Origin of the sequence: Shewanella psychromarinicola, from assembly GCF_003855155.1 — a bacterium.
Classification (GTDB): domain Bacteria; phylum Pseudomonadota; class Gammaproteobacteria; order Enterobacterales; family Shewanellaceae; genus Shewanella; species Shewanella psychromarinicola.
Window position 1 is genome coordinate 634,385 of record NZ_CP034073.1, and the last position, 57,671, is coordinate 692,055.

Here is a 57,671-nt window from a genome sequence, read left to right on the forward strand (position 1 = left end):
ACGCTCAATTAGCACAATCCCCATCGCCAGTATTGGTTGTCTTTGGTGACGATCCGGTTCCACCGGTATACAGTGAATTTATTCACGAGGTCGAACTTCCTCTGGCATTCGGTTTGTACCTTGCACCACTCAATAACATCGCCCACCGAGCTGAAAAGCAGGCTATAGCACCCGAATTACATCAAACAATGCCTCAACGGACGACTCTACGCCTGTCTGATCATCCACTCGGATTAGGCCCTCTTGACAACCAAAAACACCAAGACAACATCAGCTTGAGCGAGTTAATCCATCATATTGCCAGTGCAAAGAATATCCAGGGTAAACTGTGCCATTGGTATTGGTCACTTGAACATCATGACTAATCAACCACACAAACCACAACATGCTGATGCTATTGAGCAAAAAAAATCCGCCGCGCCGAAACTGCGCGGATGTCGTTATGTACCTCGCTGGATTGGCGGTGTGCTTTGTTATATTGCTTTTGGTTTAGGTGGACTGCTCTGCTCATTAACTATTTTACCCATATTACAACTTTGGCCCACTAAGCCAGAGCTGCGGGTTGCACGGGTACAAAGATTAGTCAGCGGGATGTTTAGAGCATTGGTCGCCATGCTCAGTTTTGCTGGGGTGATTACAGTTAACACTAAGAATATCGAAACACTACAGCAAGCAAAGGGGCAGATTGTCATCGCCAATCACCCAACATTAGTGGATGTGGTAGTATTAATTAGTCTTATGCCGAATGCGGGTTGTATTGTAAAACAAGGCTTATGGCGTAATCCATTTATTCGCGGCGTACTCGCCAGTGCCGGTTATATTCCAAATCGTGGCGCTGATTGGCTACTAGATGACTGCTTACAAGTGTTGCAAACCGATACCAATTTAATTATTTTCCCTGAAGGTACGCGAACATTAACCGGTAATATCGTTAATCCTTTTGCTCGCGGGGCCGCCAATATTGCGCTACGCACCCAAACAGATATTTTACCTGTGGTATTACGTACTGATGTTGCAGGGTTGACCAAGCAACAAGCTTGGTACCAAATTCCACGGCAAACCATCAATATGTCAGTAGAAATAGGCACAAGCATGTCATACCTGCTGTATGATGTTAAACAAGGTAATGAAGCCAAAATGGCTCGACAGCTGACGCGCGACTTGCAGCAGTTTTACCTTGATACACTTAAACAGCCTATCAAGTCACATTGATAGCCATACTTATAAGAAAAACAAAAAAATGAACTTACACAATCAAATAAAACAACTGATCATCGATTGCTTAGATCTAGAAGATGTCACTGTCGATGATATCGAAACCGATGCAGCCTTATTTGGTGACGGTCTAGGCTTAGACTCGATCGATGCACTCGAATTAGGCTTGGCCATTAAGAAAGAATTTGATATCAAAATTGAAGCAAATTCTGATGCGACTACTGCACACTTTTTCAGTGTTGCTAGCTTAGCTAGCTTTATTGAATCTCAACGTGTTTAGGAGCCTGCATGCAAAATCGTGAACAAATTCTCGAAATGCTTAGCGCCATTTTAGTTGAAGATTTTGAAATAGATGCGGCCGATATCACTCTAGAAGCTTCTTTGTATAAAGACCTTGATTTAGATAGTATTGATGCGGTTGATTTGGTGATTAAATTGCAACAGCGTACCGGTAGAAAAATTCAACCTGAGGCATTTAAAACCGTTCGCACAGTCGATGATGTCGTGAACGCCATTGAAGGATTAATTAAAAGCTAATGCGGTTAATCCTGCAGATTATTACTACTTTGGTCATTATTGCTTATCCTTTAGCAGTGTACTTTGGATTGCAGTATTTACCACCGGGCACCATTGCTTTGCTGCTTTGTTTGTTATTATTGATGCGGTTTATGGTCACTAAGCAACAAGTAAAATCCATGACACTGCCAATACTGATTGGCATCGGATTAACCGCAGCCAGTTTTATTGCTCAGCGTAACGACTGGTTACTATACTATCCGGTGGTGATAAACCTGAGTATGTTAGGATTATTTGGTTACTCACTGATTAATGGCCCAAGTATGATTGAGCGCTTAGCACGCTTAAAAGAGCCTGATTTACCAGACTCTGCTATTCCTTACTTACAAACCATTACCAAACTTTGGTGTGGGTTATTTATTGTTAATGGTGCAGTGGCGACCTATACCGCCATAGCAACAAGCATTGAAATATGGACACTTTACAACGGACTGATCGCCTATCTGTTTATGGGTATGCTACTCAGTGGTGAATGGATTTATCGTCGTTTTTGGTTGAAAAAACATGAATAAGCTTTTACTCAATTGGTTATCCACAGGGCCTGCCTCACAGCAGCTGATAAGCTTTGACCATCATGACATCATGACGGGATCATTGTTTTGTGCGCACGTTGCCCACCTCCATGCTCAACTGACCCAAAGTGCTGCTAAGCGTTGGTTGCTTGCAGCCAAGCACAGCGACTTATTTGCCGCAGGCTTATGCGCGGCCTTGTTAGCCGGTAAACAAGTAATATTACCCGCCAACACCCAAAGTGGTACCTTGAGTCAACTCAACCATGAATTTGATGCCATTATTGCCGACACGCCCTTATGTGAAGTGGGTGAGTATATTGCGCTCAAAAAAGAATTAAGTTTACCCGCAGCGAAATGGCCTAAATCAGAATCATTAGGTGAATTAATCTTATTCACCTCTGGTAGTAGCGGTCAGCCCAAAGCCGTCAAAAAAACGCTGCAGCAACTCGATGCCGAAGTCAGTATTCTTGAACAAACCTTTGCCGAACATTTACCTCATTGCTCGGTGGTATCGACGGTTTCGCATCAACACATCTACGGTTTATTATTTAAAGTTCTGTGGCCTTTGGCCGCGAGCCGAGCTTTCTTAAGTGAACAAATCGACTTTCCAGAAACCCTTAGCTACTACCTGGCCATCATGCCAAATTTGTGTTTGATCAGTAGCCCTGCTCAATTGACTCGCTTACCTGATGCGCTTGATAACCAAAAGCAACAACGTATTCCAAGCTTAATTTTCAGTTCTGGTGGACCATTAAATTTTGATGCTGCCCAAGCGGTTAAGCAATGTTTTTATCAATTGCCCATCGAAATATTTGGCAGTACTGAGACCGGCGGTATAGCCTATCGACGCCAGCAGCAACCACTGCAACCATGGCAAGCCTTTACCCAAGTCAACATTGATATAGATCCCCAAGACGGGGCTTTGATGTTGCAGTCAGTTTATTTAGACAATCAGGCCCAGTGGCTGAGGTGCGATGATAAAATTGAACTGTTAACTGATGGCCAGTTCCGTTTATTACATCGCCTTGATCGCATTGTGAAAATTGAAGAAAAACGTTTGTCATTAGCCCAAGTGGAGCATTTACTGCAAACCCATCCTTTTGTTCGCGAAGCGGCCGTCACGGTATTAGAACAACCGCGTACCATGTTAGGTGCGGCAATATGCTTAAGCGAATTAGGCCTAAAAACACTCGAAGCGGAAGGGAAATTAGCGCTCAATAATGCGTTGAAAAACCACTTACTAAGCCAGTTTGAGCGCATCACCTTACCAAGACGCTGGCGTTATCCTGCACACTTGCCACTCAACAGCCAAGGCAAGCGTACTCAAGCAGAAATTATAGCCTTATTTAGTCATGATTAAGTCAGAATTACCCCATATTGTTAGCCATAAAGGCGGTAACAATCTCTATCAATGGCGTTTATTTGTTAGCGCAGATTTAGCCTTTTTTAATGGTCATTTTCCTCAGCAAGCCGTATTGCCTGGGGTTACCCAATTGGATTGGGCGGTCAAACTTGGCTGTGAGGCATTTGGTTATTCAGCCACTATTGCCACATTAGAAGTGCTTAAGTTTCAACAACTCATATTACCCGACACCTATGTTGATTTGGTGATTGAACATCAAGTCCAAAAAGCAAAACTGATTTTCAGTTATCGCGATCAAGATAAACGTTTCTCTTCTGGGCGCATTGTGGTCAAACCCGCGTTGGTAACTGCTGCGCCGACTGCCATTGAGAGTAACCCATGAAATTGACCTTGGTTATCCCCAACTACAATCATCATATCGCCATTGAACAAACCCTAACCAAGTTGGCAAAATTCAACCTGACCTGTTATCTAGTTGATGATGGTAGCCAAGATGAAACCCGCTATGTATTGCAAGCTATGGCGGACAAATTTAGCTGGGTAACCCTCATCAGCCATCCTTTTAATCGCGGTAAAGGCGCGGCAGTGACCAGCGGTCTGCGCCAAGCTTACCGCGATGGTTTCACCCATGCATTACAGGTCGATGCCGATGGGCAGCATAATTTAGACGATATTCCGTTAATGATATCGACCTGCGAACAGCACCCACAGGCATTAATATCTGGCCAGCCGATTTATGATGAGTCCGTGCCTAAAGGCCGTTTATACGGGCGTTACCTCACCCATTTCTGGGTATGGATTGAAACCTTGAGTTTTGACATTCAAGATTCTATGTGTGGCTTTCGGGTCTATCCTTTAGCGGCTACTGAACAGTTATTAAGTCAGCAAGCTTTGGGTGAGCGGATGGATTTTGATATTGAAATTATGGTCAGGCTGCACTGGCAGGGCACGCCTGTCATTCATGTGCCAACTAAAGTGATCTATCCTGACGATGGCATCAGTCACTTCCAAGGCGTGCAAGATAATGTGCGCATTAGCTGGATGCACACCCGATTATTTTTTGGCATGCTCGCTCGGCTGCCGCGCATTATCAGCAAACAGCTTTTACAGCAAAAAGATCCGCAACCAGATCAAGCTCAGTCGCAAAAACATTGGTCGACAATGACAGAGCGTGGCAGTTTTTGGGGCATCAAACTGTTAGCTGAATGCTATCGTCTTGGCGGGCATTGGCTGTGCCGGGCAATGATGTATCCGGTAATTTGTTATTTTTTCATAACGGGATCGACGGCTCGACACGCATCATTGGATTTTTTACGCCGCGTTCAACAGCTACAACCTCATCACCCTAATCTCAGTAGCGAGGTTAATTGGCGCGATAGCCTTAAACATTTTTTTACCTTTGGCAATGCCGCCCTCGATAGAATTGATGCTTGGTGCGACCGAATTAATCTAGAGCAAGTCGACTTTAACGACCGAAAAATACTCGCAGACCAAGTGGCCACAGGCCGAGGTGCAGTATTGATTGTGTCGCATTTAGGCAATATGGAATTGTGTCGCGCTATCTCTGTCCACCAGCAAAAGGTGAAAGTGAATGTGATGGTGCTAACCCAACACGCTGAAAATTTTAACAAGGTACTGCAGCAGCTTAATCCACAAAGTAGTCTTAACTTAATCCATGTCAATGAGCTTGATCCCAGTACCGCCATGTTACTGCAGCAAAAAATTGATCAAGGTGAAATGGTGGTTATTGCCGCGGACCGCACCTCGTCTAGCAGCCAAGGTCGCGTCACCTATTTGCCCTTTTTAGGCCAAGATGCTGCGTTTCCACAAGGGCCATTTATTTTAGCAAGCTTACTCGACTGCCCGGTTTACAGCTTATTTTGTATTCGCCAGCATGGGCGTTATCAAGTACATGTAGAACATCTAAGCGACAGCTTAAAAGGTCCACGAGCAGGCAGAATTGAACGCTTAACCGACGCCATGAGCCAATATAGCCAACGCTTAGCGCACTTTGCCCTACAGGCTCCGATGCAATGGTTTAACTTTTTCGATTTTTGGCGTAGAGATGAATTGATTACTCGTCCTGCTTCACGCCCAGTTACAGCAACTAATTCAAGTACTGTACCTAATTCAAGTACTGCGCCTAGTTCAAGTACAGCACCTAGTTCAAGTACTGTACCCAATAACAGCACAACGTCACCCCGTCAGGATAACTAATTCAATGAGCCACACTTCTTCACCGTCATCAACCGCCAATAGCACAGTGCATTTAGGCCAAAGCTATCTTAGTCTTGAGCAAGTAGTGGCTATCGCCAAAGGCGCCGCGGTCAAACTGGCTGATACTGCAGACTATGTTGAATATATCCAAAAAGGCGCTCGCTTTATTGACAGTCTGCTGCATGAAGAAGGTGTGGTATATGGCGTCACCACAGGTTACGGCGACTCATGTACCGTGAATGTCAGCCTAGACTTAGTTCACGAATTACCACTGCACTTAACCCGGTTTCATGGTTGTGGTTTAGGCGATGTATTTAGTCCAATGCAAGCCCGCGCCATTATGGCTTGCCGCTTAAACTCCTTGGCTATGGGCAAGTCAGGTGTGAGTTATCTACTGCTGCAACGCATCGAATGGCTATTAAACAATGATATTACTCCGGTGATCCCTCAAGAAGGCTCGGTCGGCGCCAGCGGTGATTTAACCCCATTATCTTATCTTGCTGCTGTATTGGTTGGCGAACGAGAAGTGATGTTCCAAGGTAAACGTCAAGCGACCAAAGATGTTTATCTCAAATTCGGTACGGTGCCATTGACCTTGCGCCCTAAAGAAGGCCTAGCATTAATGAATGGCACTGCGGTGATGACTGCGCTAGCGTGTTTAGCCTTCGATAGATCCCAGTACTTAACCCGCTTATCAAGCCGAATTACGGCCATGGCGTCGTTAACGCTCAAGGGTAACGCAAACCATTTTGATGATATTTTATTTGCCGCCAAGCCCCACCCAGGACAAAACCAGATAGCCAGTTGGATCCGTGAAGACTTAAATCATCATGTGCACCCTCGTAACTCAGATCGTTTACAAGACCGCTATTCAATTCGCTGTGCGCCGCACATTATTGGCGTACTGCAAGATGCCCTGCCCTTTATGCGCCAATTTATTGAAACCGAACTCAATAGTGCCAACGACAATCCTATTGTCGATGCTGAAGGTGAACATATCCTCCATGGCGGTCACTTTTATGGTGGCCACATCGCGTTTGCCATGGATGCGATGAAAAATGCCGTGGCCAATATAGCCGACTTAATTGATCGCCAAATGGCCTTAGTCATGGACCCTAAATTTAATAATGGTTTACCGGCTAATTTGTCTGCTGCAGAAGGCGAACGCCGCGCCATTAACCATGGTTTTAAAGCGGTACAAATTGGCGTATCCGCTTGGACCGCTGAAGCGTTAAAAAACACTATGCCCGCCAGCGTGTTTTCACGTTCAACTGAATGCCATAATCAAGATAAAGTGAGTATGGGGACTATTGCCGCACGTGATTGCATGCGGATACTGCAACTCACAGAGCAAGTCGCCGCCGCAGCATTATTGGCCATGAGCCAGGGGATCCAATTGCGTATAATGCAGCAAGAACTCGATGCAAGTTCATTAACCCCCTCTTTGGCCACTACTTTAGCCCAAGTCAGCGAAGATTTTGAACTGCTTACCGAAGACCGCCCCCTAGAAGCGGTACTGCGTCAAACTGTCGAAAAAATTCAATTAGGTCAGTGGGAGGTATGCTAAATGAAAGGATTATTACTCACCGAAATGGAAATGGTGATCCCGTTTCACGATGTCGATTCGATGGGCATCACTTGGCATGGCAATTATTTGCGCTACTTTGAAGTAGTGCGCTGCCTATTGCTGGATAAACTCGGTTATAACTATCGCACTATGCAAGAGTCCGGTTATGCGTGGCCCATTGTCGATGTGCAAGTAAAGTATGTTAAAAGCAGCACCTTTGATCAAAAAATCAAAGTCATTGCGGCCATTGTTGAGTGGGAAAATCGCCTACGCATTAATTATCAAGTTTTCGATGCCCAAACCAATGTGCGGATCACTAAAGGCTATACCATTCAGGCAGCCGTTGAGATTGCCACCCAAGAATTATGCTTTGTCACCCCAGAAGTGTTCCTGCAAAAAATTCGCCCATTACTTGATACGAGCCAAGCTTAATGAATACTCGCAAAGGAATGTTTGCTCGGGTCAGTCGTCTCGTTATACTGCTCTGTTTGCATATTGGCATTGTCTCGGCCAATGAACGTCCACCAGCAAGCAACAATCAAACACTGACTCCAGAGCTGACACAAGCAAAGCCCCAACCTCTGACTCAAGCTCTGACCAAAGAGCAATTAGCTGATATTCAGACTTTGTACAGTCAACCAGCCAGCACAGAAGCCCTCAGGGCTTTAGCTCAGCAACTTAATTTACAACTTGATACTCGAGGGCAGTTTATTCAGCTGCGCCACTTACAGGTGCTAAAAAAGCCCTTGCTCAGCCAAGGACAATTTATTTTTAGTCCGGCGCAGGGATTAGTATGGCAACAACAGCGTCCGTTCAGCACCTTAATGGTGTTAAAAGATCAGCAGTTGATCCAGCAAAACAGCCAAGGCAAGGTGCAACAACTTAACGCTGCGGTCAGTGGCAACCCCATCGCGCAGCAATTACCGCGTTTATTACAAGCCATTATGGCGGGCGATATCGATGCTTTAAGTGCTGATTTCGCCTTGTTTATGCCAGCAGAGCCGCCAAAAAATGCGTCATGGCAACTCGGCTTGCAAGCCAAAGATCCTCAAGTGCAAGCGTCCATGGGCAACATCACCCTCAGTGGCGACACCCAGTTACGCTCATTAATCATGACAAGTAGCCAGACGGATATTAGCGACTATACCCAAATTCAATTTATCGATCCCCAGCAAGGGCCGCTCAGTGCAAGCGAACTGGCGCTTTTTAGCCTTGGCAATGAGTCCGTTCAATAATGATACCAAGATCCCTTGGCGCCGTATTATCGCCCATTGGGCGGTTTGCCTTATGGATAGTATTGCTGCTGGCAATGTTAGCCACAGGCCTTGTGCAATGGCAGCAAGGTGCGCATATTCAAACTGATATTTTGGCTATGCTGCCGCATTTACAACAAGATAAGCTCACCGAAACAGCATTAAACAAGGTAGAACAGCAACTCGCTAACCAAGTCTACATTGCCATTAATGCCAACAACGACAGCCAAGCTATCAGCGCAGCCAAGCAACTGATGATCTCCCTAGAACAACAGACTCAACAGCCCTTTACTGCCATTCGTAGCGGCGCGGATGATCATCTGCAAGACTTGGCTAAAGTGTATTTCGAACATCGTTTTGGCCTACTGACGCCTGAACAAGCACACGCCATTGAAACAGGCCATTGGCGCCAATTGCTTAACGCTGCCCAAAGCCAACTTTATAGCGCATTTGGTTTTGCTAACAGTCAACTGCTCAGCAATGATCCTTTATTGATGTTTCCGGCTAACTTGCTGGCGTTATCGCCCAACAGTGCGCTGCGCAGCCAACAAGGGGTTTTACTGACCGATACCGTAGACGGTGTCGCTGCGATTGTCATGGCCAAAGGCCGTGATAGTGCTTTTAGCCCGACCGCTCAGCAACAGCAAATGCAAGCATTAGAATCTGCGTTTAGCCAAATTAATCAGCACTATCCCGAGGTGAGCTTTCTCAAGGCTGGGGCACTTTTTCATGCCATTGCTGCCACAGAATCAGCCAAACAAGAAATCAGCCGCATTGGCTTAATTTCCATGTTGGGGATTATCTTATTAGTCTGGTTGGCCTTTCGATCTATGATGCCGTTATTTGCCGCGCTACTGACCTTAACCTCTGGGGTGGTGTTTGCGTTTGTCGCCACCTTAAGTTTTTTTGGTGAGCTGCATTTACTGACACTGGTATTTGGCACCAGCTTAATTGGTGTAGCCATTGATTACAGCTTCCACTTTTACTGCGAAAAACAAGCTCATCCCAATGACAACGCCAGTGACACATTAAAGCGTATTTTCCCTGCGCTCACCCTCGCCCTTGTTACCAGTGTCAGTGCCTTTGTCGCCATAGGGTTTACGCCATTCCCGGGGATGCAACAAGTGGCGGTATTTTGCGCCGCGGGGTTAATGGGTGCTTACCTAACCTTGTTACTGGTGTTTCCATTGCTGGGCAACTATGGGCTTAAACCCACCCGCGGATTAACCCTAGCCCAAGGTTATCTGACCGTATTGCAACGCACTTTTATACCGAGTCGATTGTGGCAAAAAGTCGCCATCGCGGCACTGCTGATTGGTTTAACGGCTATATTATTTTTGGGCTTATCACAAGCTGACACCGACGATGATATTCGCCAATTACAGCAAAGCCCTGCTGCCATCACCAGCGAAGAAAACCAGCTCAGACAGCTGCTCAGCGGTGGCACAGACAACCAATTTATTTTGGTCAGCGGCCACAACGAACAAGCATTATTGCAAACGTTAGAGCAACTGGTCCCCGTACTTGATAAGGCCGTTGCCGATGGCGAGTTAAGCCAGGCCATTAGCCTGAGTCGCTTTATGCCCAGCATTGCGCGTCAGCGCCACGATTATCAATTACAACAACAGCTCTATCAGCAACATTTAGATGAAATCATCACCGAGATGGGCCTAAATGACAGCATAAAGACCAGCTTGCTTGCACAACTCGACCAAGCTACAACACAATGGTTAACGCCAAAAAGGGTGTTAGCCCAAGCTAATGATGATTTACATGCCCTATGGCTTGGCGCAATATCGACCACAGACAACACCGAGCAATATGGTGCAATTGTGTTGCTAGGTGGCATACACTCGTTAGTGTCCCTCGAGCAACGACTCACTGACCAAAACTGGTCTTTAGGCCAAGTGCGTTTAATCGATAAAGTCGGGGGTATATCGGCTTTAATGGGCAAGTATCGCCAACTGACATTACAGCTATTAGTGTGGGTCTTTGTGTTAGCAAGCCTACTGTTTAGCATTAAATATGGCATTAAGCTGGCGTTAGCCATCGTGGCGGTACCGGCATTATCAGTACTGCTCACCCTCGCGTGTTTAGGGCTTGTCGGCTCGAGCATCAGTTTGTTTCACGCATTAGCACTTATTTTGGTGTTAGGGATCGGGATTGATTACAGCCTGTTTTTTGCCGAGGCGAAACACACCAGTCGCGGTGTGATGATGGCAATCTTTATGTCAGCCTGTTCAACGCTATTGGCTTTTGGTTTATTGGCGCTCAGTCAAACTAATGCGATTCACTTTTTTGGATTAACACTTCTTTTTGGGATCAGTTTTGCATTCTTACTGGCACCGTTTATTTCATTTATCACTAGGAAAACACTGTAAATGTTAAGCAGTCAAACACATACAGTCAGCAACATGGACGTCGACGTTGCCATCATTGGCGCAGGCCCTTCAGGCGCTATTGCTGCAAGCCTATTACGCCAGCAAGGTCATCAGGTTATTGTTATTGAAAAACAGCATTTTCCACGTTTTTCAATTGGCGAAAGCTTACTGCCTTGTTGCATGCAGTTTCTCGAACAAGCCGGCATGTTAGAAGCGGTTAATCAGGCTGGATTTCAGTTTAAAAATGGCGCCGCATTTCGCCACCAAGGTCGCTATACTACTTTTGATTTTAATGACAAATTTACCCCTGGCCCAAGCACTACCTTTCAGGTTCAGCGGGCTGATTTTGATAAACTATTGGCAGACACAGCAATCGGTCAAGGGGTCGATATTCGTTTTGGTCATCGAGTCGATAATATTGATCTTACTGAAAATCCTCGCTTAACGGTAACGAATGAACAAGGTCAGCAATATCAAGTTAACGCTAAATTTGTGCTTGATGCCAGTGGTTTTGGTCGAGTACTACCACGATTGTTGAACCTAGAACAGCCGTCAAACCTGCCGCCTCGAAGTGCTATTTTTACCCACATTGAAGACAACATCAGCGATCCCAGCTTTGATCGTAATAAGATCCTCATTAGCGTTCACCCAAAGCATAAGGATATTTGGTACTGGTTAATCCCTTTTAACCATAACCGTTGCTCCATTGGGGTGGTGGCGGAGCCTCATTTACTGCAACATTTATCCGGTACCCTAGAACAACAACTGTTAGCGATAGTGAATGAAGAACCAGAGCTACAACGCTTACTGGCTAACGCTAATATTGTTCAACCTTGCGCCACATTGAAAGGTTATTCGGCCAATGTCACCACCTTAGCAACCAACAAGTTTGCTTTGCTGGGCAACGCTGGAGAATTCCTTGACCCGGTATTTTCATCAGGGGTAACGATTGCAATGCAGTCAGCATCAATGGCAGTAGCCAGTGTAAATAAGCAACTTAACGGTCAAACCGTTGACTGGAATACCGAGTACACAGAGCCATTAATGCAAGGGGTAAACACCTTTAGAACCTATGTCCAAGCTTGGTATGATGGACGTTTTCAAGATGTCATTTTCTATCAACAAGCCAACAGCAAGATTAAACAAATGATTTGCTCAATTTTAGCGGGCTACGCTTGGGACATGAGTAATCCGTTTGTGAAAGAGTCTGAGCGACGCCTCAACACCATTGTTGAGTTATGTCAGGAGCCCAATATTGCTTAACCTATTCGAGCATTTTATTGATTTGTTATCACGCCGTATTGTGGCCCTGCTTCTACTAAGCTTATTAACCGCTTGCAGCCAGCAAATCGTGCGGCAAACTTGTGTCCCTCTCACGGGTGAAGCACAATATTCCTTAAGTCCAACCTCGACAGTATTAACTGATGCTCATCAAGAGATTAATTTAACTCAAATGGTTAACTTTACCCGTGGGCAAGATAGCCATGAGTTATTAACCCAGCTTGAACTCAACCCACAACGGATGACGTTAGTAGGATTAGCGCCTCTTGGGCAAGCACTATTCACACTAGTGTACGATGGGCAAACCCTGCAAAGTCAGCAAAGTCTGTTATTGGGTGAGCAGTTTAAAGCGGAATATTTAATGGCGATAATGCAGATAATTTACTGGCCAACGGAGCAAGTCAATCGCCACTTAAGTGGCGGTGAATTAATGATTAAACCCTGTAATATGGGGCTATGTAAGCAACTGCTGGATGCTAATGGCGAGTTAATGAGGTTAACGTATAGCAATATAGATCCATGGTTAGCGCAAGTGAACGTTGACATCGACGCCGCTGATATTCACATAAAAATCACTCCAATTGAATAGTCAGAGCTCTACCCTAGTCATAAACAGACAGTAATAAATAGGCCATAAAACCAAGTATGAATAGTCGCATAGCAATAACTCACATCGGATTGTGTACACCTTTAGGGAACTCGCCAGAAGAGGTGCTGCCACGCCTCATTAAGGGTGATATCAGTGCCATGCAATGGCGCGATAATCTATTGTTCAATGCCCCTACCATAGTGGGTTGCATCGATGAGACACGCTTAATCGATATTGCTGATCATTTAAGTCTGTTTACGTGTCGTAATAATCGCTTATTAAATACCGCGGCACAACAACTCGTCCCTGCGATAGCACAAGCCAAACAACGTTTTGGGGCAGATCGTATCGGGGTGGTGTTAGGCACAAGCACCTCGGGTATTTCCAAAGGCGAAGCCGCGTTAAAATACCAACTTGAACATGGGCATTTTCCCCCGAGCTACCATTACTCGCAACAGGAATTGGGCAGTACCAGTGATTATCTAAAGCAGTTATTTGCACTCTCTGGCCCTTGTTATACCGTCTCGACTGCGTGTTCATCGAGCGCCAAAGTGTTTGCCAGTGCACAGCGATTACTCAATGCAGATCTCTGCGATATGGTGATTGTTGGCGGCGTAGACAGTTTGTGTCAGTTAACCGTTAATGGCTTTGCCGCATTAGAATCCATATCCAAAGGCCATTGTAATCCGTTCAGTCGCCATCGAGATGGAATTAACATTGGTGAAGGCGCGGCGTTATTTACCTTAGAACGTGGTCAAAGTGAGGTGATGTTGGCCGGGGTTGGTGAGTCTGCCGATGCACATCATATTTCGGCACCACACCCAGAAGGAACAGGCGCGATTGCCGCCATGCAACAAGCCTTAACCGCGGCGAATATTTCGCCGCAGCAAATTGATTATGTCAATCTACATGGCACCGCTACCCCTAAAAATGATGCGATGGAATCACGAGCCATAACAGCAGTATTTAGCCAATCATTACCCCCATGCAGTTCAACCAAACCGCTTACCGGTCATACCTTAGGGGCTGCGGGTGCGATTGAGGCCGCTTTTTGCTATTTATTATTAAGTCCACTTAATCATAGCAAGCGCCTACCACCTCATATCTGGGATGGTCAGTTTGATGATAACGACCCGCACATAGCGCTGGTCAATGCCAACAGTAATACTGGGTTAAGTCAGCTCAATTTCATTATGAGTAATTCATTTGCCTTTGGTGGCAGTAATGCCAGCCTGATTTTTTGTCGAAAGGATGCCTAGTTTCATGCCAACACGCACAGCAAATGCCGCTATGTTAGCGCAAGACATCAGTACTTTTATTCCGCATCGCGCGCCGATGATCTTGATTGATAACCTGTTAGAGCACTATCCAGACAGCTTGATCACTGAAACCCATATTCGCCCAGACAGTGCCTATTTTGACCGCCAACTCAATGGTGTTCCTAATTACGTGGGCATCGAATATATGGCCCAAAGCATTGCAGCATTAGCCGGTGTAGAGGCACGACTCGATCACGAAGGTATCCGAGTCGGTTTTTTACTCGGCACTCGCAAGCTACAAATGCACATAGACACGTTTACCTTAGGTGAGTCTTATCGCACTCAAGTCACCAGGTTATATCAAGAAGAGTCGGGGTTAGCGGTATTTGATTGCCATATTTATCATCAAGATACCTTAGTGGCACAAGCCAATGTCAATGTATTTCAACCCCAAGATACCCAAACCTATATTAATAACAGCCAAGTTAATAACTAACCTTTTTATCCCCATTTGAGTTCCTCGAATCAATCACGGAGAGACATTTTGAATAATAGAGTATTAGTTACCGGTTCAAGCCGAGGAATAGGCAAAGCCATCGCAATTAAATTAGCCGAGAATGGTTTTGATATTGCGCTGCACTTTCACAGCAATCATGTTGCCGCCGCACAAGTACAAAAAAGCTTATTAGATCTGGGTATTCAGGTCAGTTTACTGCAATTTGATATTGCTGACCGTCAGGCAGTTAAGCTTGCTATCGAAACTGACATTGCCGAACACGGAGCCTATTATGGCGTTATTCTCAATGCAGGTATCAACCGCGACACCGCTTTTCCAGCCATGACTGAACACGAATGGGACAGTGTCATTCACACTAACCTTGATGGTTTTTATAATGTTATTCATCCTACGGTTATGCCTATGGTTCAAGCTCGTAAAGGCGGACGTATTATCACTCTCGCCTCAGTGTCAGGCATCGCAGGTAACCGTGGTCAAGTGAATTACAGCGCCTCAAAAGCGGGGATTATTGGTGCAACCAAAGCCCTATCACTTGAGTTGGCAAAACGAAAAATCACCGTTAATTGTATCGCCCCAGGGCTAATTGAAACCGACATGGTGACGGACATTTCAACCGATATGGTCAACCAAATGGTGCCGATGAAGCGCATGGGTAAACCCAGTGAAATAGCCGGCCTTGCTAACTTTTTATTGTCAGACGATGCCGCCTATATTACACGCCAAGTGATTTCAGTTAACGGAGGCATGATATGAAGCGTGTTGTCGTTACAGGCATGGGGGGAATTTGTGCATTGGGTCAGGACTGGGCGCAAATTAAAGCCAGCCTACTCGCTAAACATAACTGCGTCATTCAAATGGATGAATGGGATCGCTACCCAGGGTTAAATACTCGCCTTGCCGCGCCTGTGACCGAGTTTGTTCTCCCTAAACACTATTCACGTAAAAAAATTCGCTCAATGGGGCGAGTCTCCATGATGGCCACTCGCGCCAGTGAACTCGCGCTTGAAGATGCTGGTCTGTTAAATGATCCTATTGTTAACTCTGGCCAAGTAGGCGTGGCTTACGGCTCATCAACTGGCAGTACCGATCCGATAATGGGATTTGGCGATATGTTAAAAACCGGCGATATGTCAGGGTTAACCGCTACCAGCTATATCCGCATGATGGCCCACACTACGGCCGTAAATATTGGCGTGTTTTTTGGCTTACAAGGCCGAGTCCATACTACCAGCAGTGCATGTACTTCTGCGAGCCAAGGTATTGGCTACGCTTATGAAGCGATTAAATATGGTATGCAAACCATTATGTTAGCGGGTGGCGCTGAAGAACTTTGTCCTACCGAAGCTGTGGTATTTGATACTTTGTTTGCTACCAGCACCAAAAATGATACGCCAGCTCAAACACCACGCCCATTTGACAGTCAACGTGATGGTTTAGTGATAGGTGAAGGTGCTTGTACTCTTATATTAGAAGAGCTTGAGCACGCTCAAGCCCGTGGCGCCAAAATTTATGCTGAACTGGTTGGTTTTGGAACCAATTCAGATGGACAACACGTGACCCAACCCAATGCAAAAACCATGGAAGTGGCGATTCGTTTAGCCTTAAAAGATGCCGCGTTAACGCCACAAGACATTGGTTATATTAGTGCCCATGGCACCGCAACCGATCGCGGTGACATCGCTGAAACCGCCGCTACCCATGCTGTATTTGGCACGAATACGCCGATTTCATCACTAAAAAGTTACACCGGTCATACCTTAGGTGCCTGTGGTTCATTGGAAGCGTGGACCAGTATTGAAATGATGAACGAAGGCTGGTTTGCGCCAACACTCAACCTCACCAATATTGACCCACAATGCGCCCCGCTCGATTACATTAAAGACGATATCCGCCTTATCGATACAGACTATGTCATGAGCAATAATTTTGCCTTTGGGGGCATTAATACTTCATTGATTTTTAAACGCTGGCATTAATGGCAACGGGGAGTCAGTAATTTGCCAATAAGAGTAAAATCCGACATAAAAAAACGCTTAATGAAACGTTAAAGTCTCATTAAGCGTTAAGTTTTTAAGCAGAGAACTTTATTTAAGTAACGGTATATACCCAAGCCACTTCAACATGCTCGTTTCAGGGCTCCCGTAGGATAACTGAACAAGTCAGTGATTGAAGAGAATGGTTATTCCCTTTTTAATATCACTATTCCAAGGTTCTAGGACGCTGCGCGGCTAGATGCTATAAAATCTTAGCCGCGAAGCTGTCCCTAGCAGACCGAAGCTCGCTCTAGCAGCCGCAGGCGCCCTATTCTTAGACCCTTGAACTCTGTCACTTATGGACATGCACAATCCTGCATTTCGAGGTCGTTTGGGTATGAATTAATTAAAGTGAAAGTTCATCGATAGCAAGCTTAGCTTGGCTAATGCCGGCTTCTGCAGCATCAGGGCCCATATTTAAGGCTTCTGCATAAATCGTTTCCACATTGTTAATCCCAATAAAACCTAATAATGTCGTTAGGTAAGGCACCACATGGTCAGTTGCACCATCTTTGTGGACGCCACCGCGAGTGGTAACAATAATCGCCCGCTTACCTTCAATTAAGCCAACCGGTCCTGTTGCAGTATAACTAAACGTCACACCTACACGAGCGATGAAATCAATCCAATTTTTTAACGTCGTAGGAATGGTGAAATTGTACATGGGCGCTGCAATAATAATGCTGTCATGCTGTTTAATTTCAGCCACTAATTCGTTCGATAGCGCGAGTGCTGATAATTGACGCTCAGAAAGATCCTCACCACCGCGTAAACCTGTAGCAAGTTCACCATCTAACATTGGCACGGGTTGGCTGCCTAAATCACGCACGGTGATCTGCGCACCTTTACGGCTCCATTGCTGATGTAAATAGTCCACTAATGCTGAAGATTGTGAATAACTGCCTAGAATGCTTGATTTTAAAATTAATACTTTTGCCATTGTTAATTCTCACCCATCTGTTTGTTGGGTCACATGGCTATGCGCCTGACCAATGAAATGAGTATATTGATCTATAAAAAAGAAAAATAGCGCAATAATTTTGCAGTTACGTTCGATAAAATAGAAAGTAATACCCGTCCATTAATTATCTACTCTGAGCTAACAATCTTTGGCGGAAACGATACAAATTGTCCGGTAAACGTGGCGCACATAATCTCATCACAATACAGAGCCACTTCTAAGGTGATTTTCACTAGCTGACCACGGGTTAATGGAGTCAAATCGGTATAAGGCCAAATGACTTTGGCATAAGGCTGTTTAGTAACCGGTTTTAAATACCTTACTTTCGCATCAGCTAATACAATGTCGCCATGTGCTTGAGATAATTGCTGCTGTAACCACACCATTCCCCATCCGGTTAATGTCATTAAGGTATAGATGCTGCCCGCAAACATGGTGTGATGTAAATTAATGTTGGGAGCAATAGGCGCTGTGACCTGTAAGCTATCACCATTAAACAATACTGGTGTAATCTGCATAAACTTACTGGCAGGGATGGTATTGTGCCAAGTTTCACACAAAGTCTGTAATAATGCGCTGACCTCGGCATCTGATTGTGCTTCGGTCAATGACAAATCGAACATAGCAATATCCCTCTGATGACAACGAGTGGACCATACACAACAGATACACTTTATACTTGTAAATTAAAGGTCACAGGACCGTCATTGACCAACTCAACCTGCATCTCTGCACCAAATTGGCCGGTTTCAGTAATGGCCCCTTGTTGACGACAATAGTCCACAAACGCCTGATAGAGACGATCGGCTTGCTCAGGGGTTGCTGCGCTCGAAAAGCTGGGCCTTAAGCCTTTATCGGTATCGGCTACCAAGGTAAATTGTGACACCACCAGTAACTGTCCGGCGACTTGTGCCAGATTAAGATTCATTTTGCCATTTTCATCACTAAACACCCGATAACGAATGACTTTTGTGGCTAGCTTAACCATTTTCTCAATATTATCTTCACGCTCTACACCTAGTAATACTAACAAGCCTTGGTCAATTTTGCCGACTATCGTGCTATCTACCGAGACGGATGCGCGTTTAACACGTTGAATTAATGCAATCATAACGGCCCTAAAAATAGACTATTGGGTGACAATTATTGGATAAACTAATCACGATCACTCCTAATACTTATCAGATGACGATACCGATTTACTCACCACCCGCTGATCATCCACATTATTAATATGATCATCTTTAGGCTCAGTAAATATTTCGGCTTTTAGGTCGTCAGCGATAACAGCCAAACTGCCTAAATATTCTGGTAATGCCGCAGTAATTTCTGCCCCAAGTAATACAATAATCCACGATAAATACACCCATACAAACAAAATAGGGATCACTGCCAGCGCACCATATATGGCTTCATAACTCGGAAATTGAGTCACGTAAAACGCAAAGCCTTTTTTACCCGCTTCAAATAATACCGCCGCAACAATGGCCCCCAATAAGGCATGTAAAAAATGCACTTTCTTATTCGGCACGACCATATATAAAAGCAATATCGATGCAACAGAAAACAGCAATGGCAGACGCTCAATAATCCTCGGAACTAATCCAGACAACTCACTACCCGTCACCACCTCTAATGACACCACATATGAGGTTGCCAGCAAACTTGCACCAATAAGAACAGGGCCAAGCGTCAATACCATCCAGTACATCGAAAATGACACCACGTAAGAGCGCTGTTCAGTGATCCGCCAAATGTTATTCAGTGCTTTGTCGATAGCAGAAATCAGCATAATGGCAACGAACACTAACGCAACAATACCCACAAAGGTCCCTTTAGATGCATTGGCCACAAACTCATTAATATGCACTTGAACCGTATCACCCGCAGCAGGTATAAAATTATTATAAATAAATCCTTCAATATTACCGCGAATGCCTTTAAACACCGGAAACGCAGATAGCATAGACATAGTAACGGCCACCATAGGCACCAGTGACAACAAGGTCACATAAGCCAAATGACCTGCTCGTATATTGATTTGGTCTTCAGTAAGCCGTTGTTTGAGATGGCGTAGAAACTGCCAAACCCCGCTAAAAAAAGCCACAATCGGGCTGTAATCAAACTTTTTGGGCATAATAATCCTTCTTTCTTGCCACGTTAGGGGAGATAACGTTTGTATTCAGTCACTAACTTCGTACAATGTTATAACATATTAGTCATCGAACAATGGAGCAAATTGATGTCACAACAAGGTTCGGCGGGCAATGTGCTCGCTGCTGTCGCTAGTTTTTTTTTCCCGGGCTTAGGTCAGCTTTTACAAGGGCGTATTTTAGCGGCTTTGTTATTCTTCTGCATTACTGCCGTTTGCTATTTCTTTTTTGTGTTGGTCATCCCAGCCATTATCGGTGGTTTATTCCATTTATGGAGCATCATCGACGCAGCAAAATTTAAATCAGGCAGTTAACCTCAACGAGGTCACTTTTCGCCTCAGACAATAAAAGAGACACATTGATGAAAAAATGGATATCACTGGCGCTATTAAGTAGCAGTTTACTGTTGAGCGGCTGTCAAAGTGCCTATTACGGTGCAATGGAAAAAGTTGGCTATCACAAGCGCGACATCATGGTCGATAGAGTGCAAAGTGCTAAAGAGTCGCAACAAGAAGCTCAGGAGCAATTTAGTTCTGCTTTGGAAGAAATGCAGGCTCTATTGGCGTTTGATGGTGGTGATTTAGACGATGCCTATAACAAAGCAAAAGATGAGTATGAATCTGCGCAGTCAGCGGCAGATGAAGTCAGTCGCCGTATTGAAAAAGTTGAAGATGTCGCTGAAGCATTATTTGACGAATGGCAAACTGAAATCGAAGAGATAAGTAAAGCCAGTTTACGCCGTAACAGCACCAATACGCTCAACAAGACCAAGCGGTCATATTACTCGCTAGTCAAAAGTATGCGTCGGGCAGAAGCCAAAATGCCACCGATTTTAACCGCGATGAAAGACAATATGCTGTATTTAAAACATAACCTAAACGCACAAGCCATTGGCGCAATTAAAGGCGAATTTGCCAATTTACAGACGGATATTTCCAGCCTGATTAACGAAATGAACAAATCGATTGCCGAATCGAATCAGTTTATTGCCTCAATGGAACAAGGTTAAACCTTACCTACCTATATCAAGTAACGCCCTTAGCGGTAACCTATGCTGTTATAGTCTATGACGGCCTAGGAGCTGCTTTTGGGGATTTATAGTAATGTGCTTAGTCAATCGGCGACTGGTCCACAGGTAAAGCCGTACGGCTAAATATTTGCTTCAAAACCACTGTAGTTTCAATGCTGGCGACAAACTTGAGGTTACCGAGTGATTTCTTGATAAATTGTTCATAGGAAACTAGGTCTTTGGCGACTATTTTGAGCAAATAATCATAGGCTCCGGTTATCACAGCACATTCCATCACTTGAGGTAGTGGTGCCATGGTTGATTCAAATAATGCTGTCGACTGATCAGTATGTTCTGTTAAGCGTACCGAGGTATAAACCACAATATTCAACCCCACTTTAAGAGGATCAACCTGCGCACCATAACCCAAAATCACTTTATCTTGTTCAAGCTTTTTTACTCGTCGTAAACAAGGAGTATCTGACATATTAACCTTATCGGCTAATTCAGAAATAGCCATTCGGCCCTGACGTTGTAAGATTTCTAATAGCTTGAGGTCTTTCTTATCCATTGAACAAGTCGCTTTTTAGTGAGTGATTAGTGTTATAAATATCATATTTATGAGTGAAATCCTCTACAAATTTACCACACTATCAATTTATTCAATGAGATGGTCTGTCACACTTTTGCTCTATAGAGTCTAGAAACTGCACAACATCAACCACAATCACATTGATAGCGTCACAATAATAGAGATAAAAGTAACTATATGTCTGAGTTTAGCAGGCGCTAACACTGATCAATATACACTTCAACTAGCGGAGTTTGACCCACGGCCTGAGGCTGGGAATAACGAATTTCACATTTATTGGCGGCATATTCTGCGTTAGGCCGAATACGAAGACCTGAACGTCCAGAATCGGTATAGGTTGTTAAAATAAACTCACCACCATCACTGATGTCGGCAATATTGGTCATTCGAGCTATTCCAGCACCAGTATGGCGCGGATATCCATAAGCTAAGGTGATTGATTGGCCCAGTACAATCAGACTGTTACCAAGGCCATTACCCGTACCTGCTGCCGCCGTTTCATCACAATCAGTACTGATTGTGCAAGCTGAATAAACCAATGTTTTACTGCTGTTAATTGCACCAGCTACGCCTTGCATCGTGCTCGCATAAGCATTGCTTTTTAACCCTATAAATTGGGGCGCGACCATAACAGCAAGAATGCCTAAAATAATAATTACCACAACAAGTTCTATTAAGGTAAAACCTTGCTGTTTACGCCACGAAAAATGCCCATGGTTTACTACGCTTGTCACCCTCAACCCAAATTTCCTTAAGCCAAATAGGATACTGTCTCTATATCCCTTTTATAACGTTAGTTAACCTCAACTCGGATTAGTAGGCGAGCTGAGTCGATTAATTAGGTGAATAAAAGGAGCTTATTTTCTATCGGCAATACATTATGCACATCTGTCTATAAATGCAACCGCCGCCACAACAACTTAATAAACTTGTTATCTTTTTTAGCTCAGAAACAAAAAAACCCGATAATCAATTACCGGGTTTTTCTATTACTTGCTTACCTATGCAATTCGATTCAAGAATTACAAGCTGTAATACATTTCAAACTCAAGCGGATGAGTCGTACGCGCTACACGTTCAGATTCTGCTGTTTTAAGCTGAATATAAGACTGGATAAAGTCTTCGCTGAACACGCCACCTTTAGTCAAGAACTCATGGTCCGCTTGTAAATTTTCAAGTGCGTTTTCTAATGAAGTCGCAACCTGTGGGATCTCAGCCGCTTCTTCAGCAGGCAAGTCATACAGATCTTTGTCCATTGCTTCACCTGGGTGGATCTTGTTTTGAATACCGTCAAGACCGGCCATTAGCAATGCCGAAAACGCTAAGTATGGGTTGGCATGTGGATCAGGGAAACGCGCTTCGATACGACGACCTTTAGGGCTTGGTACCACTGGAATACGAATTGACGCGCTGCGGTTACGTGCAGAATATGCAAGCATCACAGGCGCTTCAAAATGCGGTACCAAACGCTTGTAAGAGTTTGTGCTTGGGTTAGTGAATGCATTCAATGCACGAGCATGCTTAATGATGCCGCCAATGTAGTAAAGCGCAAGGTCACTCAAACCAGCATACTTATCACCAGCGAATAAGTTTACCCCGTCTTTAGCTAAAGACTGATGCACGTGCATGCCACTGCCGTTGTCACCCACGATTGGTTTTGGCATAAATGTCGCTGTCTTGCCATAAGCATGAGCCATGTTATGAACAACATACTTAAGGATTTGAATTTCGTCAGCTTTCTTAGTCAATGTATTGAATCGTGTTGCGATTTCATTTTGACCAGCTGTGGCCACTTCGTGGTGATGCGCTTCAACCACTTGACCCATTTCTTCAAGTACTAAACACATTGCAGAGCGTAAGTCTTGTGACGAATCAACTGGCGCAACTGGGAAGTAACCCCCCTTCACCATTGGACGATGACCGGTGTTGCCTTCTTCATAGCTTTTAGCTGAGTTCCATGAAGCTTCTTTAGCGTCAATCTTCACGAAACAACCTGACATATCAGTACCAAAACGGACATCGTCAAATATGAAGAATTCAGGCTCTGGACCAATCAATACGGTATCAGCAATGCCAGTAGAAATAAGATACTGTTCGGCTTTTTGGGCAATAGAACGAGGATCGCGATCATAACCTGTCATGGTACCCGGTTCTAAAATATCACAACGAATAAGTGCGGTCGTTTCTTCCGTGAAAGGGTCTAACACAAAAGTCGTTGGATCTGGCATTAACACCATGTCAGATTCATTAATGCCTTTCCAACCTACAATTGAAGAACCGTCAAACATTTTGCCGTCTTCAAAGAAATCTTCATTTACTTGGTGAGATGGGATAGAAACGTGCTGCTCTTTACCTTTAGTGTCGGTAAAGCGTAAGTCTACAAACTTAACTTCTAACTCTTCTAGTTGTTTTAAAACTGATTCAACTGACATTCTCAAGCCTCCGGTAGGGTAAAGGGTTGTCCCTTAATATAATCTTGGTATTCGCCAGATAATGCATCTGCAAAACGAATATTTACATAATAACAGCAGTGAAGCGATATTCATGCCAGTTCGTTAACTAGTTGATTTTATGAAGATGAGAACGTTCCCTCATCTTCTAAATTATGATTTTGCACCAATGACGTGCATTACTATGTTTCATCATAGTGCAAAAGTCCATAATAGTGCGTCATGTTAATGCTGGTGTTTTAATCATGCCACATTTTGCATCACACCTCGATTATGTTTAATATATAAACGTTTTATACTGTTTTTTGAGGCTTAGTAAACGAAAGATTTACATGTGTTCAAAAATAATCCTATCTACAAAAGCTGCTGTGAAGTAGAATGGCACGCTTTTTTACAGTAGCTGTAATAATAAATAGCTTCTGTTAGCTCCCTTTTTTTTTTGATGGTTTAGAGGTTTATCCGTGCTAGAGAATTTACGTAACATCGCCATTATTGCCCACGTTGACCATGGCAAAACAACCCTGGTAGACAAAATGTTGGCGCAGTCAGGAACCCTTGCATCTCGTGGAGAAGCTACTGAGCGGGTTATGGATTCTAACGATCTTGAAAAAGAACGTGGGATCACCATTCTGGCAAAGAATACTGCCATCCAGTGGAACGACTACCGTATTAACATCGTAGATACTCCTGGCCACGCCGATTTCGGTGGCGAAGTAGAACGTGTTCTATCTATGGTCGATTCAGTATTATTGTTGGTTGACGCAGTTGATGGTCCAATGCCACAAACTCGCTTTGTAACCAAGAAAGCCTTCGCTCAAGGCCTTAAGCCAATTGTTGTTATCAACAAAATTGACCGTCCAAGTGCTCGTCCAGATTGGGTTATTGACCAAGTATTCGATTTATTCGTTAACTTAGGTGCCACTGACGAACAATTAGATTTCCCAATCGTTTATGCTTCTGCATTAAATGGTTTTGCAACGTTAGATCCAGATGTAGCTAGCGATGATATGACGCCGCTGTTTCAAACTATCGTTGAGAAAGTAGCTTTCCCTGACGCGGATGCGGAAGCGCCGTTCCAAATGCAAATTTCTCAAATCGATTATAACTCATACGTGGGTGTTATCGGTATTGGCCGTATTACCCGTGGTAACGTTAAGACTAACCAACAAGTGACTATTATTGGCGCTGACGGTAAGACTCGTAACGGTAAAATGGGCCAAGTATTAGGTTATATGGGTCTAGAACGTAATGAAGTTGCCATTGCCAATGCGGGTGACATCGTTGCGATTACCGGTTTAGGCGAGCTTAAGATCTCTGACACTATCTGTGCAGTGGGTGCCGTAGAGGCAATGCCGCCGTTAACTGTTGATGAACCTACACTAACAATGACGTTCCAAGTAAACACTTCTCCGTTCGCGGGTAAAGAAGGTAAGTATGTGACTTCACGTAACATTCTTGAGCGTTTACAGACTGAATTAGTTCACAACGTCGCACTTCGTGTTGAAGAAACTGACAGTCCAGATCGTTTCCGTGTATCAGGTCGTGGTGAATTACACTTATCGATTTTAATTGAAAACATGCGTCGTGAAGGCTACGAATTAGCTGTATCGCGTCCAGAAGTTATTCTGAAAACCGTCGATGGTGAGCTACATGAACCCTACGAAACAGTAACGGTTGACGTTGAAGAAGGTCATCAAGGTACCGTAATTGAAAAATTAGGTATTCGTAAAGCTGAAATGAAAGATATGCAGCTTGATGGTAAAGGTCGTGTTCGTATTGACTTTATTATCCCAAGCCGTGGTTTGATTGGTTTCCAAACTGAGTTCTTAACCTCAACATCGGGTACTGGTCTAATTTATCATTCATTTGATCACTACGGTCCACACAAAGGTGGCGATATTGGTCAACGTGCTAACGGCGTAATGATTTCAAACGGAACAGGTAAGTCACTAACGTTCGCACTCTTTACTTTACAAGACCGTGGTCGTTTGTTTATTGGCCACGCGGCTGAAGTGTATGAAGGTCAAGTAGTTGGTATCCATGCTCGCTCTAACGATTTGACAATAAACTGTCTCAAAGGTAAGCAGCTAACTAACATGCGCGCATCAGGTACTGATGAAGCGCAAGTATTGACGACTCCGATTACACTGACTCTTGAGCAAGCTCTTGAGTTCATCGATGATGATGAATTAGTTGAAGTGACTCCTAAGAATATTCGTGTTCGTAAGAGATACTTAACTGAAAACGAACGTAAGCGTCATAACCGCAGTTAATCAGTATTAAACTGTAGCAGATTACATTTGCTACTCTTGATACCTAAAAAGCCCAGATGCCTGCATCTGGGCTTTTTGTTGCCTAGTATATACAGGCTAAAAGCGAAAGAGCCTAGAACGCTGCGCTGCTAGTACGCTTCGCGGCTAGAGGCTATAAAGTCAACAGCCTAGCAGCTAAGCAACTCTAGCAGTGACGAAGTCACGCCCTAGCAGCGAAGCGACTCTAGCGATACAAGATGAAAATATTTAACTAGATATTTTACGTAAACGCAGATAGATTGAAATCAATATCATTTTTAGGGAGAACATATGAGTATGTTGCAACAGGTAAGCGTCGCTAAAAAAGCCAATGTACATTTTAACGGTAAAGTGATCAGTAGAAGCGTAGTGTTAGCAGATGGAAGTAAACAAACTCTGGGTGTTGTATTGCCTGGTGAATATGAGTTCTCCACTGCTCAAGGCGAAATAATGCAGGTCATTTCTGGCGAGTTTGACGTGTTATTACCGGGTCAAACTGAGTGGGTTATATACGCTACAGGCAGCCAGTTTGAACTTGCACCAAACGTGAGCTTCAGTCTCCGTACGGCACAAATTTCAGAATACTGCTGCCAATACATCTAGTGTTGTTGCACCTAAATAAACAATAGCGGCTTAATATTGCCCGCTTATATTCAGCTTAATCAAAACAGTTTAAGCTGATTTTTTCTTTAAAAACGTCTACTCTATTGAAACTATCGTTTTATGGAGTGCATCATGCGCCTTATCATACTTATTGGTTTACTATTATTGAGTGCCCAAAGCCTTGCGACGGTATACCGTTGGGTAGATGAAAATGGCAAAGTGCATTACTCAGATGAACCCAAAAATAATGCTGAAGCTATTGATCTAAATGAAAACACGCAAAATAATATAACGATTAATATACCTAAAAAACTCAATGTAACGCCTACAACAGAAACTCAAATTAACTACACTATCTCGATTACCTCCCCTCAACAAGAAGCCACTGTCCGTGATAATAACGGTAATTTTACCGTGTCTGCTAGCGTTGCGCCCGAGTTACCTCGAGGGGTGTTGCTGACATTATTAATCGATGGGGTCATCATTGCTCAACCACAAGTTTCGCCAGTGTTCCAATTAACGGGCATTAATCGAGGTGAACATTCTCTTGTTGTTAATGCTGTAACACAAAGCGGCAAAGTCCTTGCATCAAGCTCTCCTAGAAAGATATTCCTTCACCAAGCATCAGTATTTGGACCTGCAAAAAAGTCTAAATAGTTAAGATAAAAACCATTTCATTCATTAGCTTACAAGATTATTTCTGGCTTTTTATCTTAGAGAGTGCTTGTGTGTACCGGGTTGTGTAATGCACCAATGTGGTGCATCATGATGGTGCAACCTTATACTAGGACGGCTAATGGACACAAATAACCTTCTCAATCATTTAGTCACCGCGGTGCTTGTTATTAATAACGAGCTCAAGCCGTGCTATGCCAATGCCGCGGCCGCACAATTATTGGGAGTCGGTAATCATAAGCTACTCGAACAGACGCTTCCCGAGCTTTATCAACTCATGGGGGTTGATCCACAATTACTACGCGATGCCATTAATGCTGGCCAAGGACTCACGGTCAATACCGCCGCATTAATTACCCTAGATGGTCAGCACCACACTATTGATATCACCTTGATGCCTATTGAAAATGACAATAACCTCAGCATCTTAGAACTACGTCAAGTCGACCAACAACGGCGCATTCATCAGCAGCTTAATATGGACGCCCAACAGCAAGCTGCACAGTTTTTGGTACGTAACTTAGCCCATGAAATTAAAAACCCACTGGGCGGCCTTAGAGGCGCTGCGCAGTTGTTATCGCGAGAGCTCGACTCGCCCGAATTAAAAGAATTTACCAGTCTGATTATCGAACAAGCAGATAGATTGCGTAATTTAGTCGACCGTTTACTTGGCCCACAACGACCAACGCAACATGCTGAACACAATATCCATCAAGTGATTCAAAAAGTGCTTAAGTTAGTCGAAATGGCACTGCCAGACAATATCTGCTTAAAACGAGATTATGATCCATCGATTCCAGATATTCAGATGGACCCAGATCAAATGCAGCAAGCAGTATTGAATATTGTCCAAAATGCGATACAAGCGTTAGAACACTGTGGCGGTGATATTGTCATTCGGACTCGCACCCAACATCAGGTCACCATTGGGACACAGCGTTATAAAGTAGTACTTGCCTTATCCATTATTGATAACGGCCCCGGTATTCCTTGCGAGTTAATCGATACCCTTTTCTACCCTATGGTCACCGGTCGTGACGAGGGTTCAGGGTTAGGATTATCCATTGCACATAACATTGCCCGATTACACGGCGGTCGCATTGATTGTGTTTCGGCACCAGGCCATACCGAATTTATTATTAACCTGCCATTACAATAACTAGCATGCCCTTTGTAGGCAGAATGAGGTAGTAACATGAACATTAGTGAACAAGTTTGGATCCTCGATGATGATAGTTCGATCCGTTGGGTACTCGAAAAAGCCCTTAAAGGCGCATCGCTATCAACGGCCAGTTTTGCTGCTGCAGAATCATTATGGCAAGCTTTAGAAGCATCACAACCTCAAGTTATTGTGTCAGACATCCGTATGCCGGGTACTGACGGTTTAACCTTGCTTGATCGCTTACAACTGCATTACCCGCATATCCCGGTGATCATCATGACCGCCCACTCAGACTTAGACAGTGCAGTGAGTGCGTATCAAGCGGGGGCATTTGAATATTTGCCCAAACCATTTGATATTGATGAAGCGATTAATTTAGTTGAGCGTGCACTGACTCATGCAACCGAACAAACACCACAACCCGTTATTGATACAACGATAAAAACCCCTGAAATTATTGGTGAAGCCCCCTCCATGCAGGAAGTATTTCGTGCAATAGGTCGGTTATCACGTTCATCGATTAGTGTGCTGATTAATGGCCAATCAGGCACGGGTAAAGAGTTAGTTGCAGGGGCATTGCATAAACACAGTCCTCGTAAAGAAAAACCGTTTATCGCGTTAAATATGGCCGCTATCCCAAAAGATTTGATTGAATCAGAACTCTTTGGCCATGAAAAAGGTGCGTTCACCGGTGCCGCTAATGTGCGCCAAGGTCGTTTTGAACAAGCTAATGGTGGCACCCTATTTTTAGATGAAATTGGTGACATGCCAATCGATGTACAAACCCGATTATTGCGCGTGCTTGCCGATGGGCAATTCTATCGTGTCGGTGGTCATCAAGCCGTGCAAGTCGATGTGCGAATTATTGCTGCAACCCACCAAAATCTTGAGGTGCTGGTGCAAAAAGGCACCTTCCGCGAAGATTTGTTTCATCGCCTCAATGTGATCAGAGTGCACTTACCGCCGTTATCGCAACGCCGTGAAGACATTGCCCAACTCGCCAATCACTTTTTAAACACCGCGGCGAAAGAGATTGGCGTTGAGCCAAAAATACTCACCAAAGAAACCGCGGTAAAACTGGCCAATTTACCGTGGCCAGGCAATGTTCGCCAACTGGAAAACACTTGCCGTTGGCTGACCGTAATGGCCTCTGGACAAGAAATCTTACCGCAAGATTTGCCTCCTGAATTACTTAAAGATCCGATCAGTGCTCAACAAAAATCGGCTGGGGCAACGGATTGGCAGACCGCATTAACCGATTGGATTGATGAAAAGCTTGCTGCTGGTGAAAGTGATTTATTAACTGAAGTTCAACCTGAATTTGAACGTATTTTACTTGAAACAGCCCTAAGACATACCCAAGGCCATAAACAAGAAGCCGCTAAGCGTCTAGGTTGGGGGCGTAATACCCTAACCCGTAAATTGAAAGAACTGTCAATGGACTAACAAGTGAACATTATCTCCAATAGTATAGTTTATCGCGTTTATTCATCACATAATCATGCAAATAACCAAGAGGATTAGAATATTTATCCACTAAAAATGTTACCCTAAAATATAACATTCAAATAAGGACAGATTGTGGATTTTGATGCTCATTCTGGTGTAGTTATTCATCAAGATTTTATACCACTCTATGCTGATGATAATTATGCAAAAATATTCGGTTATAATACAGCTCAAGATATTTTAGCGCTGAAGAGTATTTTAGAGTTAATCGATCCTGAAATGCAGGACGTCGCTGCACACACTTACTACGCATTAATGAGCGGTATCGAAAAGCCGCAGGTACGCAATTACATTAATCGTAACCGTTTAGGCATGCTAATCAACGTATTAACGATTGAACATATTGTCGAATGGCAAGGGCGCCCTGCACTGCAAGTCACGATTGTTGATTTAACCGAATCCACCACGCTTAAACATGCATTAGTACAGAGTGAACATCGCTATCAACAATTAGTTAATGGCTCTATTCAAGGGGTGTTGGTGCATCGTAACTTTAGCCCACTGCATTGCAATCAAACGTTGGCACAGCTATTCGGTTACCCTAATACTCAAACGATTATGTCACTACCCTCAATTTTAGATGTGATTGAACCTGCCTATCAAGAGCAATGGGTAGACGCGAACGCTGTGTTATTAGCGAGCAAAATAAAATCTCACTCTTTTGAAATCAAATGTTTACATTTAAGCGGCCGTTTAATGTGGGTAAAATTACTGGAAAGTGTTATCAGTTGGCAGGGGCAGTCAGCGATTCAAGTGACCATGATAGATGTCACTGAGTCTTATTTATTAACAGAGAAACTTGATAAACAAACCTATACTGATTACCTGACTAATACCCTTAATCGACGAGGGCTAATACATTTTAGTCAACAATTAATGACCGATAGCACCCTTGTACATGAACACCTTTATTGTGTATTAATGGGCCTAGATGACTTAAAGCAAATTAATCATTTATTTGGTCATGATATCGGTGATAAAGCATTAATTCATTTTGCTCAACATTGCCAAAGCAAGCTGGCTGATACCGATTTATTAGCCCACTGGTGTGGTGATGAGTTTCTTGCCATCATCCAAGCTGACAGCAAAAAAATGGCACTAAAAATTGCCGAGAGTATTCGTCATAGTATCAATAATGCAGCCCTAATCGAACCCGCTACGGATAAGCATATTCGTTTTAGTGCCTCTGTTGGGTTATCAAACTGGCAAGCTAACGACACTATCGACACTCTTATTTTGCGTGCAGACACAGCCCTAGAGCAAGCCCGATCACAAATCACTCACCAGCTAGTGTTTGCATAAGCTTACCTGATTACCCATAACACTCAGCTCGGGAGAATAAGCGGTTATGAAATAGGTGAAGTATTGGGCGTTACTCTACTTCCGCCATCTTTTAACCAGAGTCGAGGTTAAGTAGATAAACCTAATGCAACCGGGTAATGTTGACAGAACTCGTCAACTTATACCGGATCTTGGTGAATAATCACCTCAGCATCATCAAACGCCTCTTTAATCATCAACCCCGCTTTATCTGCTATTTCATGAGCGTCATGCAAGGACAAGTCACCGGCTAATTCCATGTGCAATTGAATAAACGTGGTTTTACCCGCTTGACGTGTGCGCAAATCATGAACGCCTTGAACGCGAGGATCTTGCTTGGCTAACGCTTTAATCTTGTCGCGAGTGTCGTTGTCTAACTCACGATCCAGTAAGCTTTGAATTGAACGATAACCTAAACCAAGCGCTTGATTGCCAATAAATAATGCTATGAATACGGCAAACAGACCATCAGCCCACCACCAGCCATATTGTGCCAATACTAGCGCTAATAACACGGCAGCATTGAGTAGCAAATCAGATTTATAATGTAATGAATCGGCTTCAACCAATGAACTATTGGTTTTCACCAGAGCGTGTCGTTGCAGCAACACTAAGGCAAATGTCAGCACAATCGCAATGATAGACACCACAATCCCACTCACTGCATTGGTGACCGGAACCGGGTTAATTAACTTTTCACCGCCATACAATAATAACAATGACGCCGACCCCAAAATAAAGGCGGCCTGGGCTAATGACGCTAACGGCTCTGCTTTACCATGCCCATAACGATGGTCTTTGTCCGCGGGAACAATGGCGTAACGAATAGCAATAAAATTAACAATCGAAGCGAGTGCATCAGCAAATGAATCCGTTAATGACCCTAACATACTGGCCGATCCCGAGTGCAGCCAAGCGATTAACTTAATGACAATAAGGCACAGCGCAGTTGCCACTGACGCGCGGCTGGCTAATTTGACCCAAAAGTCATATTCAGAAGAGGTACTCATAAAGGAATTATCGGCTCTTTTTACGGATGATTTAACTGCGCTTACTATAGCAAGTTCATTGCTTAATTAGGATAAAGTTTACTAAAGTAACTGCTGGTCTTATGCAAAGTGTGACCATTAGCAAACTTGCATGAATGAAAAAAAGCCATTACCTAAAGGTAACGGCTTTTATCAGTTTAACCTGATATTGTATCAATTAACCATTAACGGCGAGGTTTGTGGCCTTTACCTAGGTTAAATTGATCTTGAAACGTTTGTTGCTGTTCAGGCGTTAATAATTGATAGATTTCGTTTTGCATTTTCAAATGCGTCAGCATCTTTTGTAAATGCTTTTGTTGCTGCATTTCAGCCATTTCAGTTGCTTTTGCTTCGTCAAAACCAGCGGTAGTGATTAACGCTAACATTTCTGTACGGTGCTCAGCGCGCTGCTCTTTAGTTGGGCGCTCAGGGCGGTTAGCTTTATACTTTTGCATAATCGCTTTGACATCCGTTTTCTGAGCGGCAGTCAAATCAAGCATATGCATCATTTTATGCATACCCCCTTTACGACCATGATGCATATCACCCTTTTGATACATAGACGCTGTCTTTACTTCTGTATCGGTAGTCGTGTCTGCCGCATATAACTGGCCAGCTAATAAAGCCGAACTTGCCACTAAGGCAACTAAACTCGTTTTGATGATTGATGATGTTTTCATTGTTAAGTTCCTCGGTATGAATGGGATTTATTTTCTGCCTTAGCAGATTTGATACTCAGTTTACCGAATGCAATGTCAATGAGGGTTATGCTTGGGTAAAATTGTGTAAAGAATATTTCCCTTAACACTTTAAACAGCCGATTTCATGATCCAGCTGGCATATTTGCATATTAATATCACCGTAATGCGAGCCAGTTAACGTTATTTTGACTTAGCACTTACAGCGATCATTTAAGGGCATAAAATCATATTATTAGCGATATTTGCGATATTAACGATATTAACGAGATTATTTATGAACAGATTGATTGGCCCATTACTTTTACTTTTTAGTGTCTTCTTACTGGCACCGAGTGCCAGTGCTTCCAACTCGGTTGACGCTGCAGATACCGCAGCAACCACGACTCAAATGCATAACGCAGACGACCCTCTGTGGGTTAGCCAACATGATCAACAAGTGTCGGTAAAGCTGCACTTTTTTTGGTCAAAAACCTGCCCGCACTGTCGAGAAGCGCACCCTTTTATTGACGCCCTAGGCGAACGTTTTGACTGGATTGAATTACACGACTACGCCATTAGCGAACCCGGTAATGTCGATAAACTCATGCAAATGGGCCAACAGACTGGTATTGAACCTAAATCGGTACCCTACTTTGCCATTTGTGGCGAGGCCGTAGTCGGCTATAACAACCATGATGTCACAGGGCGTTACATCCTAGAGCGTTTAGTCAACTGCTACCAACGTCATGGTGGTAAAGCTGATATTGGCGATAAGCTCGATGATTTTCTAGGTGCGACTCCAGTTGAAAATACGCCATTATTTGAAACCTGTGGTGACAACAGTGATGATCCTCAAGCCGAAGGTTCTTGTGGCATGTCATTTGACCAAGCCAGTGACATTACTCCAGTACCATCGGTTCAGCCTGTCAACATTCCACTAATTGGTGCAGTGCATCCTGAACAAATGTCATTGCCAGTACTGACCATAGTATTAGCGGGTGTCGACGCATTTAATCCCTGCGCCTTTTTCGTATTACTGTTTTTACTGAGCATTATGGTTAACGCCGGCAGCCGCAGACGTATGCTATTAGTGGGCGGTATTTTTGTATTTTTCTCAGGCTTTATCTATTTTATATTTATGAGTGCTTGGTTAAATTTATTCCAACTACTCGGCGGCGGTGATGGCGGCATCATTATCACTTGTGCAGGGGTATTGGCCTTGATCGCAGCGATAGTGAATATAAAAGATTACTTCTATGGCCGCGGCGACGTTAGCCTTTCAATGTCAGTCGAAAATCGTGGTTCACTGATAAAACGTATGGGTAAATTATCTAAAGCCAGTTCATTACCCACCATGATTTTAGGCTCAACCATTCTGGCTATTCTAGCCAATACCTATGAACTACTGTGCACCGCAGGCTTCCCGATGATTTACACCTCGGTGTTGTCATTATCAGATCTCGATACCATGCAACGTTACTTATACCTCATTGCTTATAATGTGGTTTATGTTATCCCACTTGCCGTAATTGTGATTGTGTTCTCAATGACGTTAGGTAAACGCAAACTGACCGAAAAAGAAGGCGAAGTACTTAAACTGATGTCAGGTATTATGATGTTAGGGTTAGGCAGCATGTTAGTCTTTAATCCTAACTCACTGCAAAATGCAGTCTTTTCGGTAGGCCTGATCCTTGGATCGATTGTACTCACCTTTATCATTGCCAGAATTAAACGCTACGTAGTGCAAAATAAAGCAGGGTAAATGTAAAACTGTGCAATGTTGATATGATTTAATATTGGCATGCGATAACCTTAATTGATCGAAAAATCTGTATGTTAGCGTTAGCATGCAGATTTTCTTTGTGCCAGAGGACAGTTATGAATCGCATTTTACTTATCGACGATGATATTGGTTTATCCGATCTACTCAGCCAATTACTTGAATTGGAAGGATTTGCCTTAACCCAAGCTTATGATGGTGAGCAAGGGTTATTGATGGCGCAACAGCAGGACTTCGATTTAATCCTCCTTGATGTCATGTTACCTAAGCTCAATGGCTTTGAAGTATTGCGCGCCTTAAGGCAACGCAAGCAAACCCCTGTGTTGATGCTAACCGCCCGCGGCGAAGAAATTGATCGGGTAGTCGGTCTAGAAATCGGTGCCGATGACTACTTGCCAAAACCGTTTAATGACCGCGAATTAGTGGCTCGAATTCGGGCCATCTTACGTCGAGCACAAACCACTCAACAAGATAACCAAGCCAATGAAATGATGCAGTTTGGTGATTTACGCCTCGACCCTTCCCGCCAAGAAACCTATTGCAACGAACAACTGATTATCCTGACGGGCACCGAGTTTTTACTGTTGTTTAATTTACTCGAAAAATCAGGCGAACTGGTCACCAAAGAGTCATTAAGTGAAAACGTATTAGGCAAAAAACTGATGCCATTTGATCGTAGTTTAGATATGCATTTGTCTAACTTACGCAAAAAACTACCAGAGCGCCAAGACGGCCGTCCACGGGTCAAAACCCTGCGCGGTAAAGGCTATATTTGGATACCATAATGCTGAAAAACAATCCATTTAACCGACTGTTTTTTAAATTATTGCTGGGCTTTTGGCTATGCAGTTCGTTGATTATTGCTCTGGTGTCATTATTGCCATTATTGCAGCAAAATCATGACCGCTCACCTTTGCCGCCTAGCCTTGAGCGGATGCTGGAAAACGTCGCCGAGCGGATACAAGAGCAACCTCAATTACTCGAAGGCAAAAACCTACAACGTCTGCGCCATAACCGCAATAAAGACGGTGGCGGTGACCGTAAGCATAATGGCGGCCCTTTGCGTTTATATTTAACCGATGGTGAAGGCCAAGTGTTAAACAGTAAACACGTCTCGCGTGGATTTAGACGCTTTCAACTGATGGCAGAAGAGGCAGATCAGCCGATAAGCCACCAATTTAGAGACGAGCTCATTTTTGGCCCCTATTCTTTTGAGGTCAACAGCAAACCCTATCAATTATTTGGCCGTTTACCCGATAACCATCCTCGGCCGTGGTTTTTCTTTTTTGCTGACAATAAATTACTCACGGCAGGCCTAGCCATTTTATTATCGGGCCTATTATGCGGTTTGCTGGCATGGTATTTAGGTAAACCATTGCGTTCGCTCAAGCACAGTGCCAATGCCCTCGCCAGAGGCGACTTGTCTAGCCGAGTTGATGCGGCTACCGCTAATCGGCGTGATGAAATGGGCCAATTGGCAATCGCTTTTAACGGTATGGCCGACGCCATTGAAGCCATGGTGAATAACCAACAAAGATTAATGGGCGATATTTCCCATGAACTGCGAACGCCACTGACGCGGCTGCAACTATCATTGGCACTTGCTCGTAAAAAAGGTCAGCACAGCACCGAACTGGATCGAATAGAATATGAAGCTCAACAACAAGATGCCTTAATTGGCGAGCTATTAACCTTATCTAGAGTTACCTTAAATGTTAGCGAAAAACGCCTGACAGCTGAACTCACAGAAACCTTAAGCCAAGTGCTCGATGACGCCGAATTTGAAGCCGAACAGCAAGGTAAACAATTACATATAGATATCGACGAGTCTATCCGCTTTAATCATTTGCCTAGAACCTTATCCCGCGCCATTGAGAACCTGCTGCGTAATGCCATTCGTTACGCTGATCAACATATTTATATTGAAAGTCAGCAAACAAAAAACCAAGTTCGTATTGTGGTCAGCGATGACGGTCCCGGCCTTCCAGAAGAAGAGCTCGAAGCGATATTTGCGCCATTTTATCGACCTGATAGCGCACGTGATCGCGTATCTGGTGGATGGGGATTAGGATTAGCCATTACTCAAGCGGCAGTTGAGGCCCATAAAGGACGCATAGTTGCCAAAAATCAACCATCACATGGGCTAATCGTCACCATCGACTTACCCATTTAATGTAAACATTAATCGGTGACCTCACCTCGGGATAATAAACTTCGGCTTGGGATTAGGAGCGGCTTACTGATGAACAACTATGATTAATATCGTCACACGATTAACCATCGTATGAACCATAGTGTATGAAAGACAGCAATATATATTATCCTCGGTACAGTGACCCCTAGTACCGGTATCGTCAGTGCTTATGCCGCCAATAGATTAAATCGCCTTGCTGCAATACTCTGCCATCGACTTTTAGCAATATCATCCATTGTATCGTGACAAATTCAATCCACCGTTTACCAAGGCTAGAGTCATATTTACCCCAAAAAAGATACCTGCTAAAAGTCATATCAGCACGCTAACGCATGCTCATCACAGTAACCGAGTCAGTTTTGATAACGTCTCGCAGTCAAACCCTGCTTAATGTATAATTTGTCATTCTTTTTATACTTCGTACCGTAAGGTTGCTATGTTTCAGATTGCCCTTTATGAACCCGAAATCGCCCCAAATACTGGAAATATCATCCGTCTATGTGCCAATAATGGCTCACAGTTACATTTGATTGAGCCGTTAGGTTTTGATCTCGAAGAAAAGAAACTACGTCGCGCTGGACTCGATTATTCCGACCTAACCAGTGTGACTCGCCATAAAAATTATGCCGCTTTTTTAGAGGCCATGGCAGGAAAACGTATTATCGCCTGCACCACTAAAGGCAGCCGTCCCCATACTCAAATTGCTTTTCAAGAGAATGATGTGTTGTTATTTGGCCCAGAAACTCGTGGACTGCCGATGGATATTATTGATGCAACGCCACTTGCGCAGCGGTTACGTATTCCAATGACAGCCAATAGCCGTAGTATAAATTTATCAAACTCAGTCGCCATTATTAGTTATGAAGCATGGCGTCAACTCGGTTTTGCAGGCGCAGAGTAATGAAAAAAACCCAGTCACCCGAAACCCAACACGATGCTTTAGCCATTGCCAAAGCAACCCAAAGACCCGCACAAACGAAAGAACAAACTAAGTTGATTGCCGCAGGCATTGAGAAAGGGATTACTGAATTCAAAAAACAGCATAAAGTCAAAGCCCGTGATCGTGACAAAGCACGTAAACAGCAACAAAAAACCAAAAGTACCACGCCCACCAATGATGAGCCCGATATGCCTTATATTGTGCCCCAGAGTCGATTCAATTCGCTAACGTGGTCGTTAATGGGCTTATTACTCTTGAGTTGGGCATTGTTTGCCGCTTACCTGTTTTACCGCTAAACCGCATTGGCGAAACACTCACGTTATTCAGTCAGCTGAGTCTCCTCTGCTGACGGTTTAAGCAGGCTAATGGCTCTGACGACCTGATACTGCTCACTGTCGTCATCCAAATAATGAGCGCTTTGCTGCCACTGCCATCCTAGTATTGCCTGATCGGCACTAGTATCGGTATCGTCAATAATGGGATCAAACTGCAACTGCACTAATGCTGGACGTTGATTTATTTCACCTTTGCCTAAAAATGAGTAACGGCCAGCTTGCTCATAAAGCGTTAACTCCTGCGACACGTCATCGGTAACACCATTGGCATACACCAATAAAATATGATCATTTTGTTGCCTAAACCACCAGGTTTCACTGTTTGTAAAACGACTGCCTCGGCTAACACTGATGAACAAATTGCGCCTATCTGCAGAGCACATCACCGAGGTAGTGACCTTCTTGGGGTAAACATTAGGATTGGCAGCACTGCCCTGCCACTCACCAGCTAATTGGCTACAAAACGTATTCAATGTCACTTTATCTGCATAAGCTGAGGCTGAATGTGTCAGTAACAACATTGCCATTAACAGGAATATTGATCGACCTTTTTGGGTAAACAAACTTCTTACCATTCAAATATCCTTTATGATTAGATACATCTACTGCCCAACACTGGTAAGCCGTTACAATACCACATACCCTATAATATCACTGGCAATGAGCACGCTTTGGTGATGGTTAACCATAAAAAATGGCTCACCTTAGTGGGCCATGATATGACTAACCAACAAATACCTACTGGCCAAAACCGGTGGCGGTAATATCCACTGTAGTGACTTCACCGTATTGCGCCGCAACATCAGCAATTTGTTCTGCATTACCAATCAACACAAACTGTAAATTTTGCTGTGGGAAATATTGCTTAATCAAACGTTGGGTTTCAGCTAGGGTAAGTCCATCGACTTTAGCTTGAAATTGATTAATAAAATCATCATTAAAGCCATATAAATACATGTCAGACAATAAACCGGCTAATTGACCACTGGTCTCATATTTAGGCGGAAACTGGCCTTTGACATAGGCTTTAGCAGAATCTAACGTCACTTGGTCAATGCCCTTTTCCCACAAACGAGCATAGGTTTTTAAGGCTAAATCAATCGCTTCTTTAGTCGTCGACGACTTGGTAAACGTACTGATTTGGAATAATCCAGATTGCGCATACGAGCTAAACCCTGAACGAGCACCGTAAGTTAAGCCTGCATTGACGCGTAGTTCATCATTTAACCATGAGGTAAAACGACCACCTAAGATGGTGTTAACGACGGTCAAACCAACATAATCTGGGTTGTTATAACGAATTCCCACGCCACCAATTAAAAAGGTGGTTTCAATTGCATCAGGCTTGTCGACTAACAACACCTGCGGCTTGGTGAGCGTCGGTAAGGCTTGGCTTAAATCTGGCTGAAGCACGGTTTCGGTTGCCTGCCAATCACCAAAGGCCTTATTAAGCTTGGCGGTCATATCGGCAACATTAAAATCACCCACCACGTTAATGGTCATATTGCTTGGTTGATAATAATCTTTATAAAAAGCGCGTAGCTCCTCAATAGACAGACTCGCGATGGTGTCACTATTACCCGATACTGGGTTGGCATAAGGATGCTCACCAAAGACTAACTGATTAAAGTAGCGTCCAATCACGGCTCGCGGACTTTCTTTTTGCTGTGATAAGCCAACGATTTCGCGCTGTTTTAGCTTATCAAATTCAGTGGCATCAAAGTCAGGTTGACGTAATACATGGCTAAAAATATTGAGCACAGTATCCACATCTTTGTTCATCATATTGGCACGAATATAACTGCCTTCTAAATCGGCACTGGTATTAATGCTGGCACCGATAAAGTCTAATTGCTGCTCGATGTCCGCCTTAGATTGACCCGCGGCACCTAACATTAAACTTTGTGAGGTGATGTAAGCCATACCAGAGGTCAAATCATTGACCGCGCCCACTCTAACCACGGCATCAATGGTCACTAATGGCACTTCTTTTTGCACCATCAACTTAACCTTTAAGCCATTGTCTAACGTGACGGATTGGTAGCTTGGCAGCACAAAGCTAGCGGTTACAGGGTTGGCGGTATCGGCAGTAGTTTTCTGAGTGGTCGCACAACCACTTATCCCTATGCTACAAGCCAATGCGATAGCCGATAACGATAGCTTAATGCGTGTGTGAGTAACGGTTTTCATTGGTCTGACTCCTCAGTAGCAGCGAGCACACCGACAGTTCGATTCGCTTTAATTAGATAGGTTTGCGCCACACGCTGAATATCAGCAGGGGTGACTTGGTTATACGCTTCTGGGGCGTTAAACAGTTTGGTATAGTCGCCAAAATACAGCTCGTATGTGCCTAATGTATTGGCTTTACCGTTAATGGTTTCCATAGCGTGGTAAAAATCCATTAGTTTGATATTTTTTACTTTTTCAAGCTCTTGCTGAGTCACACCTTGGGTGGCAATAAGATTAATTTGCTCAATTAAGGCTTGCTCTAAGGTCTCAGCGCTCACACCAGCATTGGCCACACCCAAAATGTAAAATAGATTCGGGTCGAACGACATCGGCATGTAGGTGTCGGCCGATAACGCTAATTGCTTGTCGACCAACGCCTGATAAAAACGCGAGCTATGACCTTCGCTTAACATCGACGCTAATAAATCAAGCGCGTAATAATCAGCATGGCGAGTGGCAGGTACATGGTAAGCCAACATAATGTTTGGCGTACTCACAGACTCTTTTTTGACAAATACTCGGCGCTCACCATTTTGTGGCGGCTCAACCGTGCGCACAGCTTTTGGCGCTGCTTGGGCTGGAATTGGCGCGAAATACTGATTAGCCAGTGCTTTTACTTGGGCTAACTTCACATCACCGCTAATCACCACTAGCGCATTGTTAGGCGCATAGTAAGTTTTATGATATTGCTGTAAGTCTGCTAATGTCCAAGCAGCAATATCGGACTCATAACCAATCACAGACCAACTATATGGGTGGGCTGCAAAGGCAACACTTTTAAGCGCTTCTTGAATAGTGCGCCAGTTAGAGTTTTCAAGCCCGGTAGTCCGCTCTGACTGCACCACGCCACGTTCACTTTCAACCATTTCAGGGTTGATGTCTAAATTGGCGATCCGGTCCGCTTCTAAATCAAAAATAGTTTCTAAGCCATTTGCAGGAAACCAGTTGGTATACACTGTCATGTCTTCAGTGGTGTAGGCATTATTAGCGCCACCAGCGGCTTCCATGGTGCGATCAAACATTTTCGGACCAAACTTTTTAGAACCATTAAACATCATATGTTCAAAAAAGTGCGAAATACCGGTAATGCCAGGCACTTCATTGCGCGAACCGACTTTCCAAAAAATGTACATGTTGGCATTTGGGATAGAGCTATCCTCAAGTATCATAATTTTCATGCCATTATCTAAAGTAAAACTATTAATATCTTCAGCTTGTGTCGCTGACACCGAAGGCGCACTTAGAACGCCTAACGTCATCAACAACGCCATTATGTTGCGGATCATATCTCGCTCCTTTGAGCACTTGTCCAATAATTAATCTACATTGTGTTTTTTTATGCCGCGCTTAATACCGTTAACGCTACTTGCGCCATGATTTATACGCCAAGTTTAAGGCCACTTTCATCAACGTAAAATACGCTGAATAGTTGCAGCCAACTTGGCTTATATTCAGCTTCGCTGGTGTTAACGCTAATAAGGCCCCTTAAAAGCAATGGTTCAAGGGAGTACAGAGGAATGCTGATTCCATGTTTAAACCAATTAGTGCAACAAAACTACCCTGTAATGACCCTTTTGTTAAATCTTTTAGCCATTTGCTAACAAGTCAATTGTATCTATTTATTAACGCCTGCCGGTCATGATTAAGCTGGTGATGCCACAAACCCAGATTTATGTGGGCGAGACTGGCGAGGACTTTATTGAGTTGATCACTATTCATCCAACACGTCATGCCCCCTCATGCAACACTTCATGCAACACTTAACGTAACACTTAACGTAATACGGGCACGTGAAAAAACACCACGTCACTGCCGATAACTTCAAGCTGCCAGCCTTGTTGTAATGCTAGCCACTCGAAGGTTTCAATCGCGTAGAAATTGATGTGGGTCGGGTCGATTTTATAGTGCCAGTTAATGAATCCTTCAAGGTTCGATACCCGTTTGGTCATAATGGCCAATATGCCACCGGGTAACAGTAATTGGCTTAATAGCTCGATGAGTTGTTTGGCATTGGCAATATGTTCAATCACTTCGGTTAAACACACAAAATCATATTGCTGGCTTAACACCTGAGTATCTGGGTGATAAAACAGATCATAGTTAGCCACGCTGATCCCTTGCTTTGCTGCCATTTGGCTTAGCACAGCACCTTCGCCGCAGCCAAAATCTAATCCGCTTGCATTGGGAGCAAGCCGGGTTAACAACGGGGTTAAGGTGCGTGATAAAAAATGCTGATAGCCCGCATCGGCAAAGTCGTTATGGTGACAATCATAATGGGCTTTTTCGGCGGTTTCATCCCAATAAAATGCTGCCGGAACTGACACCAGCAAACACTGTGAGCAACGAACATAGGGGCGATATTTATCTTGATGAAACGCAATAGTTTGATGGTGACACAAAGGACAACACGACAAAATGAACTCCGACACAGGCGAGGTGAAAAGTAATAATAAACACTGAGTCTATTCTGATAGAACCGGTTCTGCTGTTGTGGTGGCCTTGGGGATTTTACGTGTTTGCTTAGCAGCGTCTTGCGCCTGCTGTAAATACTTTTGCTGACGGGTTAAACGCTCATCAGATTGAGCACGGGCTTTTTCGAGCTGCTGCGCTTCCCAATCATTAGACTGCGCCTTAGCTAACACTTTTTGTTCACGTTCCGAGGTTGCCTTGGCTGCTTCACGCACTTTTTGCAATTGGGTTTGCTCAAGTTCAATCGACTCTTGCCGCGCTTGCTCGCCTTTTTCAGCTAAGGTCATTTTTTTATGGGGTTTGTCAGCAGCAGAAGCACCAGAAACGACAAACGTCAACGAGCTTGCTGCAACCACTAAAACAAATAAGCCTATCAGCCCGATTTTCATGTTATCTATCCTTTGATTTTATCGCTGTTATAACGCGCACGAACCTGAGCAGGCATAGCGGTTAACTTATGTTGCACCATTGTGTTAAACACTGCAAATATTGGCGCGATATCAGTCGCAGGATTTAACGCAACCAGAGTATGAGCAACCGCTTCGAGGGTTGACAGGCTGTCGCTGCGTTTCGCTTTACGAATAACATATTGCGACTCATCTACACACTCAAGATGCAGCGACGGATAATCAACTAACCACGGATTCAACTGCAACATGCGGTACGCCTTGCGCCAAGTACCGTCGATTACAATAATAATCACGGCTTCGCTCGCTCCGGCCTTGGCGACAGTTTGGCTGTGCTCATTGGGGTAAACCACGTACACAGGTTTCGTTTGCGTGGCTAAATAGTGTTGCAACTCAATAAAGTCCTCGGCAGTCTCGCCCACATAAATCTGGGTTTGCGGCAGCACCAGCTTCAATAACCTCACGCTGTTTTTAGCATGCCCCTCTTCAGACGGGTGTTGCATCACCACCACCTCGGTTTGGGAACACACCGGTTTGAGCGCATGGCAAACACACGTTGACTGCGGGTATTGGCAATTAATACAATAACTTCTGCTCATTTTTTGTCTTATTCTTGTTGCAAATATGTAAAGTTGAGTTCAATATGCTTGGCTTTACATCATAACATCTCAAGGAAGAACCACTATTATGACAGGAATTATCACAAGAACCATGGCAACAACAATGACAAAGATGTCGATTGCCTTAATGCTCGCACTTTCTACAAGTTCCGTTTATGCCGCACAAGATAATGCCTATCACCACGAAGCAGAACTAAGCTTTTTAGATTCTGACGATGGCGGCGATGGCGGCGATGGCCTAGTTAATGCTAACTATCGTTATTACTTTAAAGCGGTTGAACAGGCAGATAAGCCATATGTGCTAGCCGATTTTTTTCACCAAGGTTCAACTGTTGCAGCTCGTTACTCTACTTCTAGTTTCGATGATATATATGAACTGTCAGGCCAGTATGTTTTCGACTCTAACTGGTTCGTCGGTGCAAAAGTAAGCCGAGTCAATTTTGATACTGGTTCAGATAGCTCTACCATTTATTCAGCAAACTTAGGTTATTTTTTCACGGACCATTCGGCATTAACCCTGAATTACAGCAGAATTTCTGAGTCTGAATCAAACACCTTTACATCAACAAACTATAATTCTGAGCGTTATGATAGTAATGACGTTGATGTTTTCGGCCTAACCTATGAACACTTTATTCCATTGCAATCAACTGCAGGAGTTATGCTCACAGGTGCATTTACCTATAGTGATCAGCAAAATACGAGTAATGCTTCCAGCACCTCGGTCGATGATTTAGGTCAAGTAACAAACACAGATTCTAAAATGTACTTTGGGCACAACAACTATAACGTTGCCATCAATGCCGATTGGTATATCAATAATGCATGGTCTGTAGGGGCTGCGGCTGAACAGAGTTATACCGAAACTGATTATGACATCAGCGGTACTACTTACGACAACCAGGGTAATAATGACCGAACAGACACTTTGACAGGCATAAACACCCGCTACGTCTGGCGTTTTGCCGATGTATTTTCGGCTAAGTTTTCACTTGATCACTCATATTACAATGGCGAATATGATAACGACTCACAAACCAGCTTTAGTATAGGCATTAACGCCCGCTTCTAAGTCTCATCATATTGAGGTAAAAAAAAACCCGCGGAATGTGGTTAGCATTCTGCGGGTTAAAGGTGATATTACTCAAACTAATTACTCATGTTGTAACTGTTCTTGATGCAGATGGCTTAAGTTTTTCATTGCCATAATGATCAGTAATACTGCACTAAAGCCTGCCATAACCAGCGCAATGGCATAAGGTGCTGGTATATCTGTTAGTTGCACCAACGCGGTCAGTAATGACGCACCGCTCATTTGAATACACCCCAGCATAGCGGCTGCTGTGCCTGCTCGTTCACCGAAAGCCGACAACGCCATACTGGTTGCAGGGCCAAGTAAAATAGCAAAACCAATACACAAGATCATCATTGGGGCCATAAAGGCTATCGCGGCTGCTAACCCTTCTTGTGGGCCGAATAAGTATATCCCCGCTTCGAGAAAGGCAGCAACTAACATCAGTGACAATGCCAGCAATACGCCCGGACGATTACCAATGCGCTTTACCAACACCGGAGCAGCAAAACAGGCGGCAATATTGACCGCAGCATTGAGTCCAAATAAACCACTGAAGGTAAGTTCAGATATACCTAAATGACCAATTATCCACACGGGTGAGTACGACACGTAACACAAAATAGACGCCATCGCGATCATGCAGCAACTGGCATAAAACATAAAATGAGGATCGCCAATAACAGGCTTGTAACGGCTCCAACGGTATAAAGGACCTGTGCTGTCGGTATTTAATGGACGCGTTTCCGGAAAACGAAATCCCACTAAAAACAGTACGAAAATGGCATACAAAGCCATAAAAATGAAGGTAGAACGCCAGCCAAACTGTAAGGCCAATAGTCCACCAAATGTGGGGGCCAGTGCAGGAACCACACAAATGGCCCCATTGAGGTAACTGTACATTGACACACTTTGTTTGCGGTCATAGCAATCACGTACCGCACTAAATACCACAATAGAGGTTGAACATGCTGCCAAGCCTTGGAAAACACGCGCAATCTGCAACACTTCAAACTCAACCGCGTAAGCACCTAATAAACTGCTAATGCCATAAAGTACAATACCAAATAACGCGACAGGTTTACGGCCAAAACGATCCGCTAATGGGCCAATTAAAATTTGTCCTACGCCCATAGCAAATAAAAATAACACTAAGGTGGACTGTACTTCACTGTTAGATACGCCGTAATCCAACGCCATTGCAGGCATAGATGGAAGATAAATATCAATCGCTAATGGGCTTAGTAGCACCATAAACATTAATAGTGGCAATAGGTTACGACGCATATTTTCTATCTCTCAAAATTGTAATGCACAAAGGTCACCCTTAATAGGGCGCTATAGTAAGTCAAATGGAGGTATGAACGGAAATGATATAAAATCCAAAGTGAATTTCCATTTGAGAATATCACATGAACTTAGACAACCTCGCTCGAGTCGATCTTAATCTATTAGTCATTCTGCAAGTCTTACTTGAGGAGCAAAGTGTCACCCGGGCAGCCCATCGCTTGCATGTCAGTCAATCGGCTGTTAGTAAAAGCTTAAATCGTTTGCGGGAAACATTAGGCGATCCACTTTTTCAACGTACAGCACACGGCTTAAAACCAACCGCACATGCTGATGCATTAAGGCAACAACTACCATTAGTGTTGCAAAACTTGTATCAACTCACGCAACCGCCAACCTTTCATCCGGCGACCAGTAACCGTCAATTTTCATTCTCGATGGTCGAAAGTGCTTATGAAACCTTAATTCCATATTTTATCGGACCATTATTACAACAGGCACCGTTAATAAAATTGGATTCTTATGTTTGGACTGAAAAATCAATGCAAGATTTACAACAAGGACAAATCGATTTTGGGCTTGCAGGCAGAGACATTCAACCTCATACCGATGTCAATTTTGAACATGTGCCTGAAGGTATTGAATCACAAACTCTATTTAACGATCATCAAGTTTGCTTGGTGCGTAAAGATCACCCTATTTTACAGACTGTCACTGCTGGACACTGGGATCAAGATCACTACCTCAATATGTCTCATGTGCAAGTAAGATGTGAAGGTAACGACTGGTGGGCCTTGGATTACCACTTAGCCAATTTAGGCTTACATCGTAACTTATCAACCACAGTGCCAGACTTTTACGGTGCAGTAAGTGTATGCGTAAACACCGATTTAATTTTCACCTTACCGTCTAGTTTTGCCTATCACGCCCAGAAACTGTACTCACTCGTTTCTATTCCCTTGCCGTTTGAATTTATGCCTATGGCCTATGTGTTTTTATGGCACGAACGAAATAATCAAGAGCCGGGACATCAATGGTTTCGCAATATTATTTTCAGCAGTGTCGAGAAAGCCATTACTCATAATCATATTAGTAAAACTAATCGCTGACATTTCAGCCTTGATTTAACTTTTAAGTCACGAGGCACTAGAATAAAACGAATAAGTAATCGATTACCAAATAAGCAAACCTGATGGGTTATCCATAGGGTTAATCCCGGAGGAGAGAGGATGTTCAGTTCAATTAATCTACACAATATAATTCAACGCCTCCGGAAAATGCGCCCATATACTGCATTAGCAACGGTTGCCACTGTCTTATTGGGCGGTCTGTTGTTATTACCGTTAATATTATTGTTTGTATTTGTCGGTTTCATTGGCATGACGCTCTTGCGTAACCAATATATGAAGCATAATCGCTAAACTCAAGCAAGGACAGATATCAACCTCATACTAATATTGAACCAAAAAACCACATCATGTCACGTGACTAGAACCATTAATCACTCGCGTAAATAATTGTTCTGCCCACACTGACTCAGCTATTTTTTATCATGCCTCTATTTATTTTTTCATATTTACAACCTAACTCGCGACACACTTTATCCCTCGATAACTATTAGGATTTATTCGTAATGGGAGGGCATGTTGATGTTTTAAAATACATTTTGCAGCAGTTTGAGGCCATATTATACAAGGTCGCGCTTACAACGTGCAGTGGTTGTAGATAAATAAGTGATAACGCACTAGCGACAAGCCACCAATGTGCCCTAAGGGTCCAGCTAAACGGGTGCTCTTATTTTTAAGCAAGGGTATTCGTAAGCAAAGATACTTGTAAACCAAGGTCTTTGTTGCAAGGTACTCGCTTAGTTAAAGACTCGATCTGTAAGACTTGCGCCGCAATTAAAACCTGTTTACCTCGAACATATTTTAACCAGAAAATATCTACAAGCCATAGGGATAGTATTATATTGCGATGTTTTTTTAATCGAATTCCCAGCTTATATCCATGCCACGGTCAATTGAACATGCACAAGTCACACATTGGCTACAAATCTGTATCGAAATTTTTACATACCTCTTTTGATATAGGATAATAAACAGTTACAAAATGTAGGGTTTTATTGTTATAAAAAATATATTAGGGAGCAAAGATGAAAACATTTTATTTCATTGCCATATTTGTATTATTTTCCATGTTAGCGTTCAACGCTAATGCGCAATGGGATGATGATACCGGCTGCATGAGTTGCCATAATGGCATCGAACAATTTTCACAAGTTGACGGCATGGCCGATCTGACTTGTGTTGATTGCCACAATGGTGATGGTATCGCCACCAACATGAAAACCGCTCACACAGATATGTGGGCCAATCCGACAGACTTACGGGTTATTAACGACACCTGTGGCAGTTGTCACCCAGATGAAGTCGACAACGCCAAAACCTCACTCCATGCCACTATGGCCGGAGTAATTTCAGGTACTCGCTACAACTTTGCTAGCCAAGATCGTAATGCGATCCATGCCACTTACGATGTTAAAGCACTGAAAACGGGCCGAGAAGGCACAGTTGAAAGCCTAACCCAGATACCAAGTTATGACCCAACTCAACCAGAATCAAACACCAATTCACCAGGTGATGATTACCTCCGCAACCAGTGTTTACGTTGCCATATTTGGAGCGACGGCCATCAACGCGATGGCGATTACCGCGCGTCTGGCTGTGCAGCATGTCATGTTGAATACAGTAACGATGGCACCTATGAAGGTGGCGATAAGGCCATAGATAAAACTCAAAAAGATCGTCCTCGCAAGCATAAAATGACCAAGAAAATGACCGTAGACCAGTGTCAGCATTGTCATAACCGCGGCGGACGTACGGGCGTAAGCTATAAAGGCATGATGGAATCTGACGGATACGGCACACCCTATACCGAAGACGGTGACAAGCAGGGTAAGCTGCATGGCAAACACTACAACTTCCTTGAAGCTGATTTACACTATGATGCTGGTATGAGTTGTATTGACTGCCACACCAAAAACGAAATGCACGGTGATGGCTACTTATATACCAAAAAAGAGCACGCCTTAGAAATCCGTTGTGTGTCTTGTCATGGTACGCCAACCACCGAAGCCACATTAAAAACCTCACGCGACATGCCCTTGAACAACCTCAAACGTGAAGGCAAAACAGTAACTTTAACCACTAAAAACGACGGTAAAAAACTGGATGTTCCTCAACTAAAAGATAAAGAGTTGTCTAAAGAAGGCTATGTTGCGATGGTGAAAATTGCCAGCCACATGGAAAAAATGGAATGTTCTACCTGTCATGCAGCTTGGGCACCGCAATGCTATGGCTGTCATGCTAAGCAAGACATCAGCAAGCCAAATGGCGATTGGCTTAACGGCACGGGTGATGACCCCTCTAAACAAGGTAACAAAGCTAACTTAGCCAAGAATGCCTTCAGCTGGGATGAATCCCGTTCATACGTTCGTTGGGAAATGCCTGCATTAGGGATTAACCATCGCGGAAAAGTGTCTACTTTCGTACCGGGTTGCCAAGTATTTTTAACTCAAGTAGATGGTAAAAAATCGATTGTAAGCAATAAAACTTACACCACCGTCGATGGCACCAGTGGTATTTCACACAACCCGATCCAGCCTCATACCATGAGCAAAAAGTCGCGTACTTGTGAAGAATGTCATACCAACCCGAAAGTATTGGGCTTAGGGAGCGGTGTATACGACATCAACAGAAACTTCCCAGACGGCAAAGCCCCTATCGATTTTGAACTGGAACGTTTTGTTGATGAAAACGGTAAACAACTGCAATCAACTTCACATGAAGGTGCTCGTCCATTTAATAAACAAGAAATGGATCGCATCAGCCGAGTCGGCACTTGTTTAGCCTGTCATGGCAGTGATGAAATCAATGCCACAGGTAAAGCACCAAACGATGTAACCCATAATAAAGTGATTAGAAAGATGGCTGAAAAAGCCAAATAATCGATCAAAGCATTTTATAAACAAGTCATAACCAAAAGGGTAAACATTATGTTTACCCTTTTTTTTGGTTATATGCTTAGTTAACAAGAGCAACCGTTACCCAGACCAATAGAGGGTTTCAAACAACTCTTTTTCCCGCGGTCGAAGTTGTATTGACGTGCTATTGCTAATGGTTCAGCAAAATAGACATTTAATCCCAAACTTAAAACATTAACCAAGTTTAACGTGACATATTGTGTCCAGATATTGCAAACTGTACATTAAGTCATCGTTACTAATTTATAGGTAACGTTTTTAGACACCCATTTTCAGACGAACTGCATTCAGGAGCCACTATGAAATTTAATCAATCATTCCACACTGCCAATTTGAAAAGTCGGTTCACGGCAATGAACCCAATTTTGGCATTACTGATGTTTTTTAGCATCGCATTAACCACGATTGTGCTATTACCCTTTTTATTGTTACTGGGCTTATTAAGCTTTATTACACTACAGCTCTTAGGTAAAAAAATATTGCAGAGAAACCAGCCACACGCTCAACAAGGTGATGTCTACCAAGACAGCGCTGATGTGCAGCGCGAACAAGCTGCGCCTTATGCTGAGATGTTTAACCGATCTAAACCGAATCAAACTCAACACACTGGACGCACATTTGAGCATCAAGCAGATTAACTAACCGTTAGATGTGCTTAGTGATCACCTTACCGATCCTAGACATTAATCCAAATTGATATCGGCTATGTTTATCTAAAATTACCGTCATTAGTCCTCATTACCAGCAAGCTATTAACGCTATCTAAGGCGGTAAAACCTTCAATATTCGCCAAAAATATCGGCTGGCTATGTTTATTTTGATGTAAAACATAAAGTGCTGCTAAACACTAGTCACCTCTTAAGCATTGAATCGCGCCGATCAAACCCCAATGTCATTAGAAGGCGGGCAAATAGAGTAGCAAACGATGCTGCCACATTTGCCAGTAATATAAGCCAAAAATTCGATACTGAGGAGAAGATAAAATGAAACAGACACTCATTTTAGGCGCAAGCGGACAGATCGGTAACATGGCAACAAAGCAGCTATTAGCAGAAGGCCAATCAGTAATAGCGTTAGTGCGAGATAAAAATAAATTGGCTGATATCGCCAGTGATAAGAAGCTACGCATAGTTGAAGTGGATTTAGAACAGGACTTTAGCCAAGCATTTAACGATTGCGATCAGGTCATTTTCAGCGCTGGCTCAGGTGGCAAAACAGGTGCAGACAAAACTATGCTCATTGATTTATGGGCGGCCTGTAAAGCCATTGATTACGCAAAAGCGGCTAATGTGTCACATTTCATTATGGTTAGCTCTATCGGTGCTGACGATCCCGACCAAGGTTCAGAACAAATGAAGCCTTACTTAGTTGCCAAACACATGGCCGACGAACACTTGATCAACAGTGGGCTTAACTACACCATATTTAGACCGGCTTCATTAACCGATGATCGCGCCACAGGTAAAGTGCAAACCCAGCGGCCGAGCAGCAAACAAGAGATGACTATTCACAGAGAAGATGTTGCTCGAGCACTGACTTACGCGGTAGGAAAACCGCAGCTAGGCGGCAAAGTCTTTGAATTATTTAATGGCAGCAAATCCCTCACTGATGTCCTAAATTAATCCATTCAGTAGACATTCGCCTAACAACGCCATAAACACTGAAATAAAACGGCCAGCACAACGCTGGCCGTTTTATTTTTAGTATTTTTTCATAGTCTTAGATACAATAAATTAGCTATATTGCGTGGTTAAGCGCACCACTATTTAACCCTAAAATGTAAGCCTGAAATGTAAGCCTGAAATGACATTTCATCCATCGCACACTGCAGATTACCGAACTGACTGGCGATTATCGAGATATGAAAGAGCCACCATTGTGCAAATGATAGCAACTAATGAGCTAGTTCACTTTTGGACAAAAGTGGGTTTAAGATATGGCCTGAGGCCACCAACGTCGTGGCGCTTCGCCCACACCAGACCAAGAGGAAACCAACGGCAGCTCCCTCTTTACTCTTTTTAAAAGAATTGGCCTAGCCGCCCCGCAATATTTTCCCAATTGACTTAAACAACAGATGCGAAAAGGTCGCCACGGGGATTTATCCAGTTTTTGACTTCATCTGTAACCGTCTTCGGCCCATCTTATAATAAAGAGTGAAAATGCTAACGCTTCCGATGGTACATCCTGTACCGCGAAAGCTAGCGGGCCATCCATGGCCAGCTCACGTCATTTTCTTCAACGGCCTCAAGTTCAGAGGTGAATTTAGGCATTTTCAATCAAGGCATCTAAATCATTTATGGACACGAATGCGTTAGTGCAACCACTCTAGTTAGCCTGACATTGATTAGAAAAAGTATCCTAGAGCCCTAATTCGCTCCGACTCCTTTATCCCTTTATTATTCGTTATGTGTGTTTTTGACTTAGGGATAGATAAAAGCAGAGCTCTTCTGATATGAGAGAGAGGTCAATCTTTGCTTGTTGATATAGCGTTCTAATGGCCTCCAAAAGCTGTCTAGAGTCACTATCAAATTTTAAATCATGTTCGCTTTTAAAAGCACTTGTAAACTCGTTTAGAAGCCGCTCTCTAAAAAGCAAATTATTAGCCCTACTTCCACCGCCTATAGACATATTCCAACCAATACTATAGCGGCTCTTCTCCGCTTAGGTGAGTCGACTCATATCAAAACATTCAAATAACACTATTATTTACAACACTTTCTTATTTGTGAATAAGCGAATATACCTTGTCATCATTATCATCAGCCCTATTTAGCTTTAAAGGCCAATGTGTGAAGTCTTTTTCTATAGAAAAAGGCTCTCAGTCAGTTCTTGTGCGATGCAGCCGAGATCGACGGTTTAAGGTTAAAGAGCCAAGAACTGAAAGGCTTTGTACAGTCGATCACTATGTAAGAAGACGGGTACACGATCTACCTGTTAGTGGGCGTCCCTGTAGTATCGAAGTTGAACTCGCTCAGACCAGAGACAAAAACGGCAGAAGGTTAATTGAGGCTACAGAATACGTTGCAAAAGGAGCGCGATATACAGCTCGCTTCTGTCAGTTCATCAGCGGGTTGTGCCGGCACATGAGCATTCACGCAGTCTCTCAACATCTAGGTATTCGTTGGGAGACGGTAAAAAACATTGATAAGGAATATTTACATTCAACCCTACCAGGCTTGGAGCCCGCGAAGCTTAACAACTTAATCCATATTGGCGTTGATGAAGTAGCTAGAGCTAAAAGACATGACTATATGACTGTGGTATACGACTTGGTTTCTGGGCATTTAATTTGGGTCGAACACGGCAGAAAAGCAGCGATCCTTATTTCGTTCTTCGAGCAACTATCAACAGCGACGAGAGACGGTATTAAAGCGGTTTCAATGGATATGGGTCAGCCTTATCAATCCGCAGTAAGGAAAATGCTACCTAATGCCGATATAGTTTTCGACCGATTTCATGTGATGCAAAACTACTGCCTGTTAATCAAAAAAGAACGCGCCAAAGCCTTTCGAAATGGTTCTCATGAAGAGAAAAAGATGCTCAAAGGAACATTGTTTCTCTTGCTAAAAAACGCCCATAAACTGGATGGCAGGCAGTCTGATAGGCTTGATGACTTACTCGAAAGTAACAAGACTCTCTGCATTGTTTATATGCTGAAAGAGCAGTTACAAGCGATATGGGATGAACCGTGTTACAAGTCGATGGTTAAGGCACTTGAAGCTTGGTGCGATCTTGCTAGGTCATCGAGGATGTTGTCCTTGAGTAATTATGCAGATGCGCTACTGGATAGAAAAGTAGGGGTCTGTAATTACGCAAAATATAGATTAACAAATGCTCGAGTTGAAGCAGGGAATGTCTCTATTGGTTTGCTCAGGCGAAGGGCTAGAGGGATACGAGACATTGAATATTTCAAACTCAAGATCAGACAAACATCAGTCCCTGATACCCATTCAACCTTTTATCCAAATATCAAGCTCATGTAAGCGGAGAAGAGCCGTTTTGGAAAAAGGTTATTAATCCAGAGTTGGTGAAATTATCTCCCAACTCACTTTGGTCGGATAGGCGACACCTGTTACCAAGTGCCGCCCTCCTAAGAACCGTACGTGCAACTTTCACTGCATACGGCTCAAGCCTCCGCTAAGGCGTGTTCTGTTACCCAGCACCCTATATCGCAGCCAAGACGGGTTCGAACCATGAGTTTCTACCTTCCTTTGCCCGCTTGCGCGTACCTAAGTAAGCTGCATATTCGGGGTCGTAAGGTGTCGCTGCACTCCTGATTTTCACATGTCTTTGTATTAGCGTTTGAGCTATTTGGACAAGGTTAAACCGACAATCCATGTTCGCTATTTTCTGCCAACCATGAAATTGCCACTGTCCCTTACCATCCAAATAATATTTACGCCTCACCCAGTCTTTACTTTTAGACGGATGACGCCTAACTGCCCAACGCCATAACAACCAGAAAAGTTGATGGCCTACATAACCGAAAACTTGCTTAGCAACACAATGGCGATAATAGTTCGCCCACCCCCTCAGTTTCGGATTCAGTATTTTGATTAAATCGTTAACGGGTATTGTTGGATGTTTTCTGATGAATTCACGTAAGTTGCTCAGAAATGACAGAACGTTGCTCTTGCTCGGTTTAATGAGCAGTTTGCCGTTGTACTTCCTGATATTGAATCCCAGAAAGTCAAAACCATCATTGATATGAGTAATGTGTGTTTTCTCATCAGAGAGTGTTAAGCCCCTTTCCTGTAGAAAGCCAATGAGTTGCGGCTTGATTTCATTAACGAGCACTTCCTTCGAAGAACCTGTGATGACAAAATCGTCTGCGTATCCGATAAAGTTGACTCTATTCCCTGTTTTACGGGCAATAGACTTAACCAACTGTTCTAACCCAGCCAGCGTGAGCAACATAAGCGTAGGCGATATGATCCCACCTTGTGGTGTTCCTTCAGCTGTTTTATAGAACAATCCTTTATCAATATAACCACATCCAAGCCATTGTTTCAGCATTCGTTTATCTAATTGAATGTTGTCGATAAGCCATTGATGACCAATCTTATCGAAACAGGCTTTGATGTCACCGTCAAGAACCCATTGGCTAGAGCGCTTCATACATAAACATTTGAAGCACTGTGCAATTGCATCTGCTGCGCTTCGGTTAGGTCGAAAGCCATAGCTATTAAGGTCGGCTACCGTTTCCGAAATAGGCTCCAAAGCGAGAAGATGAAGCGCTTGCTGCGCTCTGTCTATCATGCAGGGAATGCCTAAAGGTCTGAGTTTGCCGTTTTTCTTGGGGATGTAGATACGCCTGAGCGGTTTGGCATGATAGCCTTTTCGACTCAGTTGATTGACCGCAGTCATACAACGAGCATCACTGTTCCAAATGATGCCGTCAATTCCTGGTGTTTTGCTGCCTTTATTTTGAGAAACTCTTTTAACAGCAAGCAATTTTGCTGATGTAGAGTGGGTGAGTATCCACTGCAACGCTTTCGCCTTGCCGTGTTTACCTTCTCGGGTTGCTTTTGCAATGCGCATTTGAAGCTTTAATACATGTTGCTTAACCACTCTCCAGTTAATGGATTGCCATTGAGCATTGTCAGGAGATGCACTAACTTCGTTTGAAGCCATCATTTGCGTTTATCCTTGAATAAAGTTCTTCAAATCATCTTGCAACGGGAGACCAGCTAGAAGTCAGCTCGCTTTCGCGCCAGATAAAATCAGTATCCGCATTATTACAATGCGGCATTCGCTTTTTCTAGCCTCCTTTACCTGCATTACTATCGGTAGCCTTCACAGGTCACTTTCCCCAAAGGGAGTGATACAGGCTTACCCTGTTCCGTATGTCGCGCAACGTCAGGTTAGATGCCCACTCTAGTGCGGAGAGTTATTTGATCACGAAAGAGCACTGCCCAATCTCTTTCCAACTCTCGTGCCTTTTTGGCCACAGCGTATTAACCACTTCCGCTGATTCACGTATAACGCACCTTATATGGATTCACTTATGTTCATCGTACTGACACCTGTAATGGTCTAATGAAACTGTAGAGATTTATAGCTTAAAATAAGCAAAATCTTAAAGGTATTTATTATGATTAGAAAAACTAAAATCACTGTCAGCCCTCTTCAAAAATTAGAATATGCCAAGCTGATGGTCGAACAGGGTTACACGAACAAGCAAATTGAAGATATGTCAGGTGCAGGTAAATCTGCGGTGTCTAGATGGAAAGTGCAGTACCAGGCTGAATTAGCCGGTAAAACACCGAAAAATGTCAAAGCATTAACTGAAGAACAACGAAGAATACAGCTTCTAGAAGCCCAACTAAAACAAGCCATGAGGGATAATGATATCTTAAAAAAGGCTGCAGCTTTCTTCATTCGAGACAATCAAAACTTAAAATGATGCGCGAAGTAAAGAAAGCAAACCCAGGCTTTAAAATGAGTGAATTATGCCGAGTATTCGAGATCAGTTGTAGTAGTCTCTATTACAAACCGATCCCAAAAAGCGTTGAAAAACAGGCTCAGATACAATTGATAGAGCAAGCTTTCTCTGAGTCACACTCGACGTATGGCAAACGTCGAATACAGGCTGATTTATTAGATTTAAATTGTAAGGTTGGGGTTTACGCCATAGCTAGCGTAATGAAAAAATTGGGATTAATAGCGATTAAGCCAAAGAAAAAGCATTACTATCCAAATCAAGGTGAGGAGCAAGTTTACGCACCTAATTTGCTTAGACGACAGTTTAACCCTACGACTTATAATACCCATTGGGTGGGTGATATTACCTATATAAAATCACATCAGGGGTGGAGTTATTTAGCCTGTGTACTTGATTTAGGGACCAAAGAAATCGTTGGGTATGCCTTATCAAGCCAACCCAATGCAGCGTTAGCGACAGCGGCATTAAATAACGCGATACAACGTCAGAGGCCAAATACACAGGAGTTGATGTTTCACTCAGACCAGGGTTGTCAGTACTCAGCTAAGGTGTTCAGAGAAAAGCTAAAGCACTTAGGCATTGAACAAAGTATGAGTCGTAGAGGAAATTGTTGGGATAATGCGGTGATGGAACGATTTTTTAGGAGTTTAAAGAC

General features: G+C 43.6%; 56 protein-coding genes (2 of these 56 running past the window's edge). 39 read left to right on the forward strand and 17 right to left on the reverse strand.

Going from position 1 to position 57,671, the window contains the following annotated elements:
* The 18 genes in view from EGC80_RS02635 to EGC80_RS02720 are tightly spaced (at most 56 nt apart) and all read left to right on the forward strand, a layout consistent with a single transcriptional unit that may run on beyond the window.
* Window positions 1-365, forward strand: the final stretch of a protein-coding gene (locus EGC80_RS02635) for a beta-ketoacyl synthase chain length factor (protein WP_124013190.1). The gene continues 433 nt to the left of window position 1, outside the view; the window shows 365 of its 798 coding nt (coding positions 434-798); the start codon falls outside the window, past its left edge; its stop codon occupies window positions 363-365.
* Window positions 358-1,212: a lysophospholipid acyltransferase family protein gene (locus tag EGC80_RS02640; protein WP_124013189.1), complete on the forward strand. Its 855-nt coding sequence runs from the start codon at window positions 358-360 to the stop codon at window positions 1,210-1,212. Before EGC80_RS02635 ends, EGC80_RS02640 begins: the two co-directional genes overlap by 8 nt.
* Before the next feature lie 28 nt (window positions 1,213-1,240).
* A complete protein-coding gene (locus EGC80_RS02645) occupies window positions 1,241-1,495 on the forward strand; it encodes a phosphopantetheine-binding protein (RefSeq protein ID WP_101033081.1) in 255 nt (84 codons plus the stop codon).
* An 8-nt stretch (window positions 1,496-1,503) separates the two neighbouring features.
* Window positions 1,504-1,752 carry an acyl carrier protein gene (locus EGC80_RS02650; RefSeq protein WP_101033082.1) on the forward strand — a complete coding sequence of 83 codons (249 nt, stop codon included), beginning with the start codon at window positions 1,504-1,506 and terminating at the stop codon, window positions 1,750-1,752.
* Window positions 1,752-2,303 carry a COG4648 family protein gene (locus EGC80_RS02655; protein ID WP_101033083.1) on the forward strand — a complete coding sequence of 184 codons (552 nt, stop codon included), beginning with the start codon at window positions 1,752-1,754 and terminating at the stop codon, window positions 2,301-2,303. The genes EGC80_RS02650 and EGC80_RS02655 overlap by 1 nt, the downstream gene beginning before the upstream one ends.
* On the forward strand, window positions 2,296-3,663 hold the full coding sequence (locus EGC80_RS02660; protein ID WP_124013188.1) for an AMP-binding protein: 1,368 nt from the start codon (window positions 2,296-2,298) through the stop codon (window positions 3,661-3,663). The genes EGC80_RS02655 and EGC80_RS02660 overlap by 8 nt, the downstream gene beginning before the upstream one ends.
* Window positions 3,656-4,048 (forward strand): ApeI family dehydratase, encoded by a 393-nt coding sequence (locus EGC80_RS02665; RefSeq protein ID WP_124013187.1) that lies wholly within the window; start codon window positions 3,656-3,658, stop codon window positions 4,046-4,048. The genes EGC80_RS02660 and EGC80_RS02665 overlap by 8 nt, the downstream gene beginning before the upstream one ends.
* Window positions 4,045-5,883 carry a glycosyltransferase family 2 protein gene (locus EGC80_RS02670; protein WP_124013186.1) on the forward strand — a complete coding sequence of 613 codons (1,839 nt, stop codon included), beginning with the start codon at window positions 4,045-4,047 and terminating at the stop codon, window positions 5,881-5,883. The genes EGC80_RS02665 and EGC80_RS02670 overlap by 4 nt, the downstream gene beginning before the upstream one ends.
* A gap of 4 nt (window positions 5,884-5,887) precedes the next feature.
* Window positions 5,888-7,450 (forward strand): HAL/PAL/TAL family ammonia-lyase, encoded by a 1,563-nt coding sequence (locus tag EGC80_RS02675; protein WP_124013185.1) that lies wholly within the window; start codon window positions 5,888-5,890, stop codon window positions 7,448-7,450.
* Window positions 7,451-7,882, forward strand: a complete 432-nt coding sequence (locus EGC80_RS02680) for an acyl-CoA thioesterase (RefSeq protein WP_101033088.1) — start codon at window positions 7,451-7,453, stop codon at window positions 7,880-7,882.
* Complete coding sequence (locus EGC80_RS02685; RefSeq protein ID WP_124013184.1) at window positions 7,882-8,685, forward strand: outer membrane lipoprotein carrier protein LolA; 804 nt, start codon at window positions 7,882-7,884, stop codon at window positions 8,683-8,685. The genes EGC80_RS02680 and EGC80_RS02685 overlap by 1 nt, the downstream gene beginning before the upstream one ends.
* The gene (locus tag EGC80_RS02690; protein ID WP_124013183.1) at window positions 8,685-11,084 is read left to right on the forward strand and encodes an MMPL family transporter; all 2,400 of its coding nucleotides are present in this window, start codon (window positions 8,685-8,687) and stop codon (window positions 11,082-11,084) included. Before EGC80_RS02685 ends, EGC80_RS02690 begins: the two co-directional genes overlap by 1 nt.
* Entirely contained in the window at window positions 11,085-12,347 is a 1,263-nt protein-coding gene (locus EGC80_RS02695; RefSeq protein WP_101033091.1) for an NAD(P)/FAD-dependent oxidoreductase, read from the forward strand. It begins immediately after the preceding gene.
* Window positions 12,340-12,954, forward strand: a complete 615-nt coding sequence (locus EGC80_RS02700; RefSeq protein WP_233768583.1) for a DUF3261 domain-containing protein — start codon at window positions 12,340-12,342, stop codon at window positions 12,952-12,954. Before EGC80_RS02695 ends, EGC80_RS02700 begins: the two co-directional genes overlap by 8 nt.
* A gap of 56 nt (window positions 12,955-13,010) precedes the next feature.
* Entirely contained in the window at window positions 13,011-14,213 is a 1,203-nt protein-coding gene (locus EGC80_RS02705; RefSeq protein WP_124013182.1) for a beta-ketoacyl-[acyl-carrier-protein] synthase family protein, read from the forward strand.
* 4 nt (window positions 14,214-14,217) lie between these two features.
* Window positions 14,218-14,709 carry a hotdog family protein gene (locus EGC80_RS02710; RefSeq protein WP_101033093.1) on the forward strand — a complete coding sequence of 164 codons (492 nt, stop codon included), beginning with the start codon at window positions 14,218-14,220 and terminating at the stop codon, window positions 14,707-14,709.
* Between the two features lie 48 nt (window positions 14,710-14,757).
* Complete coding sequence (locus EGC80_RS02715) at window positions 14,758-15,483, forward strand: 3-ketoacyl-ACP reductase FabG2 (RefSeq protein ID WP_101033094.1); 726 nt, start codon at window positions 14,758-14,760, stop codon at window positions 15,481-15,483.
* A complete protein-coding gene (locus EGC80_RS02720) occupies window positions 15,480-16,706 on the forward strand; it encodes a beta-ketoacyl-ACP synthase (RefSeq protein ID WP_101033095.1) in 1,227 nt (408 codons plus the stop codon). Before EGC80_RS02715 ends, EGC80_RS02720 begins: the two co-directional genes overlap by 4 nt.
* Before the next feature lie 403 nt (window positions 16,707-17,109).
* On the opposite strand, the gene EGC80_RS02725 is transcribed toward EGC80_RS02720, so the two are convergent.
* The 4 genes from EGC80_RS02725 to EGC80_RS02740 form a co-directional block, all read right to left on the reverse strand.
* Window positions 17,110-17,703 carry an FMN-dependent NADH-azoreductase gene (locus EGC80_RS02725; protein ID WP_124013181.1) on the reverse strand — a complete coding sequence of 198 codons (594 nt, stop codon included), beginning with the start codon at window positions 17,701-17,703 and terminating at the stop codon, window positions 17,110-17,112.
* 149 nt (window positions 17,704-17,852) lie between these two features.
* The gene (locus EGC80_RS02730; protein ID WP_124013180.1) at window positions 17,853-18,347 is read right to left on the reverse strand and encodes a thioesterase domain-containing protein; all 495 of its coding nucleotides are present in this window, start codon (window positions 18,345-18,347) and stop codon (window positions 17,853-17,855) included.
* Between the two features lie 50 nt (window positions 18,348-18,397).
* Window positions 18,398-18,835, reverse strand: coding sequence for a D-aminoacyl-tRNA deacylase (gene dtd / locus EGC80_RS02735; protein WP_124013179.1), 438 nt, complete (start codon window positions 18,833-18,835; stop codon window positions 18,398-18,400).
* Window positions 18,836-18,895: 60 nt separating this feature from the next.
* On the reverse strand, window positions 18,896-19,861 hold the full coding sequence (locus EGC80_RS02740; protein WP_101033099.1) for a virulence factor BrkB family protein: 966 nt from the start codon (window positions 19,859-19,861) through the stop codon (window positions 18,896-18,898).
* Between the two features lie 105 nt (window positions 19,862-19,966).
* Here EGC80_RS02740 and EGC80_RS02745 point away from each other — a divergent pair, with 105 nt between their 5' ends.
* Window positions 19,967-20,191: a hypothetical protein gene (locus EGC80_RS02745; RefSeq protein ID WP_101033100.1), complete on the forward strand. Its 225-nt coding sequence runs from the start codon at window positions 19,967-19,969 to the stop codon at window positions 20,189-20,191.
* Window positions 20,192-20,238: 47 nt separating this feature from the next.
* Window positions 20,239-20,886, forward strand: a complete 648-nt coding sequence (locus EGC80_RS02750; RefSeq protein ID WP_101033101.1) for a DUF2959 domain-containing protein — start codon at window positions 20,239-20,241, stop codon at window positions 20,884-20,886.
* Window positions 20,887-20,986: 100 nt separating this feature from the next.
* Here the strand turns inward: EGC80_RS02750 and EGC80_RS02755 are convergent, their stop codons facing one another.
* The 3 genes from EGC80_RS02755 to glnA all read right to left on the reverse strand — a co-directional run bounded on the left by EGC80_RS02755 (window position 20,987) and on the right by glnA (window position 23,910).
* The gene (locus tag EGC80_RS02755) at window positions 20,987-21,457 is read right to left on the reverse strand and encodes an Lrp/AsnC family transcriptional regulator (protein WP_124013178.1); all 471 of its coding nucleotides are present in this window, start codon (window positions 21,455-21,457) and stop codon (window positions 20,987-20,989) included.
* Window positions 21,458-21,675: 218 nt separating this feature from the next.
* Window positions 21,676-22,212 carry a type II secretion system protein gene (locus EGC80_RS22865; protein WP_124013177.1) on the reverse strand — a complete coding sequence of 179 codons (537 nt, stop codon included), beginning with the start codon at window positions 22,210-22,212 and terminating at the stop codon, window positions 21,676-21,678.
* A gap of 288 nt (window positions 22,213-22,500) precedes the next feature.
* The gene (gene glnA / locus EGC80_RS02765; RefSeq protein ID WP_124013176.1) at window positions 22,501-23,910 is read right to left on the reverse strand and encodes a glutamate--ammonia ligase; all 1,410 of its coding nucleotides are present in this window, start codon (window positions 23,908-23,910) and stop codon (window positions 22,501-22,503) included.
* Window positions 23,911-24,389: 479 nt separating this feature from the next.
* On the opposite strand from glnA, the gene typA reads away from it, so the two are divergent.
* The 6 genes from typA to EGC80_RS02795 all read left to right on the forward strand — a co-directional run bounded on the left by typA (window position 24,390) and on the right by EGC80_RS02795 (window position 31,470).
* Window positions 24,390-26,201 (forward strand): translational GTPase TypA, encoded by a 1,812-nt coding sequence (typA, locus tag EGC80_RS02770; protein WP_101033105.1) that lies wholly within the window; start codon window positions 24,390-24,392, stop codon window positions 26,199-26,201.
* Window positions 26,202-26,510: 309 nt separating this feature from the next.
* Window positions 26,511-26,822, forward strand: coding sequence for a pyrimidine/purine nucleoside phosphorylase (ppnP, locus tag EGC80_RS02775; protein WP_124013175.1), 312 nt, complete (start codon window positions 26,511-26,513; stop codon window positions 26,820-26,822).
* 132 nt (window positions 26,823-26,954) lie between these two features.
* The gene (locus EGC80_RS02780) at window positions 26,955-27,479 is read left to right on the forward strand and encodes a DUF4124 domain-containing protein (protein ID WP_101033107.1); all 525 of its coding nucleotides are present in this window, start codon (window positions 26,955-26,957) and stop codon (window positions 27,477-27,479) included.
* 139 nt (window positions 27,480-27,618) lie between these two features.
* Entirely contained in the window at window positions 27,619-28,656 is a 1,038-nt protein-coding gene (glnL, locus tag EGC80_RS02785; RefSeq protein ID WP_101033108.1) for a nitrogen regulation protein NR(II), read from the forward strand.
* A 36-nt stretch (window positions 28,657-28,692) separates the two neighbouring features.
* Window positions 28,693-30,105 carry a nitrogen regulation protein NR(I) gene (glnG, locus tag EGC80_RS02790; protein ID WP_101033109.1) on the forward strand — a complete coding sequence of 471 codons (1,413 nt, stop codon included), beginning with the start codon at window positions 28,693-28,695 and terminating at the stop codon, window positions 30,103-30,105.
* A gap of 135 nt (window positions 30,106-30,240) precedes the next feature.
* Window positions 30,241-31,470, forward strand: coding sequence for a sensor domain-containing diguanylate cyclase (locus tag EGC80_RS02795; protein ID WP_124013174.1), 1,230 nt, complete (start codon window positions 30,241-30,243; stop codon window positions 31,468-31,470).
* Between the two features lie 158 nt (window positions 31,471-31,628).
* On the opposite strand, the gene fieF is transcribed toward EGC80_RS02795, so the two are convergent.
* The gene (gene fieF / locus EGC80_RS02800) at window positions 31,629-32,498 is read right to left on the reverse strand and encodes a cation efflux pump FieF (RefSeq protein ID WP_124013173.1); all 870 of its coding nucleotides are present in this window, start codon (window positions 32,496-32,498) and stop codon (window positions 31,629-31,631) included.
* A gap of 203 nt (window positions 32,499-32,701) precedes the next feature.
* On the reverse strand, window positions 32,702-33,196 hold the full coding sequence (locus tag EGC80_RS02805; protein WP_101033112.1) for a Spy/CpxP family protein refolding chaperone: 495 nt from the start codon (window positions 33,194-33,196) through the stop codon (window positions 32,702-32,704).
* Between the two features lie 295 nt (window positions 33,197-33,491).
* Here EGC80_RS02805 and EGC80_RS02810 point away from each other — a divergent pair, with 295 nt between their 5' ends.
* From EGC80_RS02810 to EGC80_RS02830, 5 genes are all read left to right on the forward strand, one after another.
* A complete protein-coding gene (locus tag EGC80_RS02810) occupies window positions 33,492-34,958 on the forward strand; it encodes a cytochrome C biosynthesis protein (protein ID WP_101033113.1) in 1,467 nt (488 codons plus the stop codon).
* A 116-nt stretch (window positions 34,959-35,074) separates the two neighbouring features.
* Complete coding sequence (locus tag EGC80_RS02815; RefSeq protein WP_101033114.1) at window positions 35,075-35,761, forward strand: response regulator; 687 nt, start codon at window positions 35,075-35,077, stop codon at window positions 35,759-35,761.
* Entirely contained in the window at window positions 35,761-37,149 is a 1,389-nt protein-coding gene (locus tag EGC80_RS02820; protein WP_124013172.1) for an ATP-binding protein, read from the forward strand. The genes EGC80_RS02815 and EGC80_RS02820 overlap by 1 nt, the downstream gene beginning before the upstream one ends.
* A gap of 457 nt (window positions 37,150-37,606) precedes the next feature.
* Complete coding sequence (gene trmL, locus EGC80_RS02825; protein WP_101033116.1) at window positions 37,607-38,071, forward strand: tRNA (uridine(34)/cytosine(34)/5-carboxymethylaminomethyluridine(34)-2'-O)-methyltransferase TrmL; 465 nt, start codon at window positions 37,607-37,609, stop codon at window positions 38,069-38,071.
* A complete protein-coding gene (locus tag EGC80_RS02830; protein ID WP_101033117.1) occupies window positions 38,071-38,406 on the forward strand; it encodes a DUF2956 domain-containing protein in 336 nt (111 codons plus the stop codon). The genes trmL and EGC80_RS02830 overlap by 1 nt, the downstream gene beginning before the upstream one ends.
* A gap of 23 nt (window positions 38,407-38,429) precedes the next feature.
* Here EGC80_RS02830 and EGC80_RS02835 read toward each other — a convergent pair whose 3' ends face one another.
* The 6 genes from EGC80_RS02835 to EGC80_RS02860 all read right to left on the reverse strand — a co-directional run bounded on the left by EGC80_RS02835 (window position 38,430) and on the right by EGC80_RS02860 (window position 44,149).
* Window positions 38,430-39,020: a hypothetical protein gene (locus EGC80_RS02835; protein WP_124013171.1), complete on the reverse strand. Its 591-nt coding sequence runs from the start codon at window positions 39,018-39,020 to the stop codon at window positions 38,430-38,432.
* 163 nt (window positions 39,021-39,183) lie between these two features.
* Window positions 39,184-40,635, reverse strand: coding sequence for a M16 family metallopeptidase (locus EGC80_RS02840; protein ID WP_124013170.1), 1,452 nt, complete (start codon window positions 40,633-40,635; stop codon window positions 39,184-39,186).
* Complete coding sequence (locus EGC80_RS02845; protein ID WP_124693453.1) at window positions 40,632-41,960, reverse strand: M16 family metallopeptidase; 1,329 nt, start codon at window positions 41,958-41,960, stop codon at window positions 40,632-40,634. The genes EGC80_RS02840 and EGC80_RS02845 overlap by 4 nt, the downstream gene beginning before the upstream one ends.
* 486 nt (window positions 41,961-42,446) lie before the next feature.
* Window positions 42,447-43,088, reverse strand: coding sequence for a class I SAM-dependent methyltransferase (locus EGC80_RS02850; RefSeq protein WP_101033121.1), 642 nt, complete (start codon window positions 43,086-43,088; stop codon window positions 42,447-42,449).
* Between the two features lie 48 nt (window positions 43,089-43,136).
* Entirely contained in the window at window positions 43,137-43,532 is a 396-nt protein-coding gene (locus EGC80_RS02855; protein WP_233768584.1) for a hypothetical protein, read from the reverse strand.
* Between the two features lie 5 nt (window positions 43,533-43,537).
* Entirely contained in the window at window positions 43,538-44,149 is a 612-nt protein-coding gene (locus tag EGC80_RS02860) for a tRNA-uridine aminocarboxypropyltransferase (protein WP_124013168.1), read from the reverse strand.
* A gap of 88 nt (window positions 44,150-44,237) precedes the next feature.
* On the opposite strand from EGC80_RS02860, the gene EGC80_RS02865 reads away from it, so the two are divergent.
* Entirely contained in the window at window positions 44,238-45,242 is a 1,005-nt protein-coding gene (locus tag EGC80_RS02865; protein ID WP_124013167.1) for a hypothetical protein, read from the forward strand.
* Window positions 45,243-45,323: 81 nt separating this feature from the next.
* On the opposite strand, the gene EGC80_RS02870 is transcribed toward EGC80_RS02865, so the two are convergent.
* Window positions 45,324-46,529: a multidrug effflux MFS transporter gene (locus tag EGC80_RS02870; RefSeq protein ID WP_124013166.1), complete on the reverse strand. Its 1,206-nt coding sequence runs from the start codon at window positions 46,527-46,529 to the stop codon at window positions 45,324-45,326.
* Between the two features lie 125 nt (window positions 46,530-46,654).
* Between EGC80_RS02870 and EGC80_RS02875 the strand changes: the two genes are divergently transcribed.
* From EGC80_RS02875 to EGC80_RS02900, 6 genes are all read left to right on the forward strand, one after another.
* Window positions 46,655-47,638: a LysR family transcriptional regulator gene (locus EGC80_RS02875; RefSeq protein WP_101033126.1), complete on the forward strand. Its 984-nt coding sequence runs from the start codon at window positions 46,655-46,657 to the stop codon at window positions 47,636-47,638.
* 120 nt (window positions 47,639-47,758) lie between these two features.
* Window positions 47,759-47,950, forward strand: coding sequence for a hypothetical protein (locus EGC80_RS02880; protein WP_101033127.1), 192 nt, complete (start codon window positions 47,759-47,761; stop codon window positions 47,948-47,950).
* Between the two features lie 731 nt (window positions 47,951-48,681).
* The gene (locus tag EGC80_RS02885; RefSeq protein ID WP_124013165.1) at window positions 48,682-50,535 is read left to right on the forward strand and encodes a multiheme c-type cytochrome; all 1,854 of its coding nucleotides are present in this window, start codon (window positions 48,682-48,684) and stop codon (window positions 50,533-50,535) included.
* Between the two features lie 335 nt (window positions 50,536-50,870).
* Window positions 50,871-51,209: a hypothetical protein gene (locus EGC80_RS02890; protein WP_101033129.1), complete on the forward strand. Its 339-nt coding sequence runs from the start codon at window positions 50,871-50,873 to the stop codon at window positions 51,207-51,209.
* Window positions 51,210-51,554: 345 nt separating this feature from the next.
* Entirely contained in the window at window positions 51,555-52,193 is a 639-nt protein-coding gene (locus EGC80_RS02895; protein WP_124013164.1) for an NAD(P)-binding oxidoreductase, read from the forward strand.
* Between the two features lie 1,122 nt (window positions 52,194-53,315).
* Complete coding sequence (locus EGC80_RS02900; RefSeq protein WP_456114908.1) at window positions 53,316-54,554, forward strand: ISL3 family transposase; 1,239 nt, start codon at window positions 53,316-53,318, stop codon at window positions 54,552-54,554.
* Between the two features lie 181 nt (window positions 54,555-54,735).
* On the opposite strand, the gene ltrA is transcribed toward EGC80_RS02900, so the two are convergent.
* Window positions 54,736-56,208, reverse strand: a complete 1,473-nt coding sequence (gene ltrA, locus EGC80_RS02905; RefSeq protein WP_124693455.1) for a group II intron reverse transcriptase/maturase — start codon at window positions 56,206-56,208, stop codon at window positions 54,736-54,738.
* Between the two features lie 457 nt (window positions 56,209-56,665).
* Between ltrA and EGC80_RS02910 the strand changes: the two genes are divergently transcribed.
* A protein-coding gene (locus tag EGC80_RS02910; protein ID WP_407695556.1) for an IS3 family transposase occupies window positions 56,666-57,671 on the forward strand; the annotation gives its coding sequence in 2 pieces (ribosomal slippage) (window positions 56,666-56,939 and window positions 56,939-57,671; 1,161 coding nt in all) (it continues 154 nt past the right edge of the window).

Coding starts and splice junctions, on each gene's coding strand:
- EGC80_RS02640 (WP_124013189.1), top strand. CDS start 358: ATGACTAATCAACCACACAAACCACAACATGCTGATGCTATTGAGCAA.
- EGC80_RS02645 (WP_101033081.1), top strand. CDS start 1,241: ATGAACTTACACAATCAAATAAAACAACTGATCATCGATTGCTTAGAT.
- EGC80_RS02650 (WP_101033082.1), top strand. CDS start 1,504: ATGCAAAATCGTGAACAAATTCTCGAAATGCTTAGCGCCATTTTAGTT.
- EGC80_RS02655 (WP_101033083.1), top strand. CDS start 1,752: ATGCGGTTAATCCTGCAGATTATTACTACTTTGGTCATTATTGCTTAT.
- EGC80_RS02660 (WP_124013188.1), top strand. CDS start 2,296: ATGAATAAGCTTTTACTCAATTGGTTATCCACAGGGCCTGCCTCACAG.
- EGC80_RS02665 (WP_124013187.1), top strand. CDS start 3,656: ATGATTAAGTCAGAATTACCCCATATTGTTAGCCATAAAGGCGGTAAC.
- EGC80_RS02670 (WP_124013186.1), top strand. CDS start 4,045: ATGAAATTGACCTTGGTTATCCCCAACTACAATCATCATATCGCCATT.
- EGC80_RS02675 (WP_124013185.1), top strand. CDS start 5,888: ATGAGCCACACTTCTTCACCGTCATCAACCGCCAATAGCACAGTGCAT.
- EGC80_RS02680 (WP_101033088.1), top strand. CDS start 7,451: ATGAAAGGATTATTACTCACCGAAATGGAAATGGTGATCCCGTTTCAC.
- EGC80_RS02685 (WP_124013184.1), top strand. CDS start 7,882: ATGAATACTCGCAAAGGAATGTTTGCTCGGGTCAGTCGTCTCGTTATA.
- EGC80_RS02690 (WP_124013183.1), top strand. CDS start 8,685: ATGATACCAAGATCCCTTGGCGCCGTATTATCGCCCATTGGGCGGTTT.
- EGC80_RS02695 (WP_101033091.1), top strand. CDS start 11,085: ATGTTAAGCAGTCAAACACATACAGTCAGCAACATGGACGTCGACGTT.
- EGC80_RS02705 (WP_124013182.1), top strand. CDS start 13,011: ATGAATAGTCGCATAGCAATAACTCACATCGGATTGTGTACACCTTTA.
- EGC80_RS02710 (WP_101033093.1), top strand. CDS start 14,218: ATGCCAACACGCACAGCAAATGCCGCTATGTTAGCGCAAGACATCAGT.
- EGC80_RS02720 (WP_101033095.1), top strand. CDS start 15,480: ATGAAGCGTGTTGTCGTTACAGGCATGGGGGGAATTTGTGCATTGGGT.
- EGC80_RS02725 (WP_124013181.1), bottom strand. CDS start 17,703: ATGGCAAAAGTATTAATTTTAAAATCAAGCATTCTAGGCAGTTATTCA.
- EGC80_RS02730 (WP_124013180.1), bottom strand. CDS start 18,347: ATGTTCGATTTGTCATTGACCGAAGCACAATCAGATGCCGAGGTCAGC.
- dtd (WP_124013179.1), bottom strand. CDS start 18,835: ATGATTGCATTAATTCAACGTGTTAAACGCGCATCCGTCTCGGTAGAT.
- EGC80_RS02740 (WP_101033099.1), bottom strand. CDS start 19,861: ATGCCCAAAAAGTTTGATTACAGCCCGATTGTGGCTTTTTTTAGCGGG.
- EGC80_RS02745 (WP_101033100.1), top strand. CDS start 19,967: ATGTCACAACAAGGTTCGGCGGGCAATGTGCTCGCTGCTGTCGCTAGT.
- EGC80_RS02750 (WP_101033101.1), top strand. CDS start 20,239: ATGAAAAAATGGATATCACTGGCGCTATTAAGTAGCAGTTTACTGTTG.
- EGC80_RS02755 (WP_124013178.1), bottom strand. CDS start 21,457: ATGGATAAGAAAGACCTCAAGCTATTAGAAATCTTACAACGTCAGGGC.
- glnA (WP_124013176.1), bottom strand. CDS start 23,910: ATGTCAGTTGAATCAGTTTTAAAACAACTAGAAGAGTTAGAAGTTAAG.
- ppnP (WP_124013175.1), top strand. CDS start 26,511: ATGAGTATGTTGCAACAGGTAAGCGTCGCTAAAAAAGCCAATGTACAT.
- EGC80_RS02780 (WP_101033107.1), top strand. CDS start 26,955: ATGCGCCTTATCATACTTATTGGTTTACTATTATTGAGTGCCCAAAGC.
- glnL (WP_101033108.1), top strand. CDS start 27,619: ATGGACACAAATAACCTTCTCAATCATTTAGTCACCGCGGTGCTTGTT.
- glnG (WP_101033109.1), top strand. CDS start 28,693: ATGAACATTAGTGAACAAGTTTGGATCCTCGATGATGATAGTTCGATC.
- fieF (WP_124013173.1), bottom strand. CDS start 32,498: ATGAGTACCTCTTCTGAATATGACTTTTGGGTCAAATTAGCCAGCCGC.
- EGC80_RS02805 (WP_101033112.1), bottom strand. CDS start 33,196: ATGAAAACATCATCAATCATCAAAACGAGTTTAGTTGCCTTAGTGGCA.
- EGC80_RS02810 (WP_101033113.1), top strand. CDS start 33,492: ATGAACAGATTGATTGGCCCATTACTTTTACTTTTTAGTGTCTTCTTA.
- EGC80_RS02815 (WP_101033114.1), top strand. CDS start 35,075: ATGAATCGCATTTTACTTATCGACGATGATATTGGTTTATCCGATCTA.
- EGC80_RS02820 (WP_124013172.1), top strand. CDS start 35,761: ATGCTGAAAAACAATCCATTTAACCGACTGTTTTTTAAATTATTGCTG.
- trmL (WP_101033116.1), top strand. CDS start 37,607: ATGTTTCAGATTGCCCTTTATGAACCCGAAATCGCCCCAAATACTGGA.
- EGC80_RS02830 (WP_101033117.1), top strand. CDS start 38,071: ATGAAAAAAACCCAGTCACCCGAAACCCAACACGATGCTTTAGCCATT.
- EGC80_RS02835 (WP_124013171.1), bottom strand. CDS start 39,020: ATGGTAAGAAGTTTGTTTACCCAAAAAGGTCGATCAATATTCCTGTTA.
- EGC80_RS02840 (WP_124013170.1), bottom strand. CDS start 40,635: ATGAAAACCGTTACTCACACACGCATTAAGCTATCGTTATCGGCTATC.
- EGC80_RS02845 (WP_124693453.1), bottom strand. CDS start 41,960: ATGATCCGCAACATAATGGCGTTGTTGATGACGTTAGGCGTTCTAAGT.
- EGC80_RS02855 (WP_233768584.1), bottom strand. CDS start 43,532: ATGAAAATCGGGCTGATAGGCTTATTTGTTTTAGTGGTTGCAGCAAGC.
- EGC80_RS02860 (WP_124013168.1), bottom strand. CDS start 44,149: ATGAGCAGAAGTTATTGTATTAATTGCCAATACCCGCAGTCAACGTGT.
- EGC80_RS02865 (WP_124013167.1), top strand. CDS start 44,238: ATGACAGGAATTATCACAAGAACCATGGCAACAACAATGACAAAGATG.
- EGC80_RS02870 (WP_124013166.1), bottom strand. CDS start 46,529: ATGCGTCGTAACCTATTGCCACTATTAATGTTTATGGTGCTACTAAGC.
- EGC80_RS02875 (WP_101033126.1), top strand. CDS start 46,655: ATGAACTTAGACAACCTCGCTCGAGTCGATCTTAATCTATTAGTCATT.
- EGC80_RS02880 (WP_101033127.1), top strand. CDS start 47,759: ATGTTCAGTTCAATTAATCTACACAATATAATTCAACGCCTCCGGAAA.
- EGC80_RS02885 (WP_124013165.1), top strand. CDS start 48,682: ATGAAAACATTTTATTTCATTGCCATATTTGTATTATTTTCCATGTTA.
- EGC80_RS02890 (WP_101033129.1), top strand. CDS start 50,871: ATGAAATTTAATCAATCATTCCACACTGCCAATTTGAAAAGTCGGTTC.
- EGC80_RS02895 (WP_124013164.1), top strand. CDS start 51,555: ATGAAACAGACACTCATTTTAGGCGCAAGCGGACAGATCGGTAACATG.
- ltrA (WP_124693455.1), bottom strand. CDS start 56,208: ATGATGGCTTCAAACGAAGTTAGTGCATCTCCTGACAATGCTCAATGG.